The organism is Coleofasciculus sp. FACHB-542 (assembly GCF_014695825.1).
In the GTDB taxonomy this organism is placed as follows: domain Bacteria; phylum Cyanobacteriota; class Cyanobacteriia; order Cyanobacteriales; family FACHB-T130; genus FACHB-T130.
This window is the reverse complement of sequence record NZ_JACJPB010000055.1, coordinates 113,444-158,046: the sequence shown is the minus strand read 5'-3', so window position 1 is coordinate 158,046 and position 44,603 is coordinate 113,444. Positions and strand designations below refer to the sequence as shown.

Below are 44,603 nucleotides of genomic sequence, written 5' to 3'. Positions count from 1 at the left end.
TATGAACTTCGGCTCAGTCAAAGGTAAGATGAGTAAAACTTATGACCGGCAGCTAGCAATCGCCTAATTTTAGACCCCATATTACCCCAGCGACGACTTTTGCAAGAGGTCTATTGATGGAGATAGAGGCACAAATTATCCTCAGAAATCGGATTTTTATAATGAAGATTATTGCCTATTTTTAAATACAAAGAATGTAAGACCCGATGGTTTTAACTTCGATACCAAAATGTTTATTACAGAAGAAAAGGATAAGTTACTCCGTAAAGGTAAGCTCAAAAGAAGAGACGTAATCCTTACTACACGAGGAACAATCGGTAATATTGCTATTTATGACGAAAGTGTAGAGTTCGACCATATACGTATTAATTCGGGAATGCTAATTTTTAGACCTAATGAAAATATTATTAAGTCTGAATATTTATTTGAAGTTCTGCGTTCATCTATTATGAAATCACAAATTGAAAGATTTACCTCTGGTGCAGCACAGCCTCAGTTGCCAATCAAGACATTGGTGAATTTTACTTTTCCTGTTCCTAAAAATGTAGAAGAGCAATCCCGAATTGTTTCAAACTTACGTGAATTATATACAGAAACCCAACGCCTCGAAACTATCTACCGCCAAAAACTCGCCGCACTCAACGAACTCCAACAATCCATCCTGCAAAAAGCCTTTACTGGCGAACTCACCGCAGACACAGCGAAAACTTCTAAGGAGGCGATCGCAGCATGATTACCCTTGAAACCCTTGAAAAATGGCTGCTTGTACCCACAGAAACGGAACGCCTTGAATTTAAAGAAGCCAAACAACAGTTTGATTCGACGAAGCTGCTGAAATATTGTGTAGCGCTGGCGAATGAAGGCGGTGGTTATATCGTTTTGGGCGTTACTGATAAGCGACCTCGCCAAGTAGTAGGGTCGCAAGCTTGGTCAACAGCAGAAGCTTTGAATAGTATTAAGGCGAGAATAGTTAATGAACTTGGATTTCGGGTAGAAGTTACCGAATTAGCACATCCAAAGGGTCGAGTTCTAGTTTTTGAAGCGCCTCCCCGTCCTGTCGGTCGTGCATTGAATTATGAGGGAGCCTACCTGATGAGAGTAGGCGAAGAACTGCAACCAATGACTCCTGATATGCTGAAGCGGATTTTTGCTGAAGACCAGCAAGATTGGTTTTCCCTACCCGCCCGATCTGATGCCAGCCCTGACGATGTAATCGCCCTCCTAGATACCCAAACCTACTTTGAACTGCTAAAAATCCCCTATCCGACTAACCGCGATACTGTCCTAGAAAGATTACAGAGCCAAGATTTAATCAAACAGACACCGCAAGGTTGGACAATCACAAACCTAGCTGCGATCCTGTTGGCGAAAAAACTGGATGCCTTTTCCCCTACATTAGCTCGTAAAGCAGCCCGTGTCGTAATCTACGAAGGTATCAATAAGCTAAAAACTCGTAATGAAACGACAGGCATCCGAGGATATGCTGTTGGCTTTGACGGATTAGTGGATTTTGTCCACTCAGCAGCACCGCAAAATCGCTTTATCGAGGAAGTTGTGCGGGAAGAAGTAAAGATGTTCCCAAAACAGGCTTTACGAGAACTTATTGCTAATGCTTTGGTGCATCAGGATTTTCTAGCAACAGGTACTTCAGTGATGATCGAGATGTATAGCGATCGCATTGAGATATCTAATCCCGGCATTCCGCCCATTAAGGTAGAGCGCTTTATTGATGAAAATCGCTCCCGTAACGAACAACTTGCAGACATAATGCGACGTTTTGGTATATGTGAAGAAAAAGGCAGTGGAATTGACAAAGTTGTTAGCGCAGCAGAGGACTTTCAACTACCCGCACCAGATTTTCGAGGAGGTGACACGCGCACTACAGCAGTGCTGTTTGCCCATCAGGATTTTGCCGATATGAGCAAATCAGACCGAATTCGAGCCTGTTACCAGCATTGCTGTCTGCTGTATGTCAGCAATCAACCCATGTCTAACCAAACCCTACGGGAGCGGTTTCGTCTAGGTGAGTCAAAGGTAGCAACAGTTTCTCTGATTATAGGAGCTACCAAAGAAGCTGGCTTGATCAAGACAGATGAATCCGAATCAACCTCTACCCGCTATGCTCGCTATCTTCCTTTTTGGGCATAACAGTGTTTTAACGCAAACCGATATCAATCACTCTCGAAGCCTCAAACCCTTGCAAAACAACAAAAAAGTGTTTTAACGCAAACCGAGGTGAGTCACTCTCAAAGCCTCAAACTCTTGCAAAACCAACAAAAAAGTGTTTTAACGCAAATCGAGATGAGCGAACTATGAACGAAGCCGAAACCCGCGCCGAACTAATCGACCCTGCTCTGAGAAGCGCAGGCTGGGGAGTCGCGGCAGGTAGCCGCATCCGTCGGGAAGTCATCGCCCCCGGTCGCTTGGTGGGTAACGGCAGACGCGCTCAACCAGAATTTGCCGATTATGTACTGGTCTATCGCGGTGAAAAACTCGCCGTCATTGAAGCCAAAAAGCGCAGCCTTCCAGATACTGAAGGCGTTGGTCAAGCTAAAAAATATGCAGAAAAACTAGAAGCCCGATTTGCTTATTCCACTAATGGTGACGGCATCTACCAGATCGATATGCGTACTGGGGAAGAAGGCTACATCAGCCACTATCCCAGCCCCGATCAGCTTTGGGATGCCACCTTCAGCACAGCTAACCAATGGCGTGATCGCTTTGCCGACGTTCCCTTTGAAACCCGCAGTGGCACCTGGGAAGCTCGCTACTACCAGCACAACGCCATCAAACACGTCCTGGAAGCAATTGTAGAGGGGCGCGATCGCATCCTGCTGACAATGGCTACAGGCACAGGGAAAACTCTCGTCGCCTTCCAACTCACCTGGAAACTGTTTCAAAGCCGCTGGAACCTCAGTCGGCAACCGACTCGCCGCCCCCGCATCCTGTTTCTTGCAGATCGCAACATTCTCGCCAACCAAGCCTATAACGCCTTCTCCGCCTTCCCCGATGATGCCCTGGTACGAATTGACCCCGAAGTCATCAAAAAACGGGGCAGAGTTCCCAAAAACGGCAGCGTCTTCTTTACCATCTTCCAAACCTTCATGGCTGGACGAGACGACGCTGGCAACCCCGTCCCTAACTTCGGAGACTACCCCTCCAACTTCTTCGACTTCATCATCATTGACGAATGTCACCGGGGTGGAGCCAGCGACGAAAGCAACTGGCGCGGCATCCTGGAATACTTTTCGCCTGCTGTGCAGCTAGGACTCACCGCCACCCCAAGACGCGCTAACAACGCTGACACCTACGCCTATTTTGGCGATCCGGTCTATACCTACGCTCTCAAAGACGGCATCAACGATGGCTTCCTCACCCCCTTCAAAGTGAGGCAAATCGACACCACCCTAGACGAATACATCTACAGCGCCGAAGACGAACTGATGGAGGGTGCGATCGACGAAACCAGAACTTATACCGAAGCCGATTTCAACCGCATTATTGAGATCGCCGATCGCGAACGTTACCGAGTTCAGCTATTCATGGAAGCGATCGACCAGAACCAAAAGACCTTGGTTTTCTGCGCCAGTCAGCCCCACGCTCTAGCTGTGCGCGATCTGATCAACCAGATGAAAATCAGCACCGAGCCGAATTACTGCGTCCGCGTCACTGCCGCCGATGGCAAACTAGGCGAACAGCACCTCAGCACCTTTCAAGACAACGAGAAAAGCATTCCCACCATTCTCACTACCTCCCAAAAACTTTCCACCGGCGTTGATGCGCGGAACGTCCGCAACATCGTGCTGATGCGTCCGATCAATACGATGATCGAGTTCAAAAAGATTATTGGTCGTGGAACCCGACTTTTTGATGGCAAAAACTACTTTACCATCTACGATTTTGTCCAAGCCTATGAACACTTCAACGATCCAGAATGGGACGGCGAACCACAAGAACCCGTGCGCGTCACTTCTCGACGAGTCCGCGAACCAGCGGATGAACATAATACCCCCATAACCCCTGACAACCAAAGCAATGAGGGCAATGAAGACCCAGCAGCCCATCGCCGTCCTGAAATAATCAAAATTAAGCTGGCTGACGGTAAGGAACGTACCCTCCGGCACCGGATGTCTACCAGCTTCTGGAGTCCAGACGGTAAACCCATGACTGCTGCCGAATTTGTGGAACGACTCTTTGGTCAAATCCCAGAACTATTTAGGGACGAAATTGAACTGCGGGAACTGTGGAGCCGTCCTGACACCCGTAAAGCCCTATTGGAAGGGTTGGCGGAGAAAGGGTATGGAGATGAGCAACTCACCGAGATTAGCCGCCTGATCGATGCCGAGAAAAGCGACCTGTACGACGTGCTAACCTATATTGCTTATGCGTCTGAACCTATTAGCCGCCGAGAGCGAGTCATGAGCCATAAAGCGCTGATCTTCTCCCGATATTTCGGCAAACAGCAAGAATTTCTAGACTTTGTGCTGGATCAATACATTAAAGAAGGGGTGAGGGAACTCGATCAAGACAAGCTGCCTCAATTGCTAGAGCTGAAATATCACGACCTCAGAGATGCAGTGGTCGATCTGGGCAACGTTAGCGACATCCGAAGAGTATTTATTGGATTTCAGGAATATTTGTATTCTCAGGAAGGAGCAGCGTGATTCAGATAGGAAGACCTTTAAGCATACAAAAATGCAAGCTGAGCGCGTGCCTCAGCTTCTCAGGCTGGAAAGATACTCGCTTCAAGTCGAATACTCTTAATTAGGCGATCGCTCATTCATTCCCTACCAACTTTTCCAGCAACGCTTCCCACGCCTCAATCTGCTGCTGTAACTGATAAATGCGATCGCCTTCAGCCTTATGTTGCTGGTAAAGCCCTCGCCCTGCTAGTTCATCCCTGCTTAGCTCGATTAGTTGCCCTAGAGCCGCAATTATTACCGCTTTATCATCTTTAGTTAGTGCGATTGGAGTACCAGCCCCGACAAGCGTCTCTACTGCATCCATCCGGGCTGCTAACTCGCTTAACTGGCTTCTAACCACATCAAATGGCCAGTTTTCTTTTTTAGAGCTTCTACATCCCCTCTGAGAGCGGCTAGCTCAGACTGAACGTTACCGCCTGACTCTTTACCTAAATAAGCCTCGACAGCCTCAAGAATAATCTGCGATCGCGATCGCCCGGTTGCTTGGGAGAGAGCATCTATTTCTTCGATGTATTCCTGTGGGATACGAGCGCCCACCATCGGGTCTTTCGCCATTGCTTGTTCAGTTTAGATAACCTTGTTAACCCCATATTCGCACAACTGTTTTGCTCTTATACTGGCAATTGGGTTAACCTTGGATAACTAGGTTAACCCATGAAAATGTCAGAAGCCAGCGAGTGAGCCTCGGAAACTCTTTGCTGCTGGCTTCTGGCTCCAAGTAAAGGAGACTTCGATAATGATAAGACCAGTTGGCTATTCAACTGATAGTCAGTGTGCCTATCAGCAGGCTTTAGACGATTTCGGCATCACTCAACTGCTAACCCGCCTAAAAACCTACTCCGATGCTGACTTCGATGCTGCGTGGATGAACCTAACCCAACCAGAACTCGAAAGCCTAGCCGCCATCTTCATCCAGAAATTAACCGCTAACCTCAACGGCAAAGGGATCGCGGGTTACTTAAACGCCATCCGTCACGGCAGCATCGATATACCCCCCAGCTTAGTTCACCAAGTATTCCCGCCCTCATCGGTTGATCTGCCTGCCAACTTCCCCAACGTTCAGATCCCTCGCTACTTGTACGGCGACAAACTGCGCTGGATTCCTGAGGGCGACAAAACAGACTGGGGAGTTGTAATTGGGAGATTCTACAGCTTTGCTTCTCACCAGTGCGCTTGGACGTGGTGCTACCTCATCTGGCTCGATAAACTCTCCTCCAGTTCCCCTTGGACTATTGCGGATATTGCTTGGGAGGACGACCTCGAACCCCTGGAGGAAGCTTCATGAGTCCCCGTCCTCTTACCGAACGAGAGCAAACCCTAATCGACCTCTACGGATACTGCCAGCTAGGAATGACACCACAGCAGTTCTACTCAAAATGGCAAGTGAATCAGGAAGCGATCGCGTTAATCTGCGCTCGTTCCATGTCTACCGTCCGATGCTGGTTTAAAAGAGGTCAAAGTTACCGCCGCCCGATGCACAACGATGTGCGCCATCTCGCCTTAATGGACTTCCTCCTGCAACACTGGGAAGACATTCCAGAAGAACTCAAGAATCGGTTGTGTTCTAAAGAAGGTCAGTAACTCGTTAGCACTTTCATAAGTTCAGCCAAATTTCAAGACCAAATTGACCTGTCTTTATCAGCCATCCTCACAATAGGGTGGCTTTGTTATGCACAACACTCAGAGTAAAGAGTCATCCATGAACGAGGAGGCTAGACCAGAAAGCGCCATCCAAGCCGAGACTGCTTTTGAGCTAAAATGCTTACAACAAGAGAGAAAAATTCCCGTTGAAGCCAATCCCTATAAAGTGGACTTGGCACAAGCAGATTTTCGTGGTGTTAACTTAAGCTGGGCTAACCTCGCAGCCATAAATTTACAGGGGGTACAATTCGCTACGGCCTTCTTGAGGTCAGCCAACTTTCAGGGCGCTAACTTAATCGGTGCTAACTTCCAACAAGCTGACCTAAAAAATGCAATTTTGGCAGAAGCGCTACTCGATAATGCCAATTTAGAACAGGCTGATCTAAGGAAAGCCCAACTATGGAGTGCCAGATTAAACAATGCCAACCTCAGCCATGCTATATGCCGAGAGGCCATATTTGTAGAGGCGACCTTGAACAATGCCAACCTCACGGGCATTGACCTCAGCCACGCTGACCTGTGTGAAACTAACCTGTATCAGGCAAATTTGCATGAAGCTATCCTGCATCACGCCAGTTTTTGGACAGCGAATTTAAGTCAAGCGTGCTTAAAAAGTGCCAGCCTTCTTAATGCGAGTTTAATAGGAGCTAATTTACGAGGGGCTTGTTTGAGCGAAGCAAATTTGGCTTATGCCGATTTATCTCAAACTGACCTCAGAGATGCCGATCTTAGTTATGCCAATCTGACTCAATGCCAGCTCACAGACGCTAATCTTACTGGCACCAACTTTGAGGGAACGATTCTTGCCCCAATAGGGCTAATACCAAATCCGGTTATGTTATGCTACTAACAATTAATCATAGTTAAACCAATGATAATTGGTGAGATTTCTGATTTCATCATTCATTTGTTGCAGAACACAGCATCGAGCAGCTAACACATCTTCTAACTCATTAATACTTTCAAAATGCTCGTTAACTAAAGGTTCATCTACTAACGACCATAATCTTTCTGCTGGTTGTAGTTCTGGAGAATATGGGGGCAAAAGTTCGCATATTATTGCTGTTGGTAACTCAACCTTGGTGCTGGTATGCCATCCAGCTCTATCTTGAACTAAAAGAATAATTTTTTGGTCACCAGCACCTACCTCGGTCGCAAATGTTGTCAATACCAGGTTCAGCCACTTCGTATTTACTCTGGGAATTAAATACCAATATGTTCTACCGGTTTTTGGTTCGACAAACCCATAAACATATACCCACTCATACCGATGCTGTACTACAGCTATGGGTCTTGCTCCGATGGGCGACCACACTTTTCTCAGTATCGGTTTAAGTCCAACTCTATGTTCATCAAAGAACCACACTTCTATTTGAGCGCCAGGATATTGCTGTTGCAGTTGTTTCACTTTGAGCGGCAACTCAACTTTAAATTCCTCCTGAGCTTTTTCATCACAAGCGCGATGTTTCGGTCTCGGTTGCTGCCAGGAGTAATTGCACTTTTTTAGATAATCCCACCCTCTCTGATTGGCTACTTTTTCTCGATAGGTTTCTTTTTCTATCCACCTGGCTACCTTTGGTCCTGTCCAGATGCCCCCATCTGATGGTCTTGAACGTAGCTGTGTCAGTAATTTCTGCAATTGTTCCTGATTGAGCAATGCCGCTTTTCCTCGCACATGAGTTTGACTGACTTTTCTCTTATTTTTGACTCCTTCTATTCCTAACTCGTTATACCTTTTGAGTATCTTTTTTACATATTCATAATCTAGCCCCACTACTATCGCACTATCTTTAATTGTCCATCCCAATGCCACTAGCCAGATTACGTGCCATCTCCTTGCTTCTACTGGGTCAAGATTAGTTATATACTTTTGTTTAATTTCATTTGGCTCCAGATGATTTGCTAAATACGCTTTTTTTGGCATCTGTTTAATTTTTGACTTTTTTGTGATTATAAGTAGCCTAACATAACCGGATTTGGTATAAATCATTGCCATTTACTCTACCCCAACCAGAAAGTCTCCAGTTGGGAAAAAATGCGTTTCCGTTCGCAGGCAGAAATTAAAGTAGCGCAGGTACTTGAGGCAAGGGGATTGCTGTATTGCCCAAATAACCTAACTCGTTTAGGAAAATATCACAGAAGTTTTGAAGTAGATTTTTTAGTCTGTTGCCCAACTCGACTAGGATTCAAATGGGCAATTTTGGAGATAGATGGCTACTGGCACTTCCCAGAGAAACGAGCGAAGGAACACGAAAGAGAAAGGCTCTTTGAACATAGCGGCATTCGAGTTTACCGATTTGATGCCAAACTGTGCCAAAAAGATCCAGAATCCGTAGTCAATGAATTAATTGAGCTGATGAGTAAATAGGATGTAGTCTCTAGAAGCGCTAATGCCAAGAATACTGATGCTTCTGACACCCTTAGGACTTACGCAAAAACTCTCTGTACGACTTTACCCATAACCTTGCTGCAACAGTAGGCTTATGCTTCCATCTAACAGCGGCAATATTATGGTTCTGGCTTTAACTAAAATTACTTCAATGATTTAAATGGAGCTTGCCTCTCAGTAAATTTGGATAATTATCGCCTATTTGAGCTGTAATTCTACCCTCTGTGAAAAGCGATCGCTCTTCTACTAGGAAAGTTTCACGCTGAGAAGAGCGAACTTATAAGTGAAGGCGGAAATCCGCATCCCAATCCTCATCAACTGGATCATCCGCCCAAGGATAAAGCGCTCGAACCTCCTCTCTGTTGTAGGCAAAAGCTTCTTCTAGCTGCTCAGGGGTCCATTGAGTATAATGAACAATTTTCTCGGCAAACCAATCAAGGGATACACCGTCAAAGGCGTCACTTACAATACGCTCTAAACCAGCTTCAGATAAAGCAATTAGTAAAATAATTGCTTTAGTGTTCTTTTTCTTAAGTGCTTCATAAGCAATCACCTTATTAAAATCTCTAATGCTGATAGTTTTAGCAATAGATGCTCCTGGTGCATTGCCAAGTCTGGGAACACGTACCTCAATTTGTGAACCCGTGAAACCTGCTTTACGCAAGATTTCCAGGCGCTTAGAGTCTCTTTTTGTGAAGGTGCCAAACCACTGATCTGAGTATCCAAAAACTCTACTTACTCCTGTTACTCCAAACCGTTTCTCAAACCTGTGATTTTGCAACTTGTAAGCATCAATGGAAACTTTTCCAAACGAAATTTCTGCCTGAACAGCCCGAATTATATCGCCCATAAAAAACTTCCTTTCAAAGGTTTAGGCAAGTATAGACTTATAGCCCTCTAAAGTTTCTACCGCGTACGGGAACACCATTTCCTCAAGCGATTTTCTACTTTGCCACTATTAACGAACCTCATCACTGCCTTTGTTAATATCTTTTTCAAAAGAACGTTTATGACGCTCTAGGTAATCTCGAATTGCAACAGGTCGCAAGACAACTGAGGCACTAGAACGTAGTTTTTTGAGTTCAATCAACCGACCAATAACAATCGATTTGAGTTCAGCTTCTAGCTTTTTACCCAGTGTTTTGGCATATTCATGAGCCTGCTGAATTGGGAACGGCAAGACTTTTACTAACATCTTGCTGCTCATGAAATTGTGGTCACGATCGTAATCCAAGCCAGCAGAATCTATTGCATCGACTAAACGAAAAACCAGTTCAATTACGGCTGATGAAGCTTTATCTGACGATTTGCCTCGCAATGAAGTGAGAAATTCATAGCGTGGAACCATAGGAGGCGGATCGCCTGCCGTGTGACCAATGTAGAAATAGACAAAATCAGCGTTCTCGCACATGAAGATGAAGTCGTCGTCTGCAAGGTCGATGATGGCATGGTAGGGCAATGTTCCACCATGTTCGTCATGTTCAGCCAGCGCTTGTTCTCGTTTTTCCTCAAAGAACTCCAACCACGATTTCTTTAAGTCGTAGTTGTAATATTCGGTCAGAGACGGAAACTGACGCAATAAAGCACAAGTGACATAGTATCTCCCTGCAATGGTGTCGTTCGGTAACTCAGCAAGCAAAGCAGTCATCGCAGCATTGTCGCTAATCGCTGCTGCTCGTGAAAAATCCCACTCAGGTTCAATGGCTGTGCCAAATCTTGCAGCCGATCCCTTGGAGATATACCAGTTGACCAGACGGCTTAATACTCGCATCTGCGTTGACTTGACCGCTCCTGCAAAGATTGGCGGCTTCGTTCGCGCTGACATGATTCGCTCCAAAATACTTCGTTCGCGTCGAATGCCTTCACGAACCATTTCCCCGTAGGCATCAGGGCGTTTGTAATGACCAAATTCGCGCTCTTGGGGGGTAATTGTGCCGTCGCGAATGTGAACTTGTGGCTTTGGGATTTGTGTTCCGTGTGGGCGAATATCATAAGCTTTACCAGTGAAAACTTCTTCGTCCACGCGAAACTGCACCACATCCGTAGCACAGCGAGTCATGTGTTCATACTCTGACTCAGCAAGGTCAGGATACATGATCTGTGCAAGCACCATCCCTTTATACGCCGGGTCATCTAGCGTTTGCCGGGTTAATGGTGCTCCATAGATCATCTCTTGTTTACCCGTATGCTTCTTCTGCATCTCAGATAGAGAGATGTAAACAGTGCTGTTATTAAAGGTGATCACATCACCAAAGTCTTCAAAATAGCCTTTAGCTGTCTGTAATGCCAGCGTGCCAGCGTGCATACTACCATCACTGCCTGAAACAACAATTTGTTGTCGTGCTGACGAACCTCGCTCAGAAGCTACATCTACAAGATAGATAAACTTTTCTCCAAAGACTCGTTCTTGCAGAGCTTTTCTTAGTTCATCTGAGTCCCATACCAATTGCTCCTCGTCGCTTTGGAAAAGTTTGTGTAGCCCTGGAAGATGAATAGCACTATGAGGTAAGCTCAACCCTCGATAAGCTACTTGCTCAAGGTCACTATAGTCAGCATCAAATCGGTGACGCGAGTAAGGATCGACAATTTCGCGATCGCGAACAATCTCTAAATCCTTCTCGACCAGTTGAATCATGTAGACTAACATCCGGTAAAACAATTCGACCGGATCTTCATCTAAAAGGGCTTGAGCCGTGCGGCGAAGAATTGTTCGTCGGTTTTCCTCATAGTAGTCACGGGCATCTACTGCCGCTGCGATCGCCTTTGTCGTTGGCAGGTAGGCTAGATACTCATAAACATCGTCTAGAGTGAGTGGATTGTCTGGGTTGAGGGTAGGTGTGAGAGAGTAGATACGTCCCCGTTTTGGGTCTTCTGACTGCACCTCAATCTTGCCCGCAGCCACCATCCGATCCAGAACCTTATAGTAAGCAACGCGAGTTACCGTATCTTCCAAAACATCTGATACATCATCAAAAATTTCACGGGCAGAAGCACTCTTCTGATCTGCCAAATACTTAACGATTTGGCGCTCTCGTTCTGCCACCCCTGGCTTACTCATGGGTTTCCTCCGGCTGTGAAATTTGACGCTTACCAACCCAACCAGCCGCCTCAAAATCTGACCAAATGTCAGGAGTTGCGCCACCATGTGTCGTCGAGCGCTTGCGAACCTGAATCACACTAGCGTGGCGAATGGTTTCATAAGCACCCGTCAAAATGCAAGTTCCTTGAGGCATTTTGGGAAGTTGTTTAACCAAATCGTCTGAAGCATCAGAAAGCACACCTCGTAAGGCTTCAAGCTGATCCGGTTCGATCGCGTGAAGAAATCGCGTAAGCAAGCGTTTCAAAATTGAACGGTCAACGTCTTGAGGGGATTGAGTTGTCAGAATCAAACCAATCCGGACGTGCCGGCCAATACGGGCAAGCTCTCGTATAACCTGAAGTGCAACACTGTCTTGGTTCGCAGGGGTGACAAGGTGAAACTCATCGATTGAGAACGCGACAAACGGAAACTCTTTGGCTTGCCCCAAGTGCTGGAGATCGCGAGCTACAGCAGCCGTGATAATTCGCAGGTCAGACACCAATAGTCCCTTACAGTTGATATTGATAAAGGCTCCTGGCGTCAGAACGGATTTCCAATCATAGGGAGTTCCCAAATATGTAATTCGTCTCAGGCTCTCCGTTCGACTCTTAGCAGGATTGATGGTCACGGGTCTCATCTCTAAGTCCGGACCAACTGCTTTAATTTTGTCTAGCAAATCGTTCAATAGAAAATGATCGCCTGACTTCCTAGAAGCCTTCAGCAGTTCTTCATGAGCATGACGCACGAGATCAACCATGTTGCCGTTCAAGCTCGGAATTGCGTTAATTACATCGTCTGCGGTCAAAGCACTGAGGGGCACTTGAAAGTCAGTACCTGGTTCAAGATTAATTCCACCTAGCTCTTCCGCTGCCTCAACCATTTCGCCGTTAACATCGATGTTGACCTGCGGAACTCCCAGCATACGGAGTTCTTCGGCTACGACTCCACGTGTGTAGCTTTTACCCGTTCCAATCCCTCCAACAATGAGCATATGACGTTGGATCACGTCGCGTTTCAGGAAAACTGAAATGTCGCTACCTCGCAAAGCTCCGACATAAATCCCTCGATCTGGGTTATCCTCTAGCCCCAACGCTTCCACAATCTGATCGCCAGTTGCCATGTAGACGAAAGCGCCGGCACGGGGCAAAGTTTGCACATCTCGAATCTCTAGTACGTTGCCACTCTCATCTAGAATGGCTTCCTTTAGCGGCTCGATCGCTGCAACACGATAGATAACAGTCGATGAGCCTTCCTCGGCATATTCTGTGCGAATTGGTATCACTTCTCGCAGATTAGAGCTAAAAGCGTCTTCGTGGGGGTTGACCTCCCAAGCATTGGTAACACGTTCCAAAATACGACTATGGCGACCATCATCAGTGATAGCCTCTACCGCAACCATCGTTCCTGGTTTTGGCGAGGGGACATGGGGGGCAATCCGAAAATGTTGCTCCAGATAGTTTGGAGATTGTTTCTGCTCGAAGGCAATCAGTGTGCCAACATAGGCTGACCCGGTTGCAAGACTTTCGTCAGTAGTAGAGGAACGGTCGCCATAGTCCCCATCGTTCGAGTCTTCTTCAGGCTCTTGATATTCTGAAACGGACGAAACCTCAGAGCTGGTTGCCTCACGTCTCTTTTTTCCATTGCGCGAATGGCTCTTAGGTAACAGACGTTGAGATACAGAACTGTCTTGCGGATCTTCAGGCATCTTGTCCTCTAGGCTTAGTACAATTGAACTGTAACCAAATATACCTTACAGGTTACAACAATGACAAGCCAAGGCTTTAGAGTAATTTTTCTATATAATTTCAGTCAAATTACTCTAGAGGTTTCTAATTATGGTTACAGTCTTAGAGAACGGTAGAAAGATCCTGCCAGATGCGATCAGCAATCACCTGAGCCAGTAGTGGTGGGACAGCATTGCCTACCAAACGCATTTGATCTCCCAGGGTTCCATAGAACACAAACTCATCGCTAAACCCTTGTAAGCGTGCTGCCTCACGAATTGTTAGGGTGCGAGGCTCGATCGGGTGAATGAAGCGCCCACTTCCAGCATTCTGAAACCAAGTTGTGATGGTTCGTGCAAGCCCATGACGATGCAAGCGCCCGTATGCCTGAGAGTAGTGACTTTTAGGGTGATACTTGCTGTCAATATCCTCTAGCCCGCCACCTTCAGGAATGCGCTCAATGAGTTCTAGCAATTTGTCTTGGTGCACACGGGGAACATGGTTAGGAGCTGAGGAAGCACTACGATTAACTAGATCACCGATCGCATCCCACACTTTGACTAGGGGTTTTACCTCTCCTAATCCTCGGTAATTAGCCTTTATCTCTTTAAATGCACGGACAACCGAAGCATCGGCACCAAAAATGCCATCTTTATCGGCTGATTTGCACCGCGAGTTTTCTAAACGCTGCCGGCGATAATTGAAAACAAACTGCCTTGTAAAAGCGTGAGTAGGAGCAGGGAAAGCAGGTTTGATGCCTAGCTCTCGACGAAACGCCAAGACAAAAGCCCGGTGTCGAGTTTGAGCAATACCATACTGAGCTGCATTCAAAACAGTGAACTGAACCTCAAAATCTTTATTCAGTGCTTTGATTAGAGCTTTGAACTGGGGATGAAATATGACCTGCGGCACGTTCTCCATTAGTAGGAAGTCCGGCTTTAGGGCTGTAACAAACCGCACATAGTCTCCAATATATTGATTGCGCTCGTCATCAGGTCGCCTTAATCCAGCCGAACTAAATCCTTGGCAAGGTGGCCCACCCAACAGGCCTGATACTTTTCGACCATTAGCTTTCTTAAGTAGTCGGCTAGGTCTTCCAAGGTTCTTAATATTATCGCAAATGTACTCAGTATCAGGGTTTGGGTAGTTTAATTCAAACGTCTGTTTTGCAACTGTATCAATATCAGTAAGGGCAATAAGGTCGTAATGCCCCGTTTGCAGGAATCCTTGAGCAAGACCGCCAGCACCCGCAAATAGTTCTACTAGGCTTAATTTAGAACCTGACGTAGACTCGCCTTTGCTAGCTGACGATCGAACCATATTCGCATGACGTGAAATTAGTTTTACGGTACAACTGTTTGATAACGTCCCTTCTAGAGCGCTTAACTGGCGAAACAGTTGCCTCTTTGGGCAGGCGAGAAGCACTTCTCCAGTGGGAACGAGCGGGGGCGCTAGTGGGGTTTCTGCTATGTTAGTCATTGATTAACCTCTAAGTCGATCGACCCCTCGACATCTGCTTCTAATCGGTGCTGAGGGTTGAAAATTTTTAGACATCTACGAACATTTCGCGGTAGCGTTTCCAGTCATAAGCGATCGCTTATCATGCATCCCCTTCAGCAACTATCTCGGATTGATATTCCGAAGCTAGTTTTATTGCACCTGCTCGAATAGCTCGTTCCAATGTTTCAGAGCGGGTCAGCCCCAATTCATCCGCAATCTGGTCAATCATTTCGGAAGCCTCTTCAGTCAGCATGAACTGATAAGGCTTTTTCATTACACCTTCACCATAGGCGTCAGGCTTTGCCTTCTTTGGTCTAGGCACTGTTGATATCGTCATCTCACTACCTCAATAGAGTATCAATGCTTTATAGCCGATACTATACCATGATATAGTGGACTGTTGAAATCATGATATCATGATACGATAATTGATTTACAAGCAAAAACCACCCATAACTAAAGCGCAAGTAGACAGGAAACGGGACACGATCGACGGGGCGATGGGAAGATACGACAGCCCGAGTGATACCTGAGAGGTACCCCAAAGTACAAAGTTGCAAAAAAGAGACGGTGAAGCTACCAATCCACGCCTCCTTGCAAAACGCTGCGCTTTACTTATTCCTGTACGGCACCACAAGCCCACACCCGCTCTAGCCTCCTTCTGGAGGGCGACGGTTTGAGACCAAGCTAGAGCAATCGCCACTTGCGATTGCCTCACCCGCGCCGCAGTTCGCATCGCTCAAATCTTCTTGCGATCGCCTCATAAGTCACAAGCTTGACAAAATCTCGCAAGCTAACAGTTCTTGCTAAAGATGCTTCTCTCTTATCCTCTCCCAATCGAATAATTTTGACCCAAATCTGTTCGCCGGAAAAACCTTTTTTCCATAAGGCTTTGAGCGTTTTTGACCGCCGTTTTGTTCGCTGGTGAAAGAAGCGTTCTGAATATCCAAGAGCAACCCCTGTATTCTCAACCCCGATACGCTTTTCACCGCTACTGAAAAATATTTCGCTCAATAAGCTTTCTGAGAAGTATTCATCCCCTCAAAAGGCAACCGACAGCGATCGCAGCAGCCATTCTCCCACAACGCCGGAACCTTAAACCTCGCCTCACAGTTGGGACACTTCGACACCAACCTCAACTGATGTGTCTCACACCCTGGTGTTGACTTAAACTGCCACTCCATCCGATGACAAGGTGACTCGGCATAACACGCCCCACACAACCGAATCGTATTGCATTTCATCCCCACACCCTGCGGCGGCAACATTTCCCGCAACCTCTGTGCCTTAACTCCTACAACCTTCGCCAACGCCTCCAACTCCTTCGCACTCGGAAACGGATTAAGGTGAAACCGCTCCCATCGCGCCACCACCGCCCCAATCCTCGCCAACTGTCCTAACGCACTGGGAGTCAAATGATTCCGCCGCCTAAACCTGCCCAAAAAGTGGCTGAAACTCTCCCCCTCCAACGGCTCAACCGGAAACAGCCAAGGTTGAAGCTCATCTGCCAGCGTCATGGATACTCCTTGGCTACCTCCTGCAACACCTTCTGGTCAATCTTCGTAAACCCCCTAGACAACGACTTAATCGCCGCTTCCCGCAAAATCTCATCCAACCTACCGATATAACCCTCTGTTGCCTTCATCAGGATTTGCAGCATTTCCTGACTCGTCAAATTCGAGGCGACAGGCAACTTCAAAATCTTTTCCTCCCAAATTGCTACCGTTTTCTTAAACTCTTCCCCTGCCAACTTCCCAAACCGACGATGAGCGCGAAAGCGGTTATAAACCTGTTCATCCCGCTTAATTACCGTATCCAATCGATCGGTTCCCACCAAAACCACCGCAATTTCCAACTTGTCATTAATATCGCGCACATCCGGGAATGTTTCCGGCTTGAGGCGATCCGCTTCATCAATAATCAACATCTCCACCTCACAGGCTTTCAACACCTCCATCGCCCTGGAGCGAAAATCAGATACCGTCCCCTTAACCGCCTGATATCGCAAGCACTCAATAATTTCCTTAAAGAAATCCTTCGGCCCACACTTAGATGGCGGCATAATATAAACAACAGAAACAATCGGCGTTTGCCGTCCCTTCTGCTTGGGCTTATTGCGTAAAGTATAAGCTTCACAAGCGACAGTTTTACCCGTCCGTGACGCTCCCACTAAACGACACGATTGACGCGCTTTGCGCTTTTCATCCAACCACTGATGTATATCGCCAACAGGCTCTAGAGACACAATACTTTTCTTGTTCAGACGAGCAATTTCTGCTTGTAACTCCTGTTCATCCATTTTGAATTCCCCTTATTCTTCAGCAATTGGCTTGGCTTCAGTCATCACTTACCACCCATAATCCTCACGCAATTCGTCTAAGTCCCAAACTTCAATATCAGCAAATTCATATTCCGTCTGAGTTCCTTCGTCTACTTCTGACTCAACAGGTTCAACCGCTTCAACCCCAGGCGTTGCTGGAACTTGCTTATAAAGTTGCTCTTCCTTGTGCCTCTGCTTGCGAGTTTTCTTGCCCTCGACAAACGCTTCTCGCTCCATCACCTCCAGCAAAATCGACTGATTACTAACGGTTTTCCCTGCATCACGCAGTCTTTTTGCACTGGCTTTCGCTTCATCTACAGACAGTTGCTCCGTCTCCAATCCTTGAGCATGAGCGCGAGTCAAGAAAACTTCCTGCTGTTTCTCTTGGCGATAAATCCAAATCGTCGTAATATCTCTGGGATCATACCTGACACTCACTATCTCTCCTGCATACCCTTCCAGATACTCGCCTCGATACATTACATTCTCAAACTGCAAATGCCCACCTCGTTGCACCGTGCGCCTTGTCACTTTCATCAAGCAGGTATCTAAATCGCGCTCGGAAATCAGTTCCGGCACCCTTCTAAGTCCTGCCTCCCAACGCTGATAGCGGGATTGATCGCCCATCCGTGCATCAATCCTCTGGTTGTACTGATCAACAAGGAACCGAACGACTAACTGTTCCAGCTCCCTCAACGTCAACTGAGCGTCTTTTTCTGCATCCTTGGGACGTTCTTGGACATTTGAACCCGTGTAACCCGGTAACGTTGAAAATAGCGACTGATTCAACGTTTTAAACGGACGCTCAACAATCCCTCCTTCAGAAGGACGACTTCGCAATTTAGGGACAAAACCTAGCTGTACCCCAATTTCTGCCAAATGATTGGAGCGAAAATCTTTACCCCCATCCGTGTAGAGATACTCTGGTTTACCATACGTCCCCCACTCACAGTTCAGCTTGTACTCTGCGCCATATTGCTTCGGCAAAATCGCATGACGTAAGGCTAAAGCAACTACCTGAGAACTAGGCGCATCAAAGCCTAAATTGATGCCCATAATGCAGCGAGAGTAGCTATCAATGACAGTAGTTAGCCAAGGACGACCAATAAGTTCTCCATGTTGATCCACCAGCAACACATCCGCACGGGTATGGTCACACTGCCATACCTGGTTGCTATAGGAAATTTCTAGGTCATCCCCATCACGAGTTTTCACTGAAAGCGTCGAACCCCGCCAACCAGGAGTACGAATACTTTTTGCTTTCGCCTCTTTTTCCTGAAGCGGCTTGAGTACTCTTAAGACAGTTTTATAAGTGGGTGGCTCCTTGTCGCCCATCTCTGAAGCTTTTGCTTGAACCTTCAGAGCAACTTGCTTGGGAGTCATCCGCTTACTGCCCTTATTGCCCTGCTGGTAAGTCTTAATGATGAAGTCCTGCCAAGACTCACCAATTCTATGTTTGCCCTTATCAGCTCTGGGGCTTGAGGTAAAAGCCGCCAGTCCTTCCTCCTGATACGCCTTAACTAACCTTTGTACCGAGCGCATCGTAACGCCAAGCTTCTTTGCTCCTTCTCGGAGTCGTTCTCCATAGGTAGCGCGATCGCACGGTTCTATTAGACTCAGCATTACCTCCAGCTTCGGTCTCGCTTCTTCTGGAAGCTCACAAGCGATCACATTAGCCTCAACAGGGTCAGAAGCCACTTGCTCGTCAGGTTTCATTTCAGGATAAATAAATGTTTTAAAAACACATAATGTAATTATATCGGCTGTTTTAAAAAGGCGACACTTAATTTGTCACATTCTTAACTGCTCCATTTTCAGAAGACGACAACTAAATTGTCACATTCTCCCAATATGACATCTAATTAGTCACTAGCGGCTTAATAGACGGAAAATGCTAAAATCTTTGAAATCCTTATCACTAAAAAGTTTCGAGCGATGACATTAATGTGTCTCGACGACAAATAATTAGTCACTGTACAGCTTACTTCAGAAGTCATGTTTCTGGAGATTCTACCCAATCTTTTAGATATCCAGGAAGTATCTTCTTCATGAGAGTACACGCATAGCTCTCTAACTAGAGATATGCAACTGATAACTTATTTTCTGACCGCTTTTAAAGAGTCTAGAGGTGCTATAGATGAAAAACTTTAGCAGCTAAAGATAGGATGATTAAATCGCCTATAAGCAATGAGCGGCTTGATTTGTCAGTAGCTAAATACACGTCATACATTGCAGAATCCTGTGGCAGTATTGATGAATTCAGATTCCTACAAGCAAGAATGACAATTTATCACCTATTTACATAATTCTTAGGTTCCAAAAATATAAGGGGCTCCTAAAGCAATAGATGACTCGCAATTTCTCTAATCGAGCTTTGACAAAAATACTAAAAAAACTCGTGTAGAGTGTCGCTAACCCTAAAAGATCTGGCTGATTCTAATCGATCGTGCTTTATAGCCAAAAATTAACTTGGTTGTGGCGGTATTAAGAACAGGTCACGAGCTATAAACCTTATGATGATAACTACGCTGGTGTTGTTGCCTTGCGCCCCAAGACAAACGCATCTTATCTGTGAAATACCTACTCGACAAGGGGTTCAAGCATTTAGGCTTAAGGCTGAGCAACTGATAAAATTCCTACGGGGAGAGACATCCAGCATTTTAGATGCGTTTTCCCTGCCTTATGCACCTTTATTACCCAATTTTTGAAAAAAAGGATTTTTATTGAGTTAAAACGGGTGCGGAGGGACTCGAACCCCCGACAAACTGCTTAGAAGGCAGCTACTCTATCCACCTGAGTTACGCACCCACATGAAAATGGATCGCCAAACTTGGCTCTGTCGTAGATTGTATCTGTGCCGAGTGCTGCAAAGCAACCCAGAAAGCCAAAGCTTTCCAAATATATCGCTCAAGCAGCTTTAAGCTCAATGTAAACTAGAAACCAACATACCCAGACGTTTGGATACGATAGTGTATTAGTCAAGGCGATAGGCGCTACGCGGACGCACTCGCGGCGTTGTCCGATTTTATCCCAGCACCAGGGCTGGATCGCGCCCTTATATAGTTTCGTGGCGATCGCTTTTTAGCCGCACCACGCCCCCGGCCAAGTCAGGAGTCATTTGCCAGTGTCATGTTTATTCTGAAACGGCAGGATGTTGAAATTTCTAGCATTCAGCACCCCAAGCGGGAGCAACAGATCCCGATTCTCACTTATCAGGGGCAAACCTTTCGCTTGATCAGTGTATTTGCAGCTAATCAAGCAGAAGAAGCCAGAGCCTTTTGGCGAGACCTTACCGATAACCGTGGCAAAGCCTGCGTTTTGCTGGAAGAGCCAGATCGGTATAGCGTCTGGGGCAAAATTCGTCTAGATCAGCTGGCTGCGGAGGCTAGTAGTGACGTCAAAATTGTCCCTCTCGCCCAAGCTTGCCTTTTGTTGCTCCAGGCGGTTTACATAGACGTTGAAGACCTATTAGGAAACAGACAAGCCGGATTATTTCAAAAAGACCTTAGCGATGTCTTCCGTCAGTGGCACTTTCCCAGTGCGGATGGGCCGGAAGCTGTGAAAAACTTGCTAACAATGGACCCTTTGAGTAGCCTCCAAATTCCCCCTTGGGAGGAACATCATCTGATCACCTTGTTACAAGAACTGCATCGCTTGGGTAAGGAATATTTCGGCAATACCCACTTTGCCCAAGGAGTAAAGGATACATTACAAGATATGCAACCAGGAGAGCGGTCTCAGTTCCTGGAGTGGCTAAATCAATCTCCCCTAGGTAAGCTGTGGCGCTAATCTAAAAAATGTTTGGGAAATATGCCAAAGCTTGCATTAAGATGAGACACTTGCGCTTCTTAAAGGAGATTTGTTAGCAGATTATTAATTGAATTGCATTTGCGATTAAACCTTGCGTGCATCCTTGTTTTGAAAAACTATGAGCAGTTCTTTAGAAAAGTCATCGGAAAAAGTATCCGGTTTACAATCCCTTCTGAGCGTACAGACAGTAATCGTTTCGGGAATAATCTGGGGTGTGCTAGCGCTACTGTATTTTCTGCTGTTTAGCATTTCTGCACCCGGAGAGGAGCGTCCGCTTTGGTACTCGATTGGAACTTACATTTTTGAAGAGGTAGCTTACCTAGGCGCAGCAGTGCTGTGTTTTAGAAACTGGCGCAGTCCCCAGATTGTTAGCGGACGTAACGTCTGGCTGGGATTTGGACTGGGGATGTTGTGCTATTTTCTCGGGAACCTGTTGTTTTGCTACTGGGAACTGGTTTTACACCAAGAACCCATTGTGTCACCTGGGGATTTGTTTTTTGTCCCTGCCTATTTATTTCTTGCCTGGGGAATGATTTTAGCTGTCATCTCACGGCGACTGAATCTAGAAGTTTGGCAGTGGGCAACCGTTGCAGCGATCGCAGTTGCCGGAATTGCCTTGGCAGTCTGGTTACAGGTTGCCTCCCCGAATAATGCATCCTCCGCAACCCCACCTTTACCCGTAGGAACAACACAGGGAACAACACAGATAGCGAAGGCGACTTCACCCAAGAAAGCGATCGCTGCCACCAAAGCACCAGCCGTCAATAAAACCGCTACTGTGGTGAAAACAGCACAAGCAAAACCCTCTGCTCCTACTGGAGAGAATCAGGCTCCAGCCTGGGTTCTATCAGTAGAAAAGTTTCTAGAGCCATTAGGAACCTTTTTGAACATTTTTTACGTTGTTAGCGATATCTTTCTGTTGATCGTTGCCTCGACCGTATTGCTAGCCTTTTGGGGGGGTCGTTTCTCTCAGTCTTGGCGGATGATTGCTGGGGCAGCTTTTTCATACTACGTTGCTGATATGTGGCTGAAATACGCCGATAAGTTCATTGGTGATGATTATCAAAGCGGAGGACTATTGGAAGTATTTTGGGTCTTCAGCGGCGTCCTGTTTGCCATTGGCGCTGTCCTGGAATTTGATACATCCAGTCGTTCCCGTCGTAGCGGACGCAAACGTGCTTAGGAAGTAGCATGAGTGTGAGAAAACTCTCCGAATTAGATAAGCGCGACATCCTCAACCTGTATCGACAGCCAGGAGAGACAACCTCAACCCTGGCTAGTCGTTATGATGTCAGTAATTCAACGATTAGCCGTCTTTTAAAAAGTCGTCTATCAGAGCCAGAATATGAAGCCCTAATCCAGCAAAAGCGAACCAATCGCTCCCATTCAATTTCCGAACCTGCCACTGAAGCTGACGACGAGCCAGTAGAAACATCGCTGACCGCATCGGTAAAGAGCGAAGAATCCTTTCCCCACACTCAAGAATCGTTTGCAGATATTGATAGTGAGGAATCAGTAGAGGCAAGCCCTACCGCCCCACGGAGGCGTCGCAGGCGCTCCTCAGTCTCTACAGAGGAAGAGAGGGCACAAGAGCAAGAAAACATTCCTTCCGAAATTTTCCCTGGGATCGATTCTTCTCTGCCACTTTTTCAGCTGGCTGTGGATGCCGCACCAAGTAACAACCCCGATCTACTTGATAACAATTACAGTGCAGAAGCCAGTGTCATAGAAGAGATGCTGGGGGAAGACCTGACGGATTTAGAAGACGACGAGGATGACGACGACGATTTAGAAGATCTCCAAGACGAAGACGACTGGGATGATACGCCAACTCTAGAAAGTCCGATTCCAGCAGGAACCTTTAAGCGACAAAACCGTGCTAGCGTTCAAGTTTTACCGCTGTCTAACGCGGTGCTTCCTAAAACCTGCTACTTAGTTGTAGACCGAGCAGCAGAATTAATCGCTAGACCCCTGCGAGAGTTCAGCGATCTCGGACAAATTCCTGCCCAAGAAGTTCAACAGAGAACACTGCCAGTTTTCGATAACCATCGGGTAGCTCGTAGGTTCTCGAACCGCACCCAACGAGTGATTAAAGTTCCAGATGGCAGGATGCTTCAGAAAACTTGTTCGCAACTGCAAGCTAAGGGAATTACTCGCTTGCTGATTGATGGTCAAGTTTATTCGTTATAAGAGGCAGCGGTGAAACGCCGTCAAGTTCTCAAACAGCTGCTACAAACATCCGGCGGGCTGATTGCGGCTAGCTTGCTCCCAGGCTGCCAGTTAACAGGGTCCGTAGAGCCGCTGTTTTTGCTTGACCTGCTCAAGCCAGACTCAAAACTGCCAGAACACCTGCTCACGCCATTGAGCGAATTTTATGTGCAATCTTATGCGTTGCCGCCTAGGATTAACCTTGACAACTGGCGGTTAAAGGTTACGGGTGCTGTTGTCCGGCCGCTGACGCTGACCTTTCAGGACATCATGGCAGCGCCGCAGGAAAATTTCTATTTGACAATGGAATGCATCGGCAATCCCACTGGCGGCAACCTGATTGGAAACGCTCAGTGGACGGGTACCCCTTTGCTACCTTTTCTAGAGCAAGCTGGTGTTAAATCAGAGGCGATAGAATTTAGGCTGCACGGAGCTGATTCCTACGAAACAACATTGCCAGTTGCAGAAGTCATGAGACAAGAAGTGCGACTGGTTCACCAGATGAATGGCGAAGCTCTCAATCAGTCGCATGGCTATCCTTTACGCATCATTATTCCCGGTCACTTTGGTCAGAAGCAACCCAAATGGCTAGTCGAGATTGAAGCTGTCAGCAGCCAGAAGCGAGGTTTTTGGGAACGTCAGGGCTGGTCTAATACCGCAGAAATTCCTACTCATGCGCTGATGCGCCAAGTACAAAACACTCGCGTTTGGAACAGGCAGCATCGGGTGCATTTGGGGCGCACGGGTGAAATAGGTTGGGAAAGCGGCATTTTGATTGCTGGTGTTGCCTTGGACAAATCTAGTCCGATTACAGCCATTGAGGTAAGTACCAACGATGGTAAGATTTGGCAGAATGCCGAGCAGAATCAACCGCCATCTGCCCATGAGTGGACGCTCTGGCGTTATTTGTGGATGCCCCAGCAGCCGGGAAATTATACTTTACTTGTTCGCGCAACGTCTTTACGCCAACAGCAGCGACTGAAAGATGATAATCGGATGGATGGTAGTAGTGGCGTTCTGCGAATTCAAGTAAATTTGCAAGCCTAAACGCTAGCCTTTCAGCGATTTAAGACAATTGAGAAATCAGTAACAAACGCGAAGTCTTGTGTCTTTGTTTAAAATAGGTTTTGAGAAACGGATGCTTGTGTAGGATGTATGGCAGTCTTCCCATACACCCAAGCAGAGTAATCTCTGTCATGGATGAATCTTCGCTAGAAAACTATGTTGATTGTTGAATGACACTTCACCTGTCTATAAAAATTAGAGGAATTTATAGATAAACTGACCACCGTATTTTTACGGAAAATAGGTTTTGTAGAAGATTGTTATTAGAAAAATTACTTAATTATTGAGTTTTAAGAAAATATAAAAAAATATTTGTTACATCATCTACTTGAACCTTATAAGGAGGGTAATCTAGAGAAGTAAAATATTGATTAAGGCGTCGGCAAATAACAGATAAAAACTGGAATGAAGAAAGATTATGTTATAAAAACAACCGCAGAAAATGTGGCTATTTAGCCTGGTAAGATTCGTTTCAAGTCTCTTCAACAGTTTATATAAACTAGGGAGCGATCGCGCTATGGAAGTAAGCCATTTACTTAAGCTTTATGAAGACGGACAAAGAGACTTTGCCGGGATCGATCTCAACGGAAGTGACTTGAGGGGAGTGACGCTCATTGGGGTCAATCTCACGGGCGCTAACCTGAGAGGAGCTAATCTGAGTCGAGCTTTCCTAACAAAGTCAGACTTAACGGGTGCTTGCCTAAACTGGGCCGATCTAAGTTTTATCAAACTGAGCGAAGGCAAACTGGTAGAAGCAGACTTGACGAAAGCGAACCTCAGTGGAGCGTTTCTAGTGAAGTCAAAATTGCCTGGAGCCAAACTGAGCGGTGCAAATCTCAGCAGTGCTAATCTTCGAGTAGCTAACCTTTGGGGTGCTAATCTCTGTGGAGCAAATATGCAAAGGATTAATCTGCGGGAAGCAAATCTCAGTGGCGTTAACCTTAGTTGGGCTAATTTGTGCGAAGCGAGACTCACAGGCGCGAAATTGTATGGCGCTTCCTTAAATGGTGTTAACTTCAGAAGAGCTTTTTTAAAAGGATTAGACCTGGGCGGAGTCGATTTAGAGGGAGCCAACCTTAATGATGCCAGATTGAGTGGCGCTAACCTGGAAGGCGCTAACCTGAGCGCAGTAGATCTCAGCCAAGCGACACTGCGTAGGGCCAATCTGAAAGGAGCAGATCTGCGGGGAGCAAACCTGGCAAAGGCGTCTTTGGAAGGGGCAGACTTAAGCTGGACGATTCTGAGTAGAGCAAACTTGAGTGAAGCAGATTTGAGTGAGGCAAAACTGGTAGGAACTAACTTGGAAGATGCTCAAATGAATGGCGCTGTGCTGCCATCAGAACACCAAAACTCATACTCAGAAGCAACTGTTAGTGGTAGTGTGACACCTTTTGAACAACCAGTTAGAGCAATGGTTGGGTAGTTGAGAGAACGCTAACTGATAATTGCTGATAGATTTGGGATTTTTTGTGGACTGGTTACAGGTTATGGGTCGGGATTCTGGTACAACTCGTTACGCTGTAGTGTTGGTAACGGCGTCTTCGCGACAAGAGGCAGAAGCGATCGCGCAAAATTTAGTTGCATCCCAGCTAGCGGCTTGCGTTAACTTAATGCCAGTGTATTCTGTCTATACTTGGCAAGGTAAGGTTAACTCAGAAGAGGAATGGCAGCTAATCATTAAAACAGATTTAGCGCACTTCCCCGCCCTCGAAGCCAAGATTCGAGAGTTGCACTCTTATGAAGTACCAGAAATTATTGCTTTGCCAATCTTAGCTGGCTCTCCACCCTACCTTCAGTGGATTTCAGATAATGTGAGAAATTACCTGTAGATAGCTGCTTCCAGACGTGTTGCTAAGTCAAGGATGTCTTCAATCCTAGCAATTTGCTGATCCATTCTTCTAAAATATTTTCAATACTGTAATAAATTCCCGCTAAGCCACCAGTAACGGCAGCAGTGGTATCCGTATCGTCACTTAAATTCACCGCTTTTAGTACCGCTTCGGTATGAGAAGAGCTGCCAATGTCAAAAACTTCGCTGTGGGGAGTCCAGAAATCTCAGTTCAACCAACGATAGAAATAGTTAGCTGTTACATTCGGAGAAAATCCATCATGATTTTGCGAAGCAGAAGATAAGGGAGCTATCATCTGACCAAGTGCCAGCAGGTTGATTATAAGTTCCAGAACCTATCATCTCTGTTACAGGTGACTTCACCGATTGATTTGGTAATAAATTTGACTGGAAAACCCAACGCATCACCGGCATAGGCACCGATCAGCCCTGCTAAAACTTTAGAGCTTCTTTTCATTTCAAGTGTTTTATCCGGACTGCTGATGATTCCAGGGTAGTTGGCGATCGCGACTGTGCGTGCATTCAGTCCGTAGTGATTTAAGAGCTAGCAGGGATGGCATTATCTTAAGGAGAATTAGATGCTTGAAGGCGTCATTGTTCCTCTACGCTGCCAAAATTCCCCAACTCTGCGCTCCCACTGCTGCCAGTAAATCATCATATTATCTGGTTCAAACCAGAACACCTCAGCAGGCATTTCCGGAACCGCTACAACCAGCAAGGCATGACGCAGATGGATACCATACTCTTGGTAAAATTTATTAACCGCGCCCATATAAGCCGCTAACTGAAGCGGGCTATCACGGAGGCGTTCAACTGACCCTTTCGGCTTATCAGCGGTTTTCCAGTCACAGATGCAGGGAATGCCCTTATAACTTGCAACGCAATCCACTCGACCCGCATAACTCAAATCGTAGTGGAAGACAGAACCTTCCACGAGCCTTACCTCGTGAATGTCTTGCAACACCGGCTCTATGCTATCCCAGTAAGGTTTAGCCGCGTCTGGACAGGCGACATTTTCCCCCAGTAGATAGCGCTGAATGTGCTTGTGAGTGGATGTACCGCGACGGCTAGCAGCACCAGAAATTCGGTTGGCTTCCTCTACTCCAACTCGGTTGCGCCAGTTGAAGAGTGCTTCTCGATCTTCTTGCGGTTTGGTGGCGTTGAGGATAGTGGAGACGCTAGGAAAGCGATCGCCCTTAGCATCCACATAATATTGTTTCCCAGATTCCCGCAGCGTTTTAGCACGGTGATGAGGCAGCAGATTGATATTTAACGTCATTATTGTCTAGTTATTAAATCAACCAGTTAGCATGATAGATGCCGATATGGAACGTTCAACCAGGGGCTGAGACGTTCTCTTTAAACACCTTGCTCAGGCTGATTCCGTTCCTGCTCTCTCCCCACTAAACGCAAATCCATTCGCATGATGGGACGACCTTTACAAGTCCTTGCCTGTTCTTGCTGTCATTATTTGATTCAAGCCGATGGGCGGATTTGAACCGCCGACCGTTCGATTACGAATCGAATGCTCTACCACTGAGCTACACCGGCACTGCCGATTTACTATCGTAGCAGGTTTAGATAGAAACTGTTGCACCCAATTTCTGGAAGAAATGCGATCGCGTTCAAATTTATAGCACCAGCCGCCGCTGCTGCCGACCACCATCATGCCAAGATGGATCTAAAGTCGGTGGGGATCGAGACGGATGGTAGACCCAAAATTAAAAAATCGCACCCGCAACATCAAAGGCACTCGGAAAGTCAGTGCTGAACAGTATGCACAACTAAAAGCTGAACTTGCTACTCCCTACAAAGGTCTTAGGCAATTTGTTTATGTGGCGTGCGGCGCTTCTGGCTTTATCGGAGGGATGGTCTTTCTTGCCAAGTTAGCCTCCGGTCGGGAAATTGCCTCAGCCGTGCCTAACTTAGCACTACAAATTGGCGTAGTTGCTTTGATGGTTTGGCTGTTTCGCCTAGAACAAAAATCCCAACGTAAGCCATAAAGCTGATCGTTTCCAGTAATCTTGCGGATTCCTCTAAGGGGTAAGACAATCTAAGCTTGAAAGAAGGGATCTGGTGAGTATTTCGCACCCTGAGAACTTGCGAGTAAAATAGGCTAGATTCAGTTATTTGGCTTAACGACATTCTTGCAGTCTTTGGCTTCCCTTGTTGAAAGCCGATAAGGTTCTGCGTTACTTCATCGGCTGAGCCTCACCTAAGATTAAGTGTCATCCCAACACATGGAACTAGAACAACGCTTGGGTCTATATCAGGTATTCCTTAAGCTCTATGAGCATCATCGTGGTTTACTAGATGAGATTCTGAAGCTAGAAGATAGCGGCAATAAATTTCTTAGTGGCATTGCACCTCGATATATCCAAGGCGTAGCGCAGGAGCAGCAAGTTTATCTAGTCACAAATTTAATAGATGCTAAAACCCAAATGTTGTTTCAGCCGCAGCGAATTTGGACACTGGGGCGGGCGCGTCAAGCTGCCCTACCGATTCCAGATAGACGGTTGTCTCGCAATCATGCAGCGATTCGATATATCGACGATCAGGGGTTTTATCTGGTTGACCTGAATAGTACAAATGGGACTTTCGTTAATGGCGAACCCGTATACAAACGTGTTCTTCTCAAGGACGGGGATCGCATTCGTCTAGGTGGTCTGGCTTTCTCCTTTTTCCTGGGCAATACTATCTGCATGGTGGATAATGTCTCTTCAACCCTAATGGCAGAAATTAATGCCCTGACAAATGCAGAGCAATCGCTTCCGGTTACAGAAGTAGAAACACCTACCTCTCCTACAACAGTTCAGCCTCCCAACACCGAGTGCCAAAAAGAGACTCTACATTTCCTCTCTGGCCCCTCTGCCATTAGAGATCCATTAGTCCCAGTTTTGGAATCTCCTGTAGACCCTCAGCTAACTCCGACTCAGCAATCAGAAATTTTAGACCGTTTTTTCAGTAGACGAATTTCCGATCCAGGCACACAAAACTAAACTTTATAAGAATTTATACGAAAAACCCGTTTCCAATAAGAAAACGGGTTTTTTTATGTGTAACAGTAGCCCTAAGCTTCCCAAAAAACGATTTATAGGGTAGAGTCGCCCGCCCTACAGCGCTTTTAGTCGTCTAAAAGTTCTTCCTCTAACTCTTCGTCTTCGGCGTCAACTCGCGTGACAGAGTTGGCAGGAACAACTGCCCCCATCTCTAGCTTTTGACGTACCTTTTGCTCAATTTCTTGAATTAATTCAGAGTTTTCTTCCAGGTACTTAATGCTGTTATCCCGGCCTTGGGCAATATTATCACCGTTGTAGCTATACCAAGCTCCTTTACGGGTAATGACCCCAGTTTGTTCTGCCAGGTCAACCATACACCCTAATGTCGAGATTCCCTTGCCAAAGATAATGTCAAACTCTGCGACGCGGAAGGGCGGGGCGACTTTATTTTTGGCAACTTTAACTTTAGCTCGGTTACCAAACTCTTCGTTGCCTTTTTTCAGCGTTTGAATCCGACGAATATCCAAGCGCACTGAAGCGTAAAACTTTAAGGCATTACCACCAGTGGTTGTTTCTGGGTTGCCGTAGGTGACGCCAATCTTTTGTCGCAGCTGGTTGAGGAAAACGACCGTACAACCAGATTTACCGATGTTTCCGGTAATTTTGCGAAGAGCCTGACTCATCAAACGGGCTTGCAAACCCATGTGGGAATCGCCCATTTCGCCTTCAATTTCAGCGCGAGGCACCAAAGCAGCTACCGAGTCAATGACCACGATATCCACTGCCGCAGAGCGAACTAGCTGATCGACAATTTCTAAGGCGGCTTCTCCGGTGTCGGGTTGAGAAACCAAAAGATTGTCAATATCAACGCCCAGTACGGCTGCGTAAGCGGGATCTAGGGCGTGTTCAGCATCAACAAAAGCAGCAACTCCTCCTAATTTTTGCACTTCAGCGATCGCGTGCAAAGCGAGGGTTGTCTTACCAGAACTTTCCGGGCCATATATTTCAATCACCCGTCCCTTCGGCAAGCCACCGCCCAAAGCTAAATCCAGGGTCAGCGCTCCAGTGGAAATTGTTTCCACCTTCATGCGGGTGGCATCTCCTAGGCGCATAATTGCTCCTTTGCCAAAGCTGCGCTCAATTTGGTTTAGCACCAGGCTCAGGGCTTTGTCCTTGTCGGGATTGTTCGTGATTTGGATAGCCATTAATGCCTCAAGAACAGAATCAGGTGTGGTGAGATTTTTTTCACACTTAGCAAAAATTGCTTTTGTGTGGGCTTCTCCGCCTCGCGGACTGGAGTTTCCTGCTTCGATGGCTGGTTGTGATAGTAGAAATGTCTAACAAGACATCCTTACAGCCTCCACAGGCAGAAACGATGGAATCCACCGCCTTTTGATACAAAATGAATGCTGGTTTTAGCCACTTGCCCACTCAGGTTTACCAAGTTTTTGGCTTTGTAAGTGAGTAGGAAATTTCCACTAACTAGGGTTACTTCAACGATTGGCACCGAAACTTAAAATTGTCCCAAATAGCGACAAATTTTAGTTTCAGATATTTTATTATATCACTTTTAGCGACAAATGAGAGCCGCAAGTGCCCTTACATCAAGCTTTACACGGATGGGGGAACCCCCTAGCTAGGCTCGTGACAGGAATCTCTATTGTAGTTCAAATGTTCTACTTTTACCCAACACTGAGAGAGAAAATCGGTCAATAAATAAACGTCTAGCCTGTTTTAAGCAACAAGTGGGATTTGCGATCGCCACTTTGGTCACGTCAGTTTTGTCAAAAGTTAACGAATGCAGCCGAGTCTCGCTAATCTAGAGACAGAAACTGTAAATGGCTTGATCTAGGCTTATTTGAGCATCCTCCGCGTTTCCTGATGCCTCAATTCCTATATTTTCCTTATCTTTCGGCGATGAACTATTATCTTTCCAATCAGCTGGTTCCAGATACAGCTGTATCGGTGGCTGGGTTAACGTCTTATTTGCAACTGCTGTTAGAGCAGGATGAACAACTACAGCAAGTCTGGGTGACAGGTGAAGTCTCCAGCGCCTCTCAGTATCGCAGTGGATTATTCTTCACCCTGCAAGATCCGGATGCTAAGGCGGCAATGAGTTGTGTGATATGGAACAGTCAGCTAAATAAGCTGATGCAGCTGCCGGTGCAAGGAGAGCAGTTGATTGTTTTGGGCAGTATCCGAGTTTATCCCCAGCGAGGACAGTACCAGCTAATTGTCTGGCAGGCGCTACCAGCGGGAGAGGGGTTACAGGCATTGCGCTATCGCCAGCTGCGAAATCGGTTGGAGGCCGAAGGATTGTTCGATCCAGAACGCAAGCGATCGCTCCCCACTCATCCCCAAACCATCGCTGTTGTCACGTCGCCGCAAGCTGCTGCCTGGGGAGATATTCAACGCACGCTCAAGCAACGTTATCCGGGTTTGCAAGTTCTGTTTTCACCGGCATTAGTCCAAGGAGAACAAGCCCCGGCATTGATTGTTTCGGCGATTGAGCGAGTGGAACGGGATGGTCGCGCTGAAGTCCTAATTTTGTCGCGCGGGGGTGGTGCGGTTGAGGAGCTTGCTTGCTTCAATGATGAACGGGTAGTGCGAGCGATCGCAAATTGTTCGATTCCCGTGATTACTGGGATTGGTCATCAGCGGGATGAATCTTTGGCTGACTTAGTTGCCGATGCTTATGCTCACACCCCCACAGCCGCCGCCGAACAAGTAGTTCCAGAACTGGCAAGTCTTTACGCAGAACACCAGGAACGTGTCCTCGCCTTGACTGAAGCTGTGAATCAACACATGGAAAACGCTCAAGAACAATTACAAAGAGTGCGAAGCCGCTTGCGGCGGATTCCGTTAGACCGACAAATTCACCAAGAAAAACAAGCGATCGCTTGGAAACGTCAACAACTGTTACAAGGAACGGCGCGACATTTAGCACAGGCAAACCAACACTGTCAGATGCTCCGACAAAAGCTAGCCACGCTTGACCCCAAAAGCGTTCTGCAACGAGGTTATGCCGTCGTCCGACAACAAGATGGTGCGATCGCGCGTTCCACAGAAGGACTGGCATTCGGACAGGAACTACAAGTTCAGCTAGGCACAGGACAAATTAAAGTCAAAATTAGTGAAATTATAAATAGCAAGGAGTAGCTATTTCACGCGATACGGGGATTTTTTATGAGCAAACCCACCAGCACCACCGACGGCTCAAGCGATCGCCGCATCAATACCCAATTTCCGAAAGATTGGAACTACGAAGCGACGGTTGCCAAAGTTGAAGGGATCATTCGGCAAATTGAAGCCGGAAAACTAGAACTCGCCGATGTTTTTGAAGAATTTACCGCTGCGGTAGAATACTTGCGCCAATGTGAAATCTTTCTACAAGAGCGGCAACAGCAGATGAATTTATTAATTGAGACCCTGGCAGACGAGCCAACATCCTTCTAAGAGATGGCATCAGGCAATACTACCGCGCTTCCTGGCTTCTTTATAGGAAGTCCCGACATTTCTCAAACCAGCCTTAATCATTTGTTGTTCGAGTAAGGCAAAGAAACGAGCGCGATCGCCCCCTCGCACAACTGCCTGATTGTGTGCCTCTGCAAGCGCCACCGGATAGCCATAACCCTTCTGCACCTGAGCCAACATCAAGCTGAGCGAAACATCCAGCTTCTCTGGATTCTCCGCCACCCAAGCGGGAACTTCCACACGAGCAATTTCAGTCCCGACATGGACGTAGCAGAAGTAGATTTGATGGGCACCGTACAACTCCAGAATTCGTGCAGAACTGCGCCATAGAGGACTGCGTTGACCGGGCTGCAATTGAGACGCCCAGAGGGCAGTATCCCGCAAGGGATCGAAAACCTGGCAGGGTGCCCGGTCAAACTGACCAGGACAATGAGTCATACAGTCGGGAACTGGATGCGGACAGGCTGGCAAACGCAGGAAGTTCAGCGCTTCGCTGCTGCGAGAAGCGCTCAGGTAGCCCATAATTGGAATCCCCGTGTCGCGTAGAACATCCCAAGCTTCCAGAATCGGAGGCAAAATATGGTCGCGGGCTTCCCCTGGTAACTGCTCCAGAAACCAATAAATTAGCGATCCATCTACCATTGCTAGGGCAGGGATTGGGGATTTGGGATCGGGAATTGAAGATGGAATTTCCGATTTTCTGTTTCCGTTTCCCTGTCTTGACGTGACTTGTGAAGGTTGGTTAATCCAGCTAGCAGCCAATTCCGCCAACACAGACGCCTCCGAAGCCGTGCGTCGATAGCCCATCCATTCCTCAGGGCGAATTCCCCACTGGCGGGAAATATAAAGGTCTTCCGAGCGATAAAAAACTTCTGGGAGGCTATCTAAGAGCGGGTACAAGCTTTGTCCATAATGCAGCACTACCCGGCCCACGTTAATCAGATAGCAGTAGGCGATTTCATGGTGACTTGGGGCAATCTGAGAACCGTCTGTGGCGATAATTGTATGAACAGCCGGAGGGGTAGGAAGGTCAATGGCAGTGCTTAGGGATTCAATGGGTGCGGCTGCTGCAAACCCCAAGCGATCGCGCCACTTTTCTTGCAGATGTACTAAATCTGCCTGAGACTTTTGAGCCAGCGTCAGTAAGTGCTGGGCGCGTTCCAAGCGTTGGCGACTGGCAGCAGCCTCTACCGTCAGGTGTTGACTAATCCCCTGCATTTGCCGCGCGAGTTTGGTTAGGTCAAGCATAGTCAGCTATCCGCTTTTCGCCTATCAGCTCTCAGCTTAAAGCATGAAACATCAAGGCGATCGGGATGAATTTATAATTTACACTTGATACTTCTTCATCCCTCTAACCTTGGGTTCCCTTTTCTCATCTAAGCCCAAGCCGAGAAATCTTGAGCAAACTGAGACAGAGATAAAAGCTGAATTCGTTCCTGATACGCGACCGACTCTCGTTGAGCAGCAGTATTGTAACCCCAATCGGCAAGAAACAGCTTGATATCATTGAGGTCTGGTTGCTGTTGCACAGTTTGCAGAGTTTTCAAGCGATCTTCCACAAACCAAAGGTGAACCGACGAATCGCTGCTGAGTTCGCGCAAAATTTCGTACTTAGGACGCCGATTTTCTTTCCCAATAATGCATTGATCGGGTAGTTGGATACCCTGTTGCTGCAACAACTGGCGGACAAAGCGTCCCTCTTTGGTAGTGACGATGTACGTTTGGATGGGTGTATCTGGAAGCGATGCCTTCTCCGATTCCATCCGATGCATTTTTTCAACAACACCTGGATAGAAACGATGCAAGGCTAGCCAACCCTCTAAATCCCTATCAATCCACTCATCCCGGATACGATCGAGCTTCGTGCCGATATCAGCCGCATTTAGATTATCTTCTAGCAAGATTTGCTGAGCCACCCTTGACCAATCTTGCAACATCTTTTCGTCGGGAATGCCCAATATTAGCGCCCGGATTGCCACCGGCATTTCCCAACCGATTTCTATAATCGGTCGTCGCTGGTAGAAACTTTCAGCCAAACCATCTGGAGGTGTGAGATTAGGCGGTGCCCAAATTTGACAGTAGGTGCGCCAAGCTGTCTGAAAATACTCGATTAGCCCGTCACAGATAACACCGTCAAAGTCAAGGGCGAGAATATTTGGATAACTTGCACGCATGGTTCTAAAGCCGCAATCATTCGGTTTATCTTTGCACAATTTGCCCAACAAGCCCAATAACTAGTAGAGACGCGATTCCTCGCGTCTCTACTAGAGTTCTCAAAATTTAGGTTTCAAAATTTAACTGGGGTGCAAGGATTCGAACCTCGGAATGGCTGGACCAAAACCAGCTGCCTTACCACTTGGCGACACCCCATCGCGTCAACCTTCGTTATAGTAGCAGTTCCTACTAGGGAATTGTCAACCACTTTTAGAAAATTTCTCTTAAATCCTTCTTCATCAGTGGGTAAATGGTGAAGACTCAGTATGGATTTTTGGAACTTGACTCATAGAAAAGGCTTCTTGAACGCTTACCGGCTAAACAGTGTAGCTCTCATAGCCAGCTTCTCCTCCTATGGAAAGCCTACCGGGAAAGTGTTGTTAGCTTTTTTGACATCTTTACCTCCTCGAAACCCATATAGGGTGTTGCACAATCATGCGATGATTTTCTTTTAAACTCCGCGCTACCTCGTCTTTGCGCGAGATTATCATCTTTCTACTGTGCAACGCCCCATATAGATCCACAGCTTTTTCGATTAGGCGGGATAAATTCGCAGCCGTCGGTTCGGTTCTTCCCCAAAACTGTCAGAGTTGAGACGATAGTGTTCGACGAGTTCGTGTTGCATTTTACGAACTTTAGAAGAACGCGGCAGGAGTTCCACCGGCTGTCCTTTGGGAATCACGATTTGCTCCACGGCAAGGCGGGCTTCTTCGAGAGCCTCAATCTCGTCTTCACTACCGCTACTAGTAAATAAGCTGAGTTCGGGGACATCTAGAACCTGAGAGTCATCCATATCCAGCAGACGCCTTAGGGCACGGGTAATCTGGGGAATGGTACTTGCCTTGATTGCATGGATGGGAACCTGACGGGCTTTGGCAATATGTCGTAGCTTGGAATGGTTTTTTACGTGCGACCGAATCGCCAAAACTGCATCCGCGCTATCCATATCCTTCGTCAGCAAGATGGGCAAATTCAGCACCCGAATGACTTGCTCTAATTGTTGGCTGCTCACCCCATAAGGATAAACGTGCAATGGCAACTCTTCGCCATTTGGCCCCACAAAGGTTTCATTTCCGATCGCCTGAGGTTGATGCCAAGATTGATCCAGCATCTGCTCAAAAGAAGGTGCAAGGTTAGAAGAGACAGGCAATGAAGTAGAGGCAGATTCTTCTCCTCTAGCTAATAGGTTTTGCGGTTCTGCCCTCATGCCTCGCGTTGATTCTGACTGCATTGGTAATGGAGTCATTTGCCCAGAAGCCCGCCAGCCCATTGGTCGCGCTGGGGCGTCGTGGGTGGAGGATATACGGCTACCTCCGCTCATCGCTGGTCGCATGAGTGACGGTGCTTGGGGGGTCTCATGGGTAATCGTAACTTCCCCAGTCTCGCTGGTTGTCCTAACTTGATAACCCGGCTGACGCCCCCGCAGCAGGGTGTCAACGGTATCGGAAACACTTTCATGTACCACCCAGCGCTGCCGTTCTAGCATTTCAACAGCAATTTCAAAGGTTGGCGGGGCTTTGCGTTCCAATACCGTCTTTTGGCTACCCCGGCGTCTAGCTTCGTCATCTCCCAGAGTTACGGCCTGAATGCCACCCACTAAGTCAGATAACGTTGGATTTTTAATCAGATTTTCAATCCGATTTCCGTGAGCTGTACCCACCAGTTGAACACCTCGTTCAGCAATCGTTCGAGCTGCCAAGGCTTCTAGTTCTGTGCCAATCTCATCAATGACGATGACTTCTGGCATATGGTTTTCTACTGCCTCAATCATGACTTGATGCTGGAGTTCGGGACGGGCGACTTGCATCCGTCTAGCTCTACCAATTGCTGGATGAGGAACGTCACCATCCCCAGCGATTTCGTTGGAGGTGTCGATAATGACAACTCGTTTCTGTAAATCGTCGGCTAAAACTCTGGCGATTTCCCGCAGTGCTGTTGTTTTGCCAACACCGGGACGCCCCAGCATCAGAATCGATTGACCTGTTTCTACTAGGTCGCGAATCATGCCGATGGTGCCAAACACGGCTCGACCTACCCTCAAGGTAAGACCAATGATCTCGCCGCTTCGGTTGCGGATAGCGCTAATCCGGTGCAGAGTTCGCTCTAGTCCTGCTCGGTTATCCCCACCAAAATTTCCTACCCGGTCTACACAATAATTCAGTTGTTCTTTCGACACTGACGTTTCGGAGAGATACTCTGCCTGTTTAGCAAACCGAGCCTCTGGAAGACGCCCCAAGTCTAGGACAACCTCAACTAACTTATCCCGTCCCGGATGCTGCTCTAAAGGTTGCCGAATTTCATTCGGTAACACGTCCAGTAATTTCTGGAGATCGTCTGTAATCTGCATTCTTTGTACAGTGACGTTTTTATCCACAATTGGTGATTTAAATAACTGATGTTGATGTTTGTTCTTTACCTGGGAAGCGTTGCAGGTTGGCGATCGCGTTGAAAAGTCGCTTTTTGCAAATCGTCAATCTTTTAACCTCCAACCTTTTAATCGATGACATATCTGAAATCGCGCTTCTACTGGCTATTGGGAAAAGGTTTTGAGTTGAGAAACTAGCGAGTGAGCAAGATCAACAGCTTGCCAGAGTAAATCCGGCTTTTCTTCCAAGCGTCCAGGTAAAGGTGTTTGACTTGAGGCGGAGGCATTCCCACCTACTTCGTTTATATTCATTTTTTCTAATTCATCCAAAATGGGTGATAACAAAACACGAGCGTAGCTGCCATAAGCAATCCCGGCGATATTGGGGGATTGAGCGGGAAAAGTTTGAGTTGGTTTGGGCGGGTTTTTCGTTGATCCCTGGTTCCCTACAGGGATGCTTGATAGAGATGCCCTTCCGACTTTTGACTCTTGGACTTCTGGCTTTTGGTGGTTGTTGAGCAGTCCCATTGTCCTAAGTTTGCCAACAGTGTGGCGATTAGTGCCTCCTGCTAACTGCACATATCCGGGCAATCCCGCAGTTAGAACTTTTTGACCTAACTTTACAGCAGCTATCGTTGTGCCATCGCCAATATCGCCACTCATAGGACGCCCATCTGTTTGCCAGATGAGAGGACAAGGTAGGGGTGCCATCAATTCGTATAGCGCTCGGAGGTAATCAAGCATCGCTTCACCATCTGGACAACTAATGGCTAAAAGCTTGAGCTGGTTTACCCAAGGCGCGATCGCACTCCAGAGTCGTTTAAAGTCTTCTACTCTGCCAACTTGCGTGTGAATTTCTAAGGCATCTACGCCGCTTTGAAATACCAAAGGTGCGATCGCTTCCGGTGCGGATACATAAGAACGAGTATAAATTAAATTATTTGGGCATACGGGAATACACCGTCCGCAGCCATAACAACGTTGATCGATCACCCCTGAAAAACCGTTCTGGCCAAAGTCAAAAGCGATCGCATCAGCCGGACAAATACTTTCACAAGGTCGCCAGCAATCTGCTGGACACTCAGTTGAGTTAAATTCAGCTTTTCGGAAATGAGGATCTTCCCCATCATTTAGGCTGACCATCAGCCACGGCAAACCTTCTACGCAATAGCCGCGATCGCGGGCGGCATCGGCAAGGGTAGCCGCAGCCTTTATACCTTCTTTCGCCGCAGCAATAACTGCTGGGTCAGCGGCAACATCGATACAGTCAGCCCCAGCGAGGGTATATGCCAACGTAAGATTTCGGACGGCAGGGAGGTGTTGGAAACTAGCTCCGCAAATGAGCTTAAACCAGTGACCCTCTCTTAAGGAACGTAAGGGATAGTAGGTATCAGTCACCCTTATATGCTAGTGCGTTCCCGGATAAATGGGGAGATCCAAGTAGCAAAAATTAGGGGAGTTTTCACCACTCCCCTTTTCATGGAAACCGTAAGCATCAGGGGTTTGCCTTTAGTCAGCGATCGCATTGAGCAGCACTTCCGCCAAGGTCATATCTGCCATGTCATCCAGCGTTATCGTGTCGCAGATATCAAACTTTGCCCCTGCACCTTGTAAGTCATCATCCAACGCCTTTAAAAACCGAGCTGCTGTAGCGTCTGACCCTACTTGAATCATCGAAATCGCCAGTTCTTCATCGCGTTCCATCTGTCGGGACGCCTCAATAATCGCCCGCATCACGCCTTTTCGGTCATCGGGTTCACCATCTGTGACCACCAAAATGGTTTCGCCACCCACCTTAGTCTGACCGGCTGCTTTCCGCTGAAAGTAGGCAGCGATCGCATCTTGTAATACACCTGCTAAATTAGTTGTGCCAGCTGGGTCGTTTTCTTGAAAAATTTGTGCGACTTTACTGGAATTCACATTCTCATAGCGTTTAAATCGGCTGGAAAATAAGTAAACTGTGATCCCATCCGGGTCAAACTGTTCGCATTTTCGCGCCAACGCCAAGGTAGACTCTTGTGCCGCATCCCAGCGGCTTCTGCCTCCCGGCTGGTCTGGCGTAGACATACTGCCGCTTTTGTCAATAATTAACGTATAATCCCGATCTTCTGCGCTCATTAGCTAATCTCCCCATTATTTTTTTAGATTGAATGACTTGCTGCTGATTCCGCAACAAAATTGCGATTAAATACTGGCAAGCAAAATTTTGGATTTCAGATATGGAATCCAAAATCCAAAATAAACAGACAGCACCTAGTCGTTAATGGCGTTGAGCAACACTTCCTGTAAAGTCATGCCCTCCATGTCATCCAGCGTTACAGTGTCGCAAATATCAAACTTTGCCCCGGCACCTTGCAAATCATCATCCAAGGCTTTCAGAAACCGACTCGCCGTTTGATCCGAACCCACTTGAATGAAGGAGATGGCTAATTCTTCATCTCTATCCATTCGGCGAGAGGCTTCAATAATCACCCGCATCACGGCTTTGCGGTCATCGGGTTCACCATCTGTAATCACTAGAATTGTCTCGCCATTTGGCTTAGTCTGACCAGCCGCCTTCCGCTCAAAGTAGTTGTCGGTGGCGTTTTTCAAGACATCGGCAAGATTCGTAGTGCCAGAGGGATCGTTTTCTTGGAATATCTGCGCTACCTTGCTAGAAGTCACATTATCAAATCGCTTAAACCGACCGGAAAATAGGTAAAGCGTAATCCCATCGGGATCGAACTTTTCACATTTTCTCGCCAACGCCAGAGTAGATTCCTCTGCGGTTTCCCAACGGCTTCTACCGCTCGGTGGCTCTGGGGTAGACATACTCCCGCTTTTATCGATGATTAATGTATAGTCACGGTCTTCTGCCACAGATCCTCCTTCCACCAAAGATAACCTCCAGTGTTTGTCAAGATTTCCCAATCTAGCCTAGCCCACCTGCTGTGACTATCTAGTTGGATTAGATAAAAGAAATATAAAAATTTCTACAGCAGAGAGGGGATTAATTATCATTCTGGCGATCGCTGCTGGCTTCTACGGCTTAGTCTCCCGCAAGGCTTGCAAATAATCAATCGCTGCCTCAAGTTTAGAGGGATATGCATCGGCAAACTCTTCAAACCAAAGACCTTCTTCTGAAAGTGGCTTTAAATTTTTCAGCCATTCTCGCGCTTGGTTTTTGAATACTTCCCGTTGTTTCTGCCTTAGTTGCTCCTGTTTGAGTTGTTCTTCTCTGAGTTGTTGCTGTTTTTTTAGCTGTTCTGTACGTTCTTGTTCTTCAAACTCAGCCCTAATTTGAGCCAGAACAATGTCTTCAGATGAGCTAATCGGCTCGTTTTGCCATTTTTGCCGAAGCAATTCCGGAATTGTGTTTGCAAGCGGGAGGTTCGCAGAATGATTTTGTAAGAAGTTCGCTGGTTGCGGTTTGACTGGTTCTTCTTTCAGTTGTGGCGGTTTTTGCAGTTCTTTTGGTTTATCTTTTGTCTCATACTCAGCCTTGACTGCCGCGAGTATGTCATCGATTGATTCCATAATTTTGGACGCCTCTAGAGAGATTTTAGATTTCTCTTCACGATCAAAATCCCAAATCCCAAATTAGACTTTGAACTTAGTCAATAATGGCATTGATCAACACTTCCGTTAGGGTCATGTCCTCCATGTCATCCATCGTGACTGTGTCGCAGATATCAAACTTTGCCCCAGCACTTTGCAGTTCATTATCCAGCACTTTCAGAAATTTTGTTGCCTGCGCGTCTGTGCCAACTTGGATAAAGGAAATCGCGAGTTCTTCATCCCGATCCATACGGCGCGACGCTTCAATAATTACCTTCATTACCGCTTTCCGGTCATCCGGTTCCCCATCTGTGACGACTAAAATGGTATCTCCATTGGGCTTGGTTTGTCCTGCTGCTTTACGCTGGAAGTAGTTATTCGTCGCATCTAGAAGGACTGCCGCTAAGTCAGTGCGTCCAGACGGTTCGTTTTCGCGGAAAATTTGTGCAACTTTACTGGCGTTTACATTGTCATAGCGTTTGAATCGACCGGAAAATAGATAGATAGTGATGCCATCCGGATCAAATTCTTCACATTTACTGGCTAAAGCGAGAGTAGACTCCTGCATCATGATCCAGCGGCTTTTCCCGCCTGGCTGGTCTGTCATCGACATACTGCCGCTTTTGTCAATAATTAATGTATAGTCGCGGTTTTCTACCATAAGAGTTTGCCTTATTTGCTTACTTCTTTAAAGGTATCAAAATCCTCTAGCCGAGCTAAAACGTCTGTAGGTCATAAAGCTTAACCATTCAGACGTTCCAGCTCGTTTTAGCTCGACATGACTTAGAGCTGCACCCAAGCATTTGTGCGACCCTATAGGATTGGATTGACTGATGCTGGTTTTAAGCAGCAGCGATCGCGTTTTTAAGCGGTGTCCAGCGGAAAGCGCGATCGCCTCCCATTTCTACAGCAATCTTTAGGCGTGGCTCTATACTTGGCAAGGTGGTTAAATATTCCACTTCCTCACGGGACAATACGTGTCCTTCAATTATCCACAGCACCAGTCCCTTCGATTTGGGAGGTAGTTGTTCCAACTGATAGGTCACGATAGGTGGCACGTAGTAAACACGAATGTCTTTCTTGCCCAAATGCGCGGGACGAACGCCGTGTACGCCAGTTAAATACGTTGCTACGTCGCCGAGTCCCCGTGCTGATAGGCTTAAAGTGGTATAGCCAGCTGCACGCAACCGCCGCTGGTAACGCCCTTCAAACCCTCCTTCTAAGGGTACATACGTTCCTAAAGCACCTGACTTTTCCAAGTCTTTGACGAATTGATTGCCGATGGTGATCAGTGCCATATTTTTATGTTCTACCCAGCTTTAAGTTTTGTTAATTGCTGCTGGCAATTTATTATAGTTGGGCGCTGAGGAACCTATCAACTTTAAGCAAAAAGCAATGTGCAACAAAAGCTTTGAAAATTTTAGTAAGGTTGCACTTTTTCCAGACAGTGTTGAGTTTTGAGCCTCGTTTGAACATAGGCTTACAGACAATCGAGGTTAAACTGTTTGGGTGATCGCGCTTTTTGTGGAGATGCGATCGCTACGTAGAGCTGTAAAGATTTGACTTATTTTGACTCAACATCTACTGAAAATAAGTGAATAGGCTTCTCGTGAAGATGGAATCGCAATCGACCTAATCCCAAAAATCATGTACTGGTAATCCCTTATTGCGCTTTAATACCACAGGTCGGAAAAAAAGCTCAAACAGGTAACGTTAAACGGCTGAATCTATGCTTGAAAGCCAGCTTGCTTCTATCCGCAATCTCTTGTAGTGCTTTTAACTGTAGGGAAAATGTCGCCGAAGTTGTAATACTGTGTTTACAAAGACTGTGCAAACACATTGTGAAATGCTATAACCGACCTAAGTGCGGGTCGTTGGTATGCGATCGCCTTCTTCCTTATCTATCCGTAAGCCGTTAACTGGACAGTTGTCTTCTGGATCTGGAGTTGCACGACACGCGAGGCAGACGATCCAGCAGACCGCTAAATTTTTTTGGCACAATTGCTAGACAAGTTGTAACAAATCGTTTATAGTTAACGATTGTGATCAAAATTCGAGCAGCTATTGCCGCTGAAGTTGAAATCGAGTCCAGGGACAGCACGCCTTCCGAGTGAAAAACTATTGAGTCTTTCTCATAAGAGGTTAGTGCCCCCAGCGAGCGTAAAGCAACAGAGACATCGATTTCAGGATTAGCGACGATCTAGAAGGTTTCTTGAGAAGAACCCTTTTCAGCCGGAAAAAGCCCTTTCGCTTTCTCGGATACTGGATGGCTTGCCACCTAAGTCCCCGCGAATATAGGCAAAGCGCTTCTAGCGCTTACCCGACCGTCGAATAGCTTCATCCCAGCTAAAGAAAAAGCCTAAATTAGGCTGACTTGAAAGCTTGCCTCTCTCAATCCGAGGATGCGCCCCAGCTGGCTGGTTTGATAACAACGTTTGTTGGAGCAAGCGGATTTACGAAATACTCGTAATCCCGCCTCTTTGTACTGTGTAAAAAGGAGAGACCAGAAAGCCGTGTCTGTTGGTATCCTCGGCACCAAACTCGGCATGACCCAAATATTTGACGAAACAGGAAAAGCAATTCCTGTGACGGTCATTCAAGCAGGGCCATGCACCGTTACGCAAATTAAAACCAAAGCAACAGATGGCTATACTGCCGTCCAGCTTGGTTATAAAGAAGTCAAACCCAAGAGTTTAAACAAGCCTGAATTGGGTCACTTGGCAAAATCAAGCGCTCCTCCCTTGAAAAAACTGCGAGAGTATCGCTTTGAGAATGTGGGAGAGTTTGAGCTAGGGCAAGAACTCAAACCAGATATTTTTACTGCGGGTCAAATTGTGGATGTAATCGGCACAAGCATCGGAAAAGGCTTCGCCGGTTATCAAAAACGCCACAACTTTAAGCGAGGACCCATGTCCCACGGTTCCAAAAACCACCGTCTACCTGGTTCGATCGGTCCTGGAACCACACCAGGGCGTGTTTATCCTGGTAAGCGGATGGCAGGTCGTCTAGGTGGCACGCGCGTTACCGTTCGAAAATTGACAGTAGTGCGGGTAGACGCAGAACACAATTTACTACTGATCAAAGGAGCGGTTCCTGGTAAGCCAGGGGCGCTGGTTAATATTGTTCCTGCCAAGAAAGTAGGTCGAAAGTAGTCATTTTCTAAGGTCAGGCTGGCTAATCGCTAAGAGCTTTTGATACTTAGCAATCTTCAATTAGCAATTAGCAATTAGCAACGAACAAAGGACAACGGATATGGTTAACTGTGTAGTACGAAACTGGAACGGGGAAGAGGTCGGACAGGCAACTCTAGAATTAAAAGTTGCTAAAGAAGAGAATGCGGCTCATATCGTCCACCGAGCCTTAGTAAGGCAACAGGCGAATGCTCGTCAAGGCACAGCCAGCACCAAAACCCGCGCGGAAGTTAGGGGGGGAGGTCGTAAGCCTTGGCGTCAAAAAGGGACAGGTCGCGCTCGTGCTGGATCGATTCGTTCACCACTGTGGCGAGGCGGCGGTGTCATCTTTGGTCCCAAGCCAAGAGACTATGATACAAAGATGAACCGGAAGGAACGGCGTTTAGCACTGAGAACCGCCTTCTTTAGCCGAGCTGAAGACATGATTGTGGTGGAGGAATTTGCTGACAAGTTGCCTCGGCCTAAGACTAAAGAATTGGTAGAAGCGATCGCACGTTGGGGCGTCCAACCAGATTCTAAAGTCCTGCTGATCCTA

General features: G+C 46.9%; 42 protein-coding genes, 3 tRNA genes and 1 pseudogene (1 of these 46 cut by a window edge). 19 read left to right on the top strand and 27 right to left on the bottom strand.

Going from position 1 to position 44,603, the window contains the following annotated elements:
* The first annotated feature begins 112 nt into the window (after positions 1-112).
* The 3 genes from H6F52_RS23265 (at position 113) to H6F52_RS23255 (ending at position 4,664) form a co-directional block, all read left to right on the top strand.
* Positions 113-733 carry a restriction endonuclease subunit S gene (locus tag H6F52_RS23265; RefSeq protein ID WP_347276247.1) on the top strand — a complete coding sequence of 207 codons (621 nt, stop codon included), beginning with the start codon at positions 113-115 and terminating at the stop codon, positions 731-733.
* Positions 730-2,148 (top strand): ATP-binding protein, encoded by a 1,419-nt coding sequence (locus H6F52_RS23260; RefSeq protein ID WP_190536871.1) that lies wholly within the window; start codon positions 730-732, stop codon positions 2,146-2,148. The genes H6F52_RS23265 and H6F52_RS23260 overlap by 4 nt, the downstream gene beginning before the upstream one ends.
* A 164-nt stretch (positions 2,149-2,312) precedes the next feature.
* Positions 2,313-4,664, top strand: a complete 2,352-nt coding sequence (locus tag H6F52_RS23255; RefSeq protein ID WP_190536870.1) for a type I restriction endonuclease subunit R — start codon at positions 2,313-2,315, stop codon at positions 4,662-4,664.
* 112 nt (positions 4,665-4,776) lie between these two features.
* Here H6F52_RS23255 and H6F52_RS23250 read toward each other — a convergent pair whose 3' ends face one another.
* Positions 4,777-5,043, bottom strand: a complete 267-nt coding sequence (locus tag H6F52_RS23250) for a hypothetical protein (RefSeq protein WP_190536869.1) — start codon at positions 5,041-5,043, stop codon at positions 4,777-4,779.
* Entirely contained in the window at positions 5,025-5,258 is a 234-nt protein-coding gene (locus H6F52_RS23245; RefSeq protein WP_190536868.1) for a ribbon-helix-helix domain-containing protein, read from the bottom strand. Before H6F52_RS23245 ends, H6F52_RS23250 begins: the two co-directional genes overlap by 19 nt.
* Positions 5,259-5,439: 181 nt before the next feature.
* Between H6F52_RS23245 and H6F52_RS23240 the strand changes: the two genes are divergently transcribed.
* The 3 genes from H6F52_RS23240 (at position 5,440) to H6F52_RS23230 (ending at position 7,194) form a co-directional block, all read left to right on the top strand.
* Entirely contained in the window at positions 5,440-5,988 is a 549-nt protein-coding gene (locus H6F52_RS23240; protein WP_190536867.1) for a hypothetical protein, read from the top strand.
* The gene (locus tag H6F52_RS23235) at positions 5,985-6,284 is read left to right on the top strand and encodes a helix-turn-helix domain-containing protein (protein ID WP_190536866.1); all 300 of its coding nucleotides are present in this window, start codon (positions 5,985-5,987) and stop codon (positions 6,282-6,284) included. The genes H6F52_RS23240 and H6F52_RS23235 overlap by 4 nt, the downstream gene beginning before the upstream one ends.
* A 118-nt stretch (positions 6,285-6,402) precedes the next feature.
* Positions 6,403-7,194 (top strand): pentapeptide repeat-containing protein, encoded by a 792-nt coding sequence (locus H6F52_RS23230; RefSeq protein WP_242034040.1) that lies wholly within the window; start codon positions 6,403-6,405, stop codon positions 7,192-7,194.
* A gap of 3 nt (positions 7,195-7,197) precedes the next feature.
* Here the strand turns inward: H6F52_RS23230 and H6F52_RS23225 are convergent, their stop codons facing one another.
* Entirely contained in the window at positions 7,198-8,340 is a 1,143-nt protein-coding gene (locus tag H6F52_RS23225; RefSeq protein WP_242034039.1) for an IS630 family transposase, read from the bottom strand.
* A 39-nt stretch (positions 8,341-8,379) separates the two neighbouring features.
* On the opposite strand from H6F52_RS23225, the gene H6F52_RS23220 reads away from it, so the two are divergent.
* The gene (locus H6F52_RS23220; protein WP_242034038.1) at positions 8,380-8,712 is read left to right on the top strand and encodes a DUF559 domain-containing protein; all 333 of its coding nucleotides are present in this window, start codon (positions 8,380-8,382) and stop codon (positions 8,710-8,712) included.
* Between the two features lie 298 nt (positions 8,713-9,010).
* Here the strand turns inward: H6F52_RS23220 and H6F52_RS23215 are convergent, their stop codons facing one another.
* From H6F52_RS23215 to H6F52_RS23170, 10 genes are all read right to left on the bottom strand, one after another.
* Positions 9,011-9,583, bottom strand: coding sequence for a hypothetical protein (locus H6F52_RS23215; RefSeq protein ID WP_190536865.1), 573 nt, complete (start codon positions 9,581-9,583; stop codon positions 9,011-9,013).
* Positions 9,584-9,691: 108 nt separating this feature from the next.
* Complete coding sequence (locus H6F52_RS23210) at positions 9,692-11,791, bottom strand: hypothetical protein (RefSeq protein ID WP_190536864.1); 2,100 nt, start codon at positions 11,789-11,791, stop codon at positions 9,692-9,694.
* Complete coding sequence (locus tag H6F52_RS23205) at positions 11,784-13,517, bottom strand: ATP-binding protein (RefSeq protein ID WP_190536863.1); 1,734 nt, start codon at positions 13,515-13,517, stop codon at positions 11,784-11,786. Before H6F52_RS23205 ends, H6F52_RS23210 begins: the two co-directional genes overlap by 8 nt.
* Positions 13,518-13,659: 142 nt before the next feature.
* Complete coding sequence (locus H6F52_RS23200) at positions 13,660-15,015, bottom strand: DNA cytosine methyltransferase (RefSeq protein ID WP_190536862.1); 1,356 nt, start codon at positions 15,013-15,015, stop codon at positions 13,660-13,662.
* Between the two features lie 121 nt (positions 15,016-15,136).
* Positions 15,137-15,373 carry a hypothetical protein gene (locus H6F52_RS23195; protein ID WP_190536861.1) on the bottom strand — a complete coding sequence of 79 codons (237 nt, stop codon included), beginning with the start codon at positions 15,371-15,373 and terminating at the stop codon, positions 15,137-15,139.
* 377 nt (positions 15,374-15,750) lie between these two features.
* Positions 15,751-16,050 carry a hypothetical protein gene (locus H6F52_RS23190; RefSeq protein WP_190536860.1) on the bottom strand — a complete coding sequence of 100 codons (300 nt, stop codon included), beginning with the start codon at positions 16,048-16,050 and terminating at the stop codon, positions 15,751-15,753.
* Positions 16,047-16,553 carry a TniQ family protein gene (locus H6F52_RS23185; protein WP_190536859.1) on the bottom strand — a complete coding sequence of 169 codons (507 nt, stop codon included), beginning with the start codon at positions 16,551-16,553 and terminating at the stop codon, positions 16,047-16,049. Before H6F52_RS23185 ends, H6F52_RS23190 begins: the two co-directional genes overlap by 4 nt.
* Entirely contained in the window at positions 16,550-17,335 is a 786-nt protein-coding gene (locus H6F52_RS23180; protein ID WP_199300688.1) for a TniB family NTP-binding protein, read from the bottom strand. The genes H6F52_RS23185 and H6F52_RS23180 overlap by 4 nt, the downstream gene beginning before the upstream one ends.
* A 48-nt stretch (positions 17,336-17,383) precedes the next feature.
* Positions 17,384-19,072: a Mu transposase C-terminal domain-containing protein gene (locus tag H6F52_RS23175; protein ID WP_190536858.1), complete on the bottom strand. Its 1,689-nt coding sequence runs from the start codon at positions 19,070-19,072 to the stop codon at positions 17,384-17,386.
* Positions 19,073-20,090: 1,018 nt separating this feature from the next.
* Positions 20,091-20,164: transfer RNA gene (locus H6F52_RS23170), tRNA-Arg, on the bottom strand.
* A 321-nt stretch (positions 20,165-20,485) separates the two neighbouring features.
* On the opposite strand from H6F52_RS23170, the gene H6F52_RS23165 reads away from it, so the two are divergent.
* The 6 genes from H6F52_RS23165 (at position 20,486) to cutA (ending at position 26,268) form a co-directional block, all read left to right on the top strand.
* Positions 20,486-21,145 (top strand): Npun_F0813 family protein, encoded by a 660-nt coding sequence (locus H6F52_RS23165; RefSeq protein WP_190411919.1) that lies wholly within the window; start codon positions 20,486-20,488, stop codon positions 21,143-21,145.
* Between the two features lie 139 nt (positions 21,146-21,284).
* Entirely contained in the window at positions 21,285-22,349 is a 1,065-nt protein-coding gene (locus H6F52_RS23160) for a hypothetical protein (RefSeq protein ID WP_190536857.1), read from the top strand.
* Between the two features lie 8 nt (positions 22,350-22,357).
* On the top strand, positions 22,358-23,356 hold the full coding sequence (locus H6F52_RS23155) for a transposase (RefSeq protein WP_190536856.1): 999 nt from the start codon (positions 22,358-22,360) through the stop codon (positions 23,354-23,356).
* Between the two features lie 9 nt (positions 23,357-23,365).
* Positions 23,366-24,421 (top strand): molybdopterin-dependent oxidoreductase, encoded by a 1,056-nt coding sequence (locus tag H6F52_RS23150; protein ID WP_190536855.1) that lies wholly within the window; start codon positions 23,366-23,368, stop codon positions 24,419-24,421.
* A gap of 535 nt (positions 24,422-24,956) precedes the next feature.
* Entirely contained in the window at positions 24,957-25,862 is a 906-nt protein-coding gene (locus tag H6F52_RS23145) for a pentapeptide repeat-containing protein (RefSeq protein WP_190411915.1), read from the top strand.
* 64 nt (positions 25,863-25,926) lie between these two features.
* A complete protein-coding gene (gene cutA / locus H6F52_RS23140; protein ID WP_190536878.1) occupies positions 25,927-26,268 on the top strand; it encodes a divalent-cation tolerance protein CutA in 342 nt (113 codons plus the stop codon).
* Here cutA and H6F52_RS23135 read toward each other — a convergent pair.
* The 3 genes and pseudogenes from H6F52_RS23135 to H6F52_RS23125 form a co-directional block, all read right to left on the bottom strand.
* Positions 26,259-26,745 (bottom strand): annotated as a pseudogene (locus tag H6F52_RS23135) (ADP-ribosylglycohydrolase family protein). The gene cutA and the pseudogene H6F52_RS23135 sit on opposite strands and share 10 nt — an antisense overlap.
* Before the next feature lie 117 nt (positions 26,746-26,862).
* Entirely contained in the window at positions 26,863-27,567 is a 705-nt protein-coding gene (locus H6F52_RS23130) for a PD-(D/E)XK nuclease family protein (RefSeq protein ID WP_190536854.1), read from the bottom strand.
* A gap of 200 nt (positions 27,568-27,767) precedes the next feature.
* Positions 27,768-27,839: transfer RNA gene (locus H6F52_RS23125), tRNA-Thr, on the bottom strand.
* A gap of 155 nt (positions 27,840-27,994) precedes the next feature.
* Between H6F52_RS23125 and H6F52_RS23120 the strand changes: the two genes are divergently transcribed.
* Both H6F52_RS23120 and H6F52_RS23115 read left to right on the top strand, forming a co-directional pair.
* Complete coding sequence (locus tag H6F52_RS23120; RefSeq protein WP_190430332.1) at positions 27,995-28,291, top strand: DUF3493 domain-containing protein; 297 nt, start codon at positions 27,995-27,997, stop codon at positions 28,289-28,291.
* Positions 28,292-28,513: 222 nt separating this feature from the next.
* Positions 28,514-29,287 (top strand): FHA domain-containing protein, encoded by a 774-nt coding sequence (locus tag H6F52_RS23115; protein ID WP_339380224.1) that lies wholly within the window; start codon positions 28,514-28,516, stop codon positions 29,285-29,287.
* 125 nt (positions 29,288-29,412) lie between these two features.
* On the opposite strand, the gene recA is transcribed toward H6F52_RS23115, so the two are convergent.
* Positions 29,413-30,492, bottom strand: a complete 1,080-nt coding sequence (gene recA, locus H6F52_RS23110) for a recombinase RecA (RefSeq protein ID WP_190411910.1) — start codon at positions 30,490-30,492, stop codon at positions 29,413-29,415.
* Positions 30,493-31,204: 712 nt separating this feature from the next.
* Here recA and xseA point away from each other — a divergent pair.
* The gene (xseA, locus tag H6F52_RS23105; RefSeq protein ID WP_190536877.1) at positions 31,205-32,446 is read left to right on the top strand and encodes an exodeoxyribonuclease VII large subunit; all 1,242 of its coding nucleotides are present in this window, start codon (positions 31,205-31,207) and stop codon (positions 32,444-32,446) included.
* A gap of 27 nt (positions 32,447-32,473) precedes the next feature.
* Positions 32,474-32,743: an exodeoxyribonuclease VII small subunit gene (xseB, locus tag H6F52_RS23100; protein WP_190529457.1), complete on the top strand. Its 270-nt coding sequence runs from the start codon at positions 32,474-32,476 to the stop codon at positions 32,741-32,743.
* A gap of 9 nt (positions 32,744-32,752) precedes the next feature.
* Here xseB and H6F52_RS23095 read toward each other — a convergent pair whose 3' ends face one another.
* From H6F52_RS23095 to H6F52_RS23050, 10 genes are all read right to left on the bottom strand, one after another.
* Entirely contained in the window at positions 32,753-34,009 is a 1,257-nt protein-coding gene (locus H6F52_RS23095) for a DNA double-strand break repair nuclease NurA (protein WP_190536853.1), read from the bottom strand.
* A gap of 128 nt (positions 34,010-34,137) precedes the next feature.
* Complete coding sequence (locus H6F52_RS23090; RefSeq protein WP_190536852.1) at positions 34,138-34,935, bottom strand: HAD family hydrolase; 798 nt, start codon at positions 34,933-34,935, stop codon at positions 34,138-34,140.
* A gap of 124 nt (positions 34,936-35,059) precedes the next feature.
* Positions 35,060-35,131, bottom strand: a tRNA-Gln gene (locus H6F52_RS23085).
* A gap of 379 nt (positions 35,132-35,510) precedes the next feature.
* On the bottom strand, positions 35,511-37,322 hold the full coding sequence (locus tag H6F52_RS23080; RefSeq protein WP_190536851.1) for a R3H domain-containing nucleic acid-binding protein: 1,812 nt from the start codon (positions 37,320-37,322) through the stop codon (positions 35,511-35,513).
* Positions 37,323-37,505: 183 nt separating this feature from the next.
* The gene (locus tag H6F52_RS23075) at positions 37,506-38,738 is read right to left on the bottom strand and encodes an LdpA C-terminal domain-containing domain (RefSeq protein ID WP_190536850.1); all 1,233 of its coding nucleotides are present in this window, start codon (positions 38,736-38,738) and stop codon (positions 37,506-37,508) included.
* A gap of 111 nt (positions 38,739-38,849) precedes the next feature.
* A complete protein-coding gene (locus H6F52_RS23070) occupies positions 38,850-39,458 on the bottom strand; it encodes a VWA domain-containing protein (protein WP_190428644.1) in 609 nt (202 codons plus the stop codon).
* A gap of 135 nt (positions 39,459-39,593) precedes the next feature.
* On the bottom strand, positions 39,594-40,199 hold the full coding sequence (locus H6F52_RS23065; protein WP_190411903.1) for a VWA domain-containing protein: 606 nt from the start codon (positions 40,197-40,199) through the stop codon (positions 39,594-39,596).
* A gap of 162 nt (positions 40,200-40,361) precedes the next feature.
* Complete coding sequence (locus H6F52_RS23060) at positions 40,362-40,856, bottom strand: hypothetical protein (protein ID WP_190536849.1); 495 nt, start codon at positions 40,854-40,856, stop codon at positions 40,362-40,364.
* Between the two features lie 76 nt (positions 40,857-40,932).
* Positions 40,933-41,538: a VWA domain-containing protein gene (locus H6F52_RS23055; RefSeq protein ID WP_190536848.1), complete on the bottom strand. Its 606-nt coding sequence runs from the start codon at positions 41,536-41,538 to the stop codon at positions 40,933-40,935.
* Positions 41,539-41,719: 181 nt separating this feature from the next.
* A complete protein-coding gene (locus tag H6F52_RS23050; protein ID WP_190411900.1) occupies positions 41,720-42,175 on the bottom strand; it encodes an NAD(P)H-quinone oxidoreductase subunit N in 456 nt (151 codons plus the stop codon).
* A 1,215-nt stretch (positions 42,176-43,390) separates the two neighbouring features.
* On the opposite strand from H6F52_RS23050, the gene rplC reads away from it, so the two are divergent.
* Positions 43,391-44,029, top strand: a complete 639-nt coding sequence (gene rplC / locus H6F52_RS23045; protein ID WP_190536847.1) for a 50S ribosomal protein L3 — start codon at positions 43,391-43,393, stop codon at positions 44,027-44,029.
* A 100-nt stretch (positions 44,030-44,129) separates the two neighbouring features.
* A protein-coding gene (rplD, locus tag H6F52_RS23040; protein ID WP_190411898.1) for a 50S ribosomal protein L4 crosses the window boundary here: on the top strand, positions 44,130-44,603 show its 5' portion. Its footprint extends 165 nt past the window's final position; 474 of the gene's 639 nt are visible here — the first part of the coding sequence; it begins with the start codon at positions 44,130-44,132; its stop codon lies off the right edge, out of view.

Coding starts and splice junctions, on each gene's coding strand:
- H6F52_RS23260 (WP_190536871.1), top strand. CDS start 730: ATGATTACCCTTGAAACCCTTGAAAAATGGCTGCTTGTACCCACAGAA.
- H6F52_RS23255 (WP_190536870.1), top strand. CDS start 2,313: ATGAACGAAGCCGAAACCCGCGCCGAACTAATCGACCCTGCTCTGAGA.
- H6F52_RS23245 (WP_190536868.1), bottom strand. CDS start 5,258: ATGGCGAAAGACCCGATGGTGGGCGCTCGTATCCCACAGGAATACATC.
- H6F52_RS23240 (WP_190536867.1), top strand. CDS start 5,440: ATGATAAGACCAGTTGGCTATTCAACTGATAGTCAGTGTGCCTATCAG.
- H6F52_RS23235 (WP_190536866.1), top strand. CDS start 5,985: ATGAGTCCCCGTCCTCTTACCGAACGAGAGCAAACCCTAATCGACCTC.
- H6F52_RS23230 (WP_242034040.1), top strand. CDS start 6,403: ATGAACGAGGAGGCTAGACCAGAAAGCGCCATCCAAGCCGAGACTGCT.
- H6F52_RS23225 (WP_242034039.1), bottom strand. CDS start 8,340: ATGGCAATGATTTATACCAAATCCGGTTATGTTAGGCTACTTATAATC.
- H6F52_RS23220 (WP_242034038.1), top strand. CDS start 8,380: ATGCGTTTCCGTTCGCAGGCAGAAATTAAAGTAGCGCAGGTACTTGAG.
- H6F52_RS23215 (WP_190536865.1), bottom strand. CDS start 9,583: ATGGGCGATATAATTCGGGCTGTTCAGGCAGAAATTTCGTTTGGAAAA.
- H6F52_RS23210 (WP_190536864.1), bottom strand. CDS start 11,791: ATGAGTAAGCCAGGGGTGGCAGAACGAGAGCGCCAAATCGTTAAGTAT.
- H6F52_RS23205 (WP_190536863.1), bottom strand. CDS start 13,517: ATGCCTGAAGATCCGCAAGACAGTTCTGTATCTCAACGTCTGTTACCT.
- H6F52_RS23200 (WP_190536862.1), bottom strand. CDS start 15,015: ATGACTAACATAGCAGAAACCCCACTAGCGCCCCCGCTCGTTCCCACT.
- H6F52_RS23195 (WP_190536861.1), bottom strand. CDS start 15,373: ATGACGATATCAACAGTGCCTAGACCAAAGAAGGCAAAGCCTGACGCC.
- H6F52_RS23185 (WP_190536859.1), bottom strand. CDS start 16,553: ATGACGCTGGCAGATGAGCTTCAACCTTGGCTGTTTCCGGTTGAGCCG.
- H6F52_RS23180 (WP_199300688.1), bottom strand. CDS start 17,335: ATGGATGAACAGGAGTTACAAGCAGAAATTGCTCGTCTGAACAAGAAA.
- H6F52_RS23175 (WP_190536858.1), bottom strand. CDS start 19,072: ATGAAACCTGACGAGCAAGTGGCTTCTGACCCTGTTGAGGCTAATGTG.
- H6F52_RS23165 (WP_190411919.1), top strand. CDS start 20,486: ATGTTTATTCTGAAACGGCAGGATGTTGAAATTTCTAGCATTCAGCAC.
- H6F52_RS23160 (WP_190536857.1), top strand. CDS start 21,285: ATGAGCAGTTCTTTAGAAAAGTCATCGGAAAAAGTATCCGGTTTACAA.
- H6F52_RS23155 (WP_190536856.1), top strand. CDS start 22,358: ATGAGTGTGAGAAAACTCTCCGAATTAGATAAGCGCGACATCCTCAAC.
- H6F52_RS23145 (WP_190411915.1), top strand. CDS start 24,957: ATGGAAGTAAGCCATTTACTTAAGCTTTATGAAGACGGACAAAGAGAC.
- cutA (WP_190536878.1), top strand. CDS start 25,927: ATGGGTCGGGATTCTGGTACAACTCGTTACGCTGTAGTGTTGGTAACG.
- H6F52_RS23130 (WP_190536854.1), bottom strand. CDS start 27,567: ATGACGTTAAATATCAATCTGCTGCCTCATCACCGTGCTAAAACGCTG.
- H6F52_RS23120 (WP_190430332.1), top strand. CDS start 27,995: ATGGTAGACCCAAAATTAAAAAATCGCACCCGCAACATCAAAGGCACT.
- recA (WP_190411910.1), bottom strand. CDS start 30,492: ATGGCTATCCAAATCACGAACAATCCCGACAAGGACAAAGCCCTGAGC.
- xseA (WP_190536877.1), top strand. CDS start 31,205: ATGAACTATTATCTTTCCAATCAGCTGGTTCCAGATACAGCTGTATCG.
- xseB (WP_190529457.1), top strand. CDS start 32,474: ATGAGCAAACCCACCAGCACCACCGACGGCTCAAGCGATCGCCGCATC.
- H6F52_RS23095 (WP_190536853.1), bottom strand. CDS start 34,009: ATGCTTGACCTAACCAAACTCGCGCGGCAAATGCAGGGGATTAGTCAA.
- H6F52_RS23090 (WP_190536852.1), bottom strand. CDS start 34,935: ATGCGTGCAAGTTATCCAAATATTCTCGCCCTTGACTTTGACGGTGTT.
- H6F52_RS23080 (WP_190536851.1), bottom strand. CDS start 37,322: ATGCAGATTACAGACGATCTCCAGAAATTACTGGACGTGTTACCGAAT.
- H6F52_RS23070 (WP_190428644.1), bottom strand. CDS start 39,458: ATGAGCGCAGAAGATCGGGATTATACGTTAATTATTGACAAAAGCGGC.
- H6F52_RS23060 (WP_190536849.1), bottom strand. CDS start 40,856: ATGGAATCAATCGATGACATACTCGCGGCAGTCAAGGCTGAGTATGAG.
- H6F52_RS23055 (WP_190536848.1), bottom strand. CDS start 41,538: ATGGTAGAAAACCGCGACTATACATTAATTATTGACAAAAGCGGCAGT.
- H6F52_RS23050 (WP_190411900.1), bottom strand. CDS start 42,175: ATGGCACTGATCACCATCGGCAATCAATTCGTCAAAGACTTGGAAAAG.